Consider the following 55,735-nt stretch of genomic DNA (forward strand, 5'->3'; position numbering starts at 1 on the left):
CTGCAGGGCGGCCGTCATGAGCCGGGCGGAGACGCCCCGGCCGTGGTGGTCCGCGTGCACGTAGAACTTGTTCAGCTCCACCGTCGGCGCGTGCCGCAGGGCCGCGGGCTCGGAGAACGCCGGCTGCGAGCCGTGGACGAGCAGGCAGTACCCCACCGTTTCCCCGTCCTCGTGGCCGGCCCACAGCACGGTCCGGTCCACCGCCCGGATGTGGGCCGCGAAATGCCCCGCGGTCAGGTTCGCGGCGATGAAGGACCGGATGTCCTCCGGCGCTGAGCCCGGCGGGCAGGCCAGCGGGAAGGTCGACGCCGCCAGCTCCGACAGCGGGCCCGCGTGGACGACGTCCGAGGCCTCGGAGACCGCCGGCATGGCCGCAGGGATCACGCGGGCGGAGGACACGGGGCCCTAGGCCGTCGTCGCGTGCCGCCGGGCCGGTCGGGCGCGGTAGGCGGACACCTGGCGGTCCCAGGCGGTGGTCACGGCCCAGACCACCAGGCCGGTGCCCAGCATGTGCAGCAGGACCAGCCAGATCGGCAGGCCGGTGAAGTGCTGGGTGTAGCCGATGATCGCCTGGAAGGCGATCACGCCCACCAGGGACCAGGCGGAGATCCGCTGCAGCCGCGAGGACTGCTGGCGCAGCACCACCACGAGCAGCGCGAGGGCGGCAGCGGTCATCAGGTACACGGGCAGGGCGTGCAGGCGGGTGACGACCAGCGGGTCGAAGTCGTGACGGGGCGCGTCCGCGTCGCCACCGTGGGGCCCGGTGCCGGTGACCACGGTGCCCAGGTACAGCACCACCCAGCCGGTGACGAAGGCCGTCGTGGCCATGCCCCGCGACAGCGGGGAGGTCTCACCGTCCACGATCGCCGTCGGCGCCTGCTCGCCCTCGCCGCGGGCCAGGGCCTCGCGGTGGCGCCATTCCACGCCCACCCGGTTGACCAGCAGGCTGGCGACGCAGACCATCACCGAGGAGACCAGGAAGTGCATGGCCACGACCCAGGGGTTCAGTCCGGTCAGCACGGTGATCCCGCCGACGACGGCCTGGGCGGGGATGCACGCGAGCATGCCCACGGACATCCAGAAGATGCCCCGGTGTGAGCGGCGCAGGTTCCAGACCCAGAGCAGCACGGCCAGGGCCGCGATGCCGACCACGAAGGTCAGGGTGCGGTTGCCGAACTCGATGTAGCCGTGGATGCCCATCTCGGGGGTGTTGGTCAGGGACTCCGGGGTGCACTTGGGCCAGGTGGGGCACCCCAGTCCCGACTTGGTCAGCCGGACCGCGCCTCCCGTGACGATGATGCCGATCTCGGTGACCAGGGAGATGACGGTGAGCCAGTACGTCGTGCGGGTGATGTCCCGCGGCAGGCGCCACCGGCCCGGGGTGGCTCCGGCCGCCGTCGCGGTGGATCCGGGGGCGGGGGACTGGGTGGGGGTGCTCACGGGCGGGTCCTTCGGACGGGTCGGTCGGGCAGCCGGCGGCTGCGGTGGGGTTCGGGTCGGGGTCGGGTCAGCGCCACTTGAACCACCTCAGCGCCCCGGCGGTCGCCAGTGCCGCCCAGGCGATGAGCGTGAGGAGGGCACCGACGTCGAGGGCACCGGTGCCCAGGGCCGCGCGCAGTCCGTCGCCGAGCGCCGCCGAGGGCAGGACGACGCCCAGCCCGGCCAGCCACCCGCTCTCCGGCAGCGGGAAGACCACGCCGCCCACGGCGCCGAGCAGCACCCACATCAGGTTGGTCAGGGCCAGCGTGGCCTCCGGTCGGGCGGTGCCCGCGATGAACAGCCCGATGGCCGTGAAGGCCGCCGCGCCGGCCAGGAAGAACAGCAGTGCCGCCGGGATGCCCGCGGGGTCCGGACGCCAGCCCAGGGCCAGGCCGACACCGCCGATGACCACGACCTGGAGGACCAGGACGGACAGCACGGCCACGGCCTTGCCGAGGATCAGGCCGGCGGGCCCCAGCGGCGTGGTGGAGAGGTACGCGAGCACTCCGTAGCGCCGGTCGAACCCGGTGGCGATGCCCTGCCCCGTCAGGGCCGAGCTCAGGACGGCCAGGGCCAGGACGCCCGGCACGGCCACGTCCACGCCGTCGACGTCCGGCCGGTCCAGCAGGCCGGCCCAGACCACCCCGAACAGGGCCATCACCGGCAGGATCAGGGAGATCAGCAACTGCTCGCCGTTGCGCAGGGCGGTCACCGTCTCGTAGCGTCCCTGCGCCAGCACGCGCCGCGCCAGGGACCGCGCGTTCGAGGTCCCGGCGGGGGAGGTGTCGAGGCGGGTGTCGAGGCGGGTGTTCACGGGGCGACCTCCAGGAAGACGTCCTCCAGGGTGCGGTGGATGAGGCGGACGTCCGTGGGCATGAGCCCGGCGGCACTCCACCAGGCGCCCAGAGCCGCCCAGTGCGCCGGGTCGGAGACCCCGAGCACGTGGTAGGTGCAGCCTCCGGGGGCATCGGCGGTCTCGGAGGACAGGCCCACCTCGCTGACGGAGAGCCCCTCCGGTGCGGAGGCCAGGACGGCCTCCCCGACCGGCACGGACACGGTGAAGGACAGGGGCGCCGGGCCGGAGCGGGCGGTGAGCTCGGCGACGGTGCCGGCGCGCTCGACGACCCCCTCGCGCAGCAGCACCACGTGGTCGGCCAGCCGTTCGGCGTCGTCGAGCAGGTGCGTGGTGAGCACCACGGCCAGCCCCGCCTGCTTCAGCTCGGTGATCAGGTCGAACACCAGCTGGCGGGACACGGGGTCCAGGCCCGCGCTTGGCTCGTCGAGGAACACGACGCGCGGACGGCCGGCCAGGGCGGCCGCCAGCGCCACGCGCTGGCGCTGGCCCCCCGAGAGGCGGCGGATGTCACGGCCGGCGAACTCCCCGATGCCGAGCCGCTCGACCAGCGCGGCCATGTCGGCCGGCTCGCGGTACAGCGAGGCGACGTGCGCCAGCAGCCGGGCCGGCGTGGCGGACGGGGGCAGCCCGCCGTCCTGGAGCATCACCCCCACCCGGCTGCGCAGTGCGGAACCGGCGCGCCAGGGATCCTGGCCGAGCAGCTCGACCGTGCCGGCGTCGGGGCGGTCGAGTCCCTGGGCGATCGTCAGGGTGGTGGTCTTGCCGGCCCCGTTGGGCCCGAGCAGCGCGGTGACCTGGCCCGCGCGGGCCTGGAAGTCGACCCCGCGCAGGATCTCCACGTCCCCTCGACGGCGGTTCCGCACCGTCCGGCAGACGCCGTTGAGGGACACCAGGGCGGGCGCGGGAGCGCCGGCAGCGGAGGCGACGGGGCCACCGGCCTGACGGTCGGCGACCGCGACGTCGGCCCGGCGACCGGGCTCGCGAGGGGTGGGGGGCAGGGGGAACGGCACCCGTCCATGGTACCCGTGGGCCCCTCGACTTCTACGAAAGGTAGAGCGGGGTTAGGGCAAGCGAGGAAGGTCCCGGCCGAGCGCGGTGTGCGGGGCGTGCCGGGCCTCGCGCGCCGCGCCCGTGGACGCTCGCGGGGCAAGGCACGCCTTACTTTCGCCTGACCACGAATTAGGTAAAATGGCGGTTGTGTATTCCTCCAGTGACGTCGACGTGCCCGCAGGGGACACGGTCGAAGGACCCCGCGAGAGCACCCGGGACCGGGTGCTGCAGGCGGTCCTGTCCCACGGGCCGGTCAGCGCGGCCCGGGTCGGTGAGCTGCTGGGGCTCACGGCGGCCGCCGTCCGCCGGCACCTGGACGCCCTCTCCGAGGAGGGTGCGGTCGAGGTCAAGCTCGTCGCCGGCAACCGCGGCGCCGGACGCCCCTCGCGGCGCTACGTCATCAGCCACGAGGGCCAGAGCCGCCTGGGCAACGACTACCTCGAGCTGGCCAGCCGGGCCCTGGGGCACCTGGCCGAGGTGGCCGGGCCCGACGCCGTCCGGGCCGTCGCGCGGGAGCGCTTCGCCGCCGTCGAGGACCGCTACCGCGAGGCCATCGGCACCACCGCGTCCCTGAAGGACCGCGCCACCGCCCTGGCGCGGGTGCTGGACGCGGAGGGCTTCCACGCCAGCGTCCGCCTCGTCGGGCGGCCCGACTCCGCCACGAAGCACCCGACCCTCAAGGCGGCCCAGATCTGCCAGGGGCACTGCCCCCTCCAGGAGCTGGCCGCCGACTACCCGCAGTTCTGCGAGGAGGAGACGGAGCTGTTCGCCCGGCTGCTCGGGGTGGACGTCCGCCGGCTGGCGACGCTGCCCACCGGCGGCCACGTGTGCACCACCCACGTCCCCCTCGGCCGCGACGCCGAGCCGCCCGGCCGGCACGGGGCCGGCCCCCAGACCATCAGCGGCGCCGGCAGCCACACGGCTCCGGACACCGACTGACGTCCAGACCACCGACCACGAAGAGAGGCTTCAGATGACCGATCAGATCACCAGGGAGAACGCCGATCCGGGCGTGATCTCCGAGGTACTCGAGAAGAACCCGGAGCTTGAGGCCATCGGCCCGTACCAGTTCGGCTGGGCCGACCAGGACGATGCCGGTGCCAACGCGCGCCGCGGCGTCAACGAGGAGGTCGTGCGCGACATCTCGGCCAAGAAGGGTGAGCCCGAGTGGATGCTCAACCTGCGCCTGAAGGGCCTGAAGTACTTCCAGCGCAAGCCCATGCCCACCTGGGGTGCCGACCTGTCCGGCATCGACTTCGACAACATCAAGTACTTCGTGCGCTCGACCGAGGGCCAGGCGAAGTCCTGGGAGGACCTGCCCGAGGACATCCGCAACACCTATGAGCGCCTCGGCATCCCGGAGGCCGAGCGTGAGCGCCTGGTCGCCGGTGTGGCCGCCCAGTACGAGTCCGAGGTCGTCTACCACCAGATCCGCGAGGACCTGGAGGCGCAGGGCGTCATCTTCCTGGACACCGACACCGGCCTGAAGGAGTACCCGGAGATCTTCAAGGAGTACTTCGGCTCCGTGATCCCGGTGGGCGACAACAAGTTCGCCGCCCTGAACACCGCCACCTGGTCCGGCGGCTCCTTCGTGTACGTGCCCAAGGGCGTCCACGTGGAGATCCCGCTGCAGGCGTACTTCCGCATCAACACCGAGAACATGGGCCAGTTCGAGCGGACCCTGATCATCGCGGACGAGGACTCCTACGTCCACTACATCGAGGGCTGCACCGCGCCGATCTACAACTCGGACTCGCTGCACTCCGCCGTCGTGGAGATCGTCGTCAAGAAGAACGCCCGCGTGCGCTACACCACCATCCAGAACTGGTCCACCAACGTGTACAACCTGGTGACCAAGCGCGCCGTGGCCGAAGAGGGCGCCACCATGGAGTGGATCGACGGCAACATCGGCTCCAAGGTCACCCAGAAGTACCCGGCGGTCTACCTGACCGGCGAGCACGCCAAGGGCGAGACCCTGTCCATCGCCTTCGCCGGTGCCGGCCAGCACCAGGACACCGGTTCGAAGATGGTGCACCTGGCCCCGAACACCTCCAGCTCCATCGTCTCCAAGTCGGTGGCACGCTCGGGTGGCCGGGCGGCCTACCGTGGCCTGGTCCAGGTCATGGAGGGCGCGAAGAACTCCGCCAACTCGGTCGTGTGCGACGCGTTGCTGGTGGACACGATCTCCCGCTCGGACACCTACCCGTACATCGACATCCGCGAGGACGACGCGACCCTGGGCCACGAGGCCACGGTGTCGAAGGTCTCCGAGGAGCAGCTCTTCTACCTGATGAGCCGCGGGATGTCCGAGACCGAGGCCATGGCCATGATCGTGCGCGGCTTCATCGAGCCGATCGCGCGCGAGCTGCCGATGGAGTACGCCCTGGAATTGAACAAGCTGATCGAACTGCAGATGGAAGGATCGGTAGGCTGAGCGTGTCACAGACTGTCAACACCGCCCCGGAAGAAATCGACGCGGACGGCGCCGGAGTGCCCGTCATCCCCGGCATGGGGGAGGAGGGCGAGAAGCTCTCCGGTGAGGTCGCCGCGGCCAGCGCCGCCGGCCACGCCTCTCACGCGGTCCCCGCGGACGGGGCCCGGCAGGCGACCGCCGGCTCGTCCCGCGCGGACCGCCGGTCCAGCTTCGAGCTGGCCGACTTCGCCGTGCTCACCGGCCGCGAGGAGGACTGGCGGTTCACCCCGCTGGACCGCCTGGCCGGTCTGCACCTGCCCGAGGGCGACTCCGCCCGGCTGACCGGCGCCGCCCCGGCGGTCGGGGTCGGTGCCGTGGACGGGGTGACCGTCGAGACGGTGTCCCGCGAGGACTCCCGCCTCGGCGCCGCCCTGACCCCGGACGACCGCGTGTCCGCCGCAGCCTGGGCCTCCTTCGCCGAGGCGACCGTCGTCACCGTGGGTGCCGGCGTCGAGGCCGGCACCCCGGTCCGCATCGACGTCACCGGCGCGGGTTCCGAGCCGGCCGCCCAGCACCTGCTGATCATCGCCGAGCCCAACTCCCGCGCCGACGTCGTGATCACCCACCGCGGCACCGCCGTGGTGAGCCAGAACGTGGAGTTCGACGTCCGCGAGGGCGCCGGGCTGAACGTCACCTCGATCCAGGCCTGGGACGGGGACGCGGTGCACGCCTCGGCCCAGCAGGCCAAGGTCGCCAAGGACGCCTCCTTCAAGCACGTCACCGTCTCCTACGGCGGCTCGGTGGTGCGCCTGACCCCGACCTCGCGCTTCGCGGGCACGGGGGGCGAGGCCCGGATGTACGGACTGTACTTCGCCGACGCCGGCCAGCACCTGGAGCAGCGGCTGTTCGTGGACCACGCGACCCCGAACTGCACCTCCAACGTCCTGTACAAGGGCGCCCTGCAGGGCAAGGACGCCCGGGCCGTCTGGATCGGCGACGTCCTCATCCGCAAGACGGCCGAGGGCACCGACAGCTACGAGAAGAACCAGAACCTCGTCCTGACGGACGGCACCCGCGTGGACTCGGTGCCGAACCTGGAGATCGAGACCGGGCTGATAGAGGGCGCCGGACACGCCTCCTCGACCGCCCAGTTCGATGACGAGCAGCTCTTCTACCTGATGGCCCGGGGCATCCCGGAGCAGGAGGCCCGCGAGCTCGTGCTGCGCGGCTTCCTCAACGAGATCATCCAGAAGATCGGGATCACCGACGTCGAGGAGATGCTCACCGCGCAGATGGAGACCGAGCTGCAGGTGGCGACCCACTGATGGCGGCCGGCCAGCGCGTCTGCGGCGCGGACGAGATCGGGCCGGAGGAGGCCAGGCGGTTCATGGTCGACGGGATCCCCGTCGCCGTGGTCCGCGCCTCCGACGGCTCGCTCCACGCCCTCAACGACACCTGCTCGCACGGCGAGGTCTCCCTCTCCGAGGGGTTCGTGGAGGGGTGCGCCCTGGAGTGCATCGGCCACGGGTCGGCCTTCGACCTCGTCACCGGTGAACCGAACGTGCCGCCCGCGACCGAGCCGGTCGCCGTCTATGCCCTCGCCGTGGAGGACGACGGCATCTGGGTGGACACCTCCAGAGTCCTCAACCGGGTCGCATAGCCCGAGCGCTGCACCGCAGCCACCCCAACCACACTTCCCGCCGGGGCACCGGCGAACCGCAAGGAGAACACGAATGTCTACGCTGGAAATCAAGGACCTGTTCGTCTCGATCGAGACCGAGAACGGCCCCAAGGAGATCCTCAAGGGCGTCAGCCTGACCATCAACACCGGTGAGACCCACGCCATCATGGGCCCAAACGGCTCCGGCAAGTCCACCCTGGCCTCCACCATCGCGGGCCACCCGCGCTACGAGGTCACCTCCGGCACCATCACGCTCGACGGCGAGGACGTCCTGGAGATGTCCGTGGACGAGCGTGCCCGCGCCGGCCTGTTCCTGGCGATGCAGTACCCGGTCGAGATCCCGGGCGTGACCATGACCAACTTCCTGCGCACCGCCAAGACCGCCATCGACGGCGAGGCCCCGTCCCTGCGCCACTGGACCAAGGACGTCAAGGCCGCCATGGAGGGCCTGAAGATCGATCCCGCCTTCGCCAGCCGCAACGTCAACGAGGGCTTCTCCGGCGGCGAGAAGAAGCGCGTCGAGATCCTGCAGCTCGAGCTGTTCAAGCCGAAGTTCGCGGTGCTGGACGAGACCGACTCCGGCCTGGACGTCGACGCGCTGCGCGTGGTCTCCGAGGGCGTCAACCGTGCCCAGGCCACCAATGAGATGGGTACCCTGCTCATCACCCACTACACCCGCATCCTGCAGTACATCAAGCCCGACTTCGTGCACGTGTTCGTGGACGGCAAGGTCGCGGAGTCCGGTGGCGCCGAGCTGGCCGACCGCCTCGAGGCCGAGGGCTACGAGCGCTTCGAGACCGCTGCTGCAGGGGCCTGAGGAGGACAGCATGACGACTGACCAGGCACAGACCTCCCTCGAGGACATCAGGGAGGCCCTGCACGAGGTCATGGACCCCGAGCTGGGCGTGAACATCGTCGACCTCGGGCTGCTCTACGGCATGAACTACGCCGAGGACGGCGCCCTGATCATCGACATGACCCTGACCACCGCGGCCTGCCCGCTCACCGACGTGATCGAGGAGCAGATCGGCAACGAGATCGGCACCATGGTCGACGAGTGGCGGCTGAACTGGGTCTGGATGCCGCCGTGGGGCCCGGAGCGGATCACCGAGGAGGGCCGCGAGCAGATGCGGGCCCTGGGCTTCAACATCTGAGCCCGACCCCTCACCCCCCCCGCAGACGAGAACGCCCCGGTCCACGGACCGGGGTGTTCTCGTCTGCGTCCCCGGCACTGTCCCTGCCCGGGAGGACGGGCGGCTCAGGCCGTCGGATCGTCCAGGTCGGGGTGGTCCAGGGTGTTGCACTGGTTGACGTCCCCGGACTCGTAGCCGTGCATGAACCAGGCCATCCGCTGCTCGGAGGTGCCGTGCGTGAAGGCCTCGGGCAGCACGCGACCGGTCGTGGACTGCTGGATGCGGTCGTCCCCGACGGCGGCCGCCGCGGAGAGCGCGTCCCGCAGGTCGGTCTGGGTGAGGGGATCCAGGAACGGGTCGCCCGACTCGGGGTCCACGGTGCGCACCGCGTGCCCGGCCCACATCCCGGCGTAGCAGTCCGCCTGCAGTTCCACGCGCACCGCCCCGGACTCCGGCCCGGTGCCGCCGGACTGCGAGTACTGCAGGTAGCCGATGATGTTCTGGATGTGGTGGCCGTACTCGTGGGCGACCACGTACTCCTCGGCCAGGGGGCCGCCGGAGGCCCCGAACCGCGATTGCAGCAGGCCGAAGAAGTCCGTGTCGAAGTACGCCGTCTCATCGCCCGGGCAGTAGAACGGGCCGACGTCCGAGGTGGCCATGCCGCAGGCCGTGTTGACCTGACCGCCGAACAGCTCCACTCCGGGGGGCCGCCAGGTGACGTTGTACTCCGCCAGGTGGGGATCCCAGAAGGCGTCGGCGGACTCGACCGTGGCGATGATCCGGCAGTCGGTCCGCTCGTTCGCCGCCTCCCCGGTGCGGCAGGTGGCGGACGCCGCCGGGCCGACGGGCTCGTACTGGGACGTCTCCGGCGACGGGCCGGTCAGTCCGAGCTGCTCGGCCAGTCCGGGGGCGAAGATCGCCAGCAGCAGCACCAGCAGGCCGGTGCCGCCACCGATGGCGACGGTTCCGCCGCGCCCCGCCCGGCCGCCACCACCGCGGCCCCGGGAGTCTCGGACGCGGGAGGGGTCCAGCCGGACGTTGTCATTGAAGCTCATGCGCCCCGAGTGTAGTCCGGCCCCGGAGGCTTCGGCTCGGGTGCGGCGGGCAGCCCGCGGGCGGCCAGGGCCTCCCCGGTGGCTCGGGCGTGGCCGACCGTGGCCACGAGCACCGGTCCCATGAGGCGCACGGGCCCGCGGCGCAGGCCCCGGGAGGCCAGGGCCTCCGCGTGGGCGCGCACGGCGGCGCCTACCCAGGGGATCGTGCGCAGCATGACGTTCACGGCCAGGGCGGCGGCCTCCGGGTTGACCCCGAACCGGCGGAACGCGCCGAAGAAGTGGGCCAGGCCGTCCAGCAGTTCCGTGCCGGGGGTGGTGATCACCAGCAGCCGGGCGGCGGCCAGCGCGCCGAAGACGGCGGCCATGACCACCAGCGCCGGCCCGAGGGCGTCCAGCGGGGACAGGGGGACCGGCCCGAACACCCCGGAGGCGAAGCGGGCCACGCCGGCGAAGGCCAGCAGGGGCCAGCCGCGGCGCCAGGGGGCCAGGAACTCTCCGGGCAGCCGGGCCAGCAGGTACAGGCCGAGGACCCCGGCGAGCACGGCGCCGACCACCACGGGCTGGCGCCAGGCCACCAGGACCACGGTCAGCACCAGCAGCACCGCGTACTTCACGCCCAGGGGTGCCCGGTGGACCGGGGAGGTGCCGGGCCGGTGGTCGAGCAGGTTCACCGTGCGCGCTCCTGGCGGCCGGCTCCGGGCCGGGTGCGGGCGGCACGTCGGTCGTGGACGTCCCGGCGGTACCAGGCCACCGCCCCGGGCCCGTCGTCGTCGTGGACGATGCGCCCGCCGGCCACGACCAGGCACCGGTCGGCCCGGGCGGCGAAGTCCAGGTCGTGGGTGGTGTAGACGAGCTGGCGGCACCGGCCGCTGCCGGGCAGGGAGAGCAGCAGGTCCTGGACCTCCAGGGTCCAGTCCAGGTCCAGCAGGGTGGTCGGCTCGTCGGCCACCAGCAGCGCGGGGTCCGTGGCCAGCACGGTGGCCAGGGCCAGGCGCTGGCGCTGGCCACCGGAGAGGTCGTAGATGCTGCGGTGGGCCAGCCCGGCCAGTCCGTGCTCGGCCAGGACCGCCTCGGCGGCGCGGCGCCGTTCGCCCCGGTGGCGGATGCTCCGGCGCAGGGAGAGCTCGACGTCCTCACCCGTCGTGGGCATGACCAGTTGCACCAGCGGGTCGGTGAACATGAACCCGGTGCGGGACCGTACCTCGTCGACCCGGGCGACGGTGTCCAGTCCGTGCACCGTGACGGTGCCCGCCGAGGGCTGGACCAGCCCGTTGAGCAGGCGGACCAGGGTCGACTTGCCCGATCCGTTGGCCCCGATCACCGCGGTGACCGGTTCGGCCAGGACCGTGTCCACCGGCCCGAGGATGCGCAGGGTCCCGGGGGCGGCCCCGGTTCCCTGCCCGGGGGCCGGGGCCGCGCCGGGCAGGTCGACGACCGCCCCGCGCAGCTCGATGACCGGGTCCGGCCCCGCGGTGGGCATCCGGCTCAGAACCGGCGCAGGGCCAGGGCCGGGAAGGCCCGGATGACGGTAACGGCCACCGCCGTGGCCAGCACGTTCTTGACCACGTCCCCGGGCCAGAACACCATGTCGGCCCCCAGCGCGGTGGCCAGGTCCAGGTCGAGGGCGAGCATCATCCCGGCGATGCCCATCGGGTGGATGAACACGAAGGAGGCCACCATCGCGCACAGCCACACCAGGGCCCACCAGCCGAAGCCCATCCGGCCCGCGCCCCGGGCGGCGGCGGTCTGGCCGCGGCGCAGCACCACCGTGGACAGCGCCCCGGCCAGGCCGGCCGCCAGCGGGAAGGCCAGCAGGTACCCGGCCGAGGGCCCGGCCAGCACGCCGATCCCGGCGTTGAACCCGGAGAACACCGGCAGCCCGGCCAGCCCCACCACGAGGTAGAGCAGCACCGACAGGAAGCCCAGGCGGGCCCCCAGGATCAGGCCGGTGAGCATCACCGCGAACGTCTGCAGGGTGATCGGCACCCCGAAACCGCCCACCGGGATCGGGGGCAGCATCGAGCACACCGCGATCAGCGCCGCGAACACCCCGGCCAGGGCCACCTGCGTGGGCACCGTCAATGACGTGCGCTGGGCGCTCTGGACTGCTTGGCTCATGGTTCAGCTCCTGTACGGACGGTACCGGCGTGGCTCGACGGTAGACTTGACGGGTTCCGCCCGCCTCGGCGGACAGTCTAGGCCGTCCAAGGAGATCCCCCCGTGCTTGCTGTCACAGACCTCGAACTCCGCGTGGGTGCGCGTCTGCTCATGGACGGGGTCACGTTCAAGGTCGATCGCGGGGACAAGGTCGGACTGGTGGGCCGCAACGGTGCCGGCAAGACCACCCTGACCAAGGTCCTGGCCGGTGGGGGACAGCCCACGGGCGGCCACGTCACGCGCCGCGGCTCGGTCGGCTACCTCCCCCAGGACCCCAAGGTCGAGGACATGGACCAGACGGCGCGGGACCGGATCCTCTCGGCGCGCTCGCTCGACCAGATCATCCGGCGCATGCGCCAGGCCGAGGACGACATGGCCAACCCGGACGATGCGATCCGCGAGAAGGCGATGCACCGGTACGGCCGGCTCGAGGCGGAGTTCACGACGTCGGGCGGATACGCCGCCGAGTCCGAGGCCGCCACGATCTGTGCCAACCTCGGCCTGCCGGACCGCATCCTCGACCAGCCCCTGCACACCCTCTCCGGCGGCCAGCGCCGCCGCGTGGAGCTGGCCCGGATCCTCTTCTCGGACGCGGACGTCCTGCTGCTGGACGAGCCGACCAACCACCTGGACCACGACTCGATCGTGTGGCTGCGGGAGTTCCTGAAGTCCTACCCGGGCGGTTTCATCGTCATCAGCCACGACGTGGACCTGATGGAGATGACCGTCAACAAGGTCCTCTACCTGGACGCCAACCGCCAGGTGATCGACCAGTACAACATGGGGTGGAAGAACTACCTGCTGCAGCGCGAGCAGGACCAGGCCCGGCGCAAGCGCGAGTTCTCGAACGCGGAGAAGAAGGCCAGCCACCTGATGGACCAGGCCAACAAGATGCGCGCCAAGGCGACCAAGGCGGTCGCCGCGCAGAACATGATCAAGCGCGCCGAGCGCATGATGCAGGGCCTGGAGGGGGAGCGGGCCGCGGACAAGGTCGCGGCGATCCGCTTCCCGGAACCGGCCAAGTGCGGCAAGACGCCGCTGACGGCGCAGGACCTGTCCAAGTCCTACGGCTCCCTGGAGATCTTCGCCGGGGTGGACCTGGCGATCGACCGCGGTTCTCGGGTGGTGATCCTCGGCTTCAACGGTGCCGGCAAGACGACGCTGCTGCGGATGCTGGCGGGCATCGACACACCGGACACGGGCGAGGTGATCGCCGGTCACGGCCTCAAGCTCGGCTACTACGCCCAGGAGCACGAGACGCTGGACACCGATCGCACCGTCCTGGAGAACATGAAGACCGCGGCCCCGGACCTGGCGGACACCGAGGTGCGCAACATCCTGGGCTCCTTCCTGTTCCAGGGCGACGACGTGGCCAAGCCGGCCGGCGTGCTCTCCGGCGGCGAGAAGACCCGCCTCGCCCTGGCCACCCTCGTGGCCTCCAGCGCGAACGTGCTGCTGCTGGACGAGCCGACGAACAACCTGGACCCGGCCTCACGCCAGGAGATCCTCAACGCCCTGCGGACCTACGAGGGTGCGGTCGTGCTGGTCACCCACGACGAGGGCGCGGTGGAGGCGCTCGACCCGGAGCGCGTGGTCCTGTTGCCGGACGGGGTGGAGGACCTCTGGAACAGCTCCTACCAGGACCTCATCACGCTGGCCTGACCGGCGGACCGGCCGGCGCGCCCTCAGCGTGCTCAGCGTGACTCGGCGGCGTCGAGGAGCGCGTCCTCGGCCTCCTCGTCGGTCGGCCGCCCGCCGCGGCGGCGGGCCGGCCTCGACTTCGGAGCCCGGTAGGCGGAGAGGTACCCGTCGTCCTCGGTCAGTCCCTGCTCGCGGTCGTCGCGGTCGTTGAGGGCCCGTTGCCGGGCCATGTAGCCCCAGACCACGAAGCTCATCAGCCCGAACATGAACCACTGCAGCGAGTAGGACAGGTGCGGTCCCTCGTCCAGCGGGGGCTTGGGCGGCTGTTGCATGCCCACCGCGGGGGCGGGGGTCTCGTCCGCCAGCTGACCGTAGGCGGTGTCGGCCACGGGGTAACCGACGCTGTCCGTGAAGGCGACCAGGTCGATCGAGGCGAGCTGGCCCTCGGGGGCGTCCCGGCCCAGGTCGGGCTCGCCCGGCTTGGCCCGGACCACGACCGTGACCTCGCCCGCGGGCGGGGAGGGGACGACGTCGGGCCGGCCGGGGGTGTCACCGATCGGCAGCCAGCCGCGGTTGACCACGATCACGTCCCCGGTGTCCGCGCGGAAGGGCACGAGGACCTCGTAGCCCGGCTTGCCGGCCAGCGGGCGGTTGCGCACGATCCGGGTGTCCTCCTCGAGGTACTCGCCCTCCATCTCCACGGGGGTCCACTGCTGGTGGGGCTGGAAGTCGGTGAACACCGTGGCGTTCGAGGCCAGCGGGACGGCCGGCTCGTCGTAGTTCTGCAGGACCTTGTTGATCTCGGCCACGGCCTCCATGCGCCGGTCCATCTGCCATTGGCCCAGCAGGGCGCAGGCGACGGCGAAGACGGCGCAGAAGGCCAGCCCGCCGAGCCACTGCGGGGAGATGAGGAAGCGGTAGTCGAGCCGGGCACGCTTCGGCGTCTGCGCCTCGGGTTCAGTCAAGCGGGAGCACGTCCTTCAGCAGTCCCCGGGACCGCAGGTAGTCGGCGAGCCAGTCCCGGTGCTCCGGGCAGGCCAGCCAGGTCTTGCGCCGCTCGGGCGCGTGGATGCGGGGGTTGTTCCATTCCAGGAGCCAGGCGGCGTCCTGCCGGCACCCCTTGCGGGAGCACTCCGCCCGGGCCGGTCCGCCGGACCCGTCCGGTCCCGAGGGCGGCGCGGTCGCCGGGCCGGGCGTGGCGGAGGCGGTGCCGTCCAGGGCACCCAGGAGGTCACGGTCGTTCATGCGGCGCGGTGGTCCCGATCGTTGCCCGGTTCCGGCAGGGGGCGCGGTTCCGGCTGGACGCGGGGCCCGGTCGGCCGGGCGCCCGCCGGCGGATCGTCCGTGGTGGTTCCCACCAGGGTCTCCGGCCCGGCGTCCAGCTGCAGCCGGTTCGTGAGTTCCTGGGCGCTGGCCCGGGGCACGGCGTCCAGCGCCTCGCCGTTGGAGACGGTGCCGGCATTGGCCAGGACCACCGCGATGTACGGCAGCACGATGGCCAGGACGAAGAAGACGATCTGCACCCAGCCGGTCGTGAAGAAGGCCAGCACGAAGCAGACGGTGCGGATCCCCATCTGCCACGCGTAGCGCACGAAGCGGGCGTCGCGGTCGACGTGGCCCGGTGCCGGTGCGCTGGTGATGCGCTGGACGTCCTCGGAGCGGTCTCGCCGGGGGTGCCCGGTCTGGCGACCGGTCTCGGCGTGACGGATGGACATGGGGCAGGCTCCTGAGCGGTGGGGAATCGGTGGCCGGCGTGTCCGGGCCTGTCGTCCATTGTCCCACTTTCCGCCCTAGAGTGGGGCACCGAAGAAGCAGGACCGACCCAGGAGGAACCATGGCCGAGGCAAGCACGCAGGATTCGACGGGCGGGCGCAGCGTCCTGGTCACCGGTGGCAACCGGGGCATCGGCCTGGCCATCGCGCAGGCCTTCCGGGACAACGGGGACCGGGTGGCCGTCACCTCGCGGTCCGGGCAGGCCCCGGACGGGCTGTTCGCGGTGCAGGCCGACGTCACGGACGCCGACTCGGTGGACCGGGCCTTCTCCGAGGTCGAGGCGGCCCACGGCCCGGTCGAGGTGCTCGTGGCCAACGCGGGGATCACCCAGGACCAGTTGCTGCTGCGGATGAGCGAGGAGGACTTCACCTCGGTCATCGACACCAACCTCACCGGTGCCTTCCGGGTGCTCAAGCGCGCCTCCAAGGGCATGATTCGCAAGAAGAAGGGCCGCGTGGTGCTGATCTCCTCGGTCGTCGGCCTGATGGGCTCGCCGGGACAGATCAACTACGCCTCCTCCAAGGCCGGCCTGGTCGGCATGGCCCGCTCACTCACCCGCGAACTCGGTTCCCGGAACATCACGGCCAACGTGGTGGCCCCCGGGTACATCGACACCGAGATGACCCAGGCCCTGGGCGAGGACCTGCAGAAGCAGTACAAGACGCAGATCCCCGCCGGCCGTTTCGCCGAGCCGTCCGAGGTTGCCGGCGTGGTGCGGTGGCTCGCCTCCGACGAGGCCTCCTACATCTCCGGTGCCGTCATCCCCGTGGACGGCGGCCTGGGGATGGGACACTGATCCGCATGACTTCCGAGAACACGGGTGCCGAGGGCACCCAGAGCACCCAGACCACCCAGGACCTCGCCGGCAAGGGCGCCATCGTCACCGGCTCCAGCCGTGGTGTGGGCGCCGACACCGCGCGACTGCTCGCCGCCCGGGGGGCCGGCGTCGTGGTCAACTACCGGCAGAAGGCGCCCCGGGCGAACAAGGTGGTGGCCTCGATCGAGGAGGCCGGCGGCCGCGCCGTCGCCGTGGGCGCGGACATCACCACCGCCGAGGGCCGCCAGGCCATGGTGGACGCCGCCCTCTCGGCCTTCGGCTCCCTGGACATCCTGGTGCTCAACGCCTCCGGGGGGATGGAGTCCTCCATGGGCGAGGACTACGCGAACGTGCTGAACCGCGACGCCCAGGTCGCCATGCTCGAGGCCGCCGCCGAGGTCATGCCCTCCGGCTCGCAGGTGGTCTTCGTCACCAGCCACCAGGCGCACTTCATCGACGCGGTCCCCACCATGGACGCCTATGTGCCGGTGGCCCGTTCCAAGCGTGCCGGCGAGACCGCCCTGCGGGAGCGCATCCCCGCGCTGCGCGAGAAGGGCATCACCCTCGTGGTGGTGTCCGGGGACATGATCGAGGGAACCATCACGGCCACGATGCTCAACCGGGCCGAGCCCGGGGCCATCGAGGCCCGGCGCGAGGCGGCCGGGAAGCTGTACTCGGTCGAGGAGTTCGCCGCCGAGGTGGCCTCCCTCGTGGGCCGGGACCTGCCGGCCGGACACACCGAGTACGTGGGCGGGGCCCAGGACTTTCTCGAGGCCGCCGGCGGCGATCCCGACCACCGCTGACGCGGGGCCCTCAGAGGCCGGCGAGCACCCGGACGACGTCCAGCGACGGCACGTCCAGCTCGACATCGGCGTGCGGGCGCAGGGCGGGCTTGGCGCAGAACGCCACGGCCAGCCCTGCGGCCTGCAGCATGTCGATGTCGTTCGCGCCGTCGCCCACGGCGATCACCCCGGCAGGGTCCACCCCGGCCTCCGCGGACCACGCGCGCAGCATCCGCGCCTTGACGGCACTGTCCACGACGGCCCCGGTCACGCGCCCGGTCAGCCGGCCGTCCACGATCTCCAGGTCGTTGGCCCGGTAGCGGGTCAGCCCGAGGTCGGCGGCCAGCGGCGCCAGCACCTGGGTGAAGCCGCCCGAGACCGCGCACACCTCCCAGCCGGCGTCGCGGAACGCGGTGATCACCTCGCGGGCCCCGTCCTGCGGCTCGACGGCGGCCGCCACCTTCGCGATGACGTCCTCCTCCAGCCCGGCCAGGGCCTGCACCCGCTGGTGCAACGACTGGGCGAAGTCCACCTCACCCCGCATGGCGGCCTCCGTGACCTCCGTGACCTCCGCCTCGCGCCCGGCATACGCGGCCAGCAGCTCGATGACCTCCTGGCGGATCAGCGTGGAGTCCACGTCCATCACCAGCATCCTGGGCGTGGCCGTGACGGCCTCCGCGGGCACCACCGCCACGGCCGCGCCGTGGGGCAGCAGGGCCGGATCCGGCCGGCCGGCCGGCTCCCCGGCGGGGACGTCCCAGCGCCAGCCGTGGAAGCCGACGCCGGAGACCGGTTCCGCGTGGGCGGGCACCCCGACCGGCGCGTCATCGCGGCCCGGCCCACCGGCGGCGGGACCGGCCTCCCCGGGGAGGTAGACGAGGACCCGGTCGGTCGCGGCCCCGGGCCGGGAGGCCGGGGTGAGTCCGTCGTCGTCGGTGACTGCTGCGGTGAAGGATGCAATGGGCGCCATGCCGTGGCCTTTCGTGCTGGGAAGGGTCCTCCTAGCCTAGTGTTTGAGGCATGACCAACCCTTCTGACGGACTCCAGCGCGCCAGTCATGCCCCTTCGACCCTCGTCCCCTCGGGCGAGGCAGTGGTGGAGATGGCGGCGGTGGGGGTCCGCAGGGGCACCAAGGAACTGCTGCAGGACATCCACTGGCAGGTGCGTGAGGGCGAGCGGTGGATCATCATGGGTCCCAACGGGGCCGGCAAGTCCACCCTGATGCAGGTGGCCTCCACGCGCATGCACCCCACGACCGGCATGGTGGGGATCCTGGACGAGGTCCTCGGCGCCGTCGACGTCTTCGAGCTGCGCCCGCGCATCGGGCTGTCCTCCGCGACGTTGGCCCAGCAGCTCCCGGGCCAGGAGACCGTGCTGGATGCCGTGGTGACGGCGTCCTGGGGCGTGATGGGCCGCTGGAACGAGGACTACGACGCGCAGGACGAGGAACGGGCCCGGCGCCTGATCTGGCAGTGGGGACTCAGCGGTTATGAGGACCGGCGCTTCGGCACCCTGTCCGAGGGCGAGCGCAAGCGCGTCCTCGTGGCCCGGTCGCTCATGACCGACCCGGAACTGCTGCTGCTCGACGAGCCCGCGGCCGGCCTGGACCTGGCCGGCCGGGAGACCCTCGTGCGGGCCCTGACCCGCCTGGCCGCCGATCCGGCCGCGCCCACCCTGGTCCTGGTCACCCACCACGTGGAGGAGATCCCGCCGGGCTTCACCCACGCGCTGCTGATGCGCCAGGGCCGCGTGGTCGCCGCCGGTCCGCTGGAGCAGACCCTCATCGAGGACAACCTCTCCGCCGCCTTCGGCCTGCCCCTCAAGGTCACTCGCGACGAGGGCCGTTACACGGCCGTCGCCCGCTGACCGGCGCACCCGTCGCACCGGAGGGGTACTGCGTGGAATTCCTGGGCCTCGAGCTCTGGCAGGTGGCCGTCATCCTGCTGGCCGGATTCTGGGCCGGCACCATCAACACCCTCGTCGGGTCCGGCACCCTGGTGACCTTCCCGGTGCTGGTCGCCATGGGATTCCCCCCGGTGACCGCCCAGATCTCCAACGCCATGGGCCTGGTGGCCGCGGGCGTGTCCGGGGTGTTCGGCTGGCGGCGTGAGCTGGCCCAGTCGCGCGCGGTGCTGCCGGCGCTGACGACCGCCTCGCTGACCGGGGGGCTGGTCGGCGCGTTCCTGCTCATGGTGCTGCCGGAGGAGGTCTTCGGGGTCGCGGCACCGATCCTGATCGTGGTGGCCCTGGGCTTCGTGGTGTTCCAGCCGCGGATGTCCGCGTGGGTGCGCCGCCGGAAGGCGCGCCAGGCCGAAACGGACGGCCAGGAGGGGACGCCGGAGGCCGCGACGGCCCCGGGGCCGGGGGCCGTGACCCGCGTCGGCGCGGAGGACCCGGGCGTCCCGACGGGACCGGTGACCCCGCTGCTGTGGCTGCTGACCTTCGGCGCGGGTGTCTACGGGGGGTACTTCGTGGCGGCGCAGGGCGTGTTGCTTCTGGGCATCCTCGGGGTGTTCATGGGCGGGGCCCTCGTCCACGCCAATGCCGCGAAGACCTACCTGTCCCTCATGGTCAACCTCATCGCCGCCACGTCCTACCTGCTCTTCGCCTTCGACCGCATCGACTGGCGGGCCGTGCTGCTCATCGCGGTCTCCTCCATGCTCGGTGCCAGCCTGGGCGCCCGGATCGGCCGGCGGATCAGGCCGTTCTGGCTGCGGGTGGTCATCGTCGTCGTGGGCCTGGCCGGCCTGGCGAACATGGTCTGGCGGCTGGTCGCCGGTGGGTGAGGCAGTGGGCCGGCCCGGGGGCCAGCCGGGGAGTCAGTCGGGGAGTCAGCCGGTGGAGCTGACCGACGTCTCCGATCCGCGGGTGGAGGTCTACGCCCGGCTCACCGACGCCGCCCTGCGCCGACGGCAGGACACCGTCCACGGCATCTACCTGGCCGAGTCCTCGCAGGTGGTACGCCGCGCACTGGCGGCCGGGCACACTCCCCGGTCGTTCTTCCTCACCCACCGGTACCTGGAGTCGATGGCCGACGTGTTCGCCGCGCATCCCCGGGTTCCCGTGTACACCGGCACGGACGAGGTCCTGGAACGCATCACCGGTTTCCACCTGCACCGCGGTGCGCTGGCCGCCATGGACCGGCCGGCGCCGCGCACCGTGGACGAGGTCCTGGCCGGGGCGCGGCGGGTCGCGATCCTGGAGAACGTCTCCGACCACACCAACCTCGGCGCGATCTTCCGCTCGGCGGCGGGGCTGGGGGTGGACGCCGTCCTGGTCAGTCCCGAGTCCGCCGACCCGCTCTACCGGCGCAGCATCCGCGTGTCGATGGGTACCGTGTTCGCCGTGCCGTGGGCCCGGATCGGGGAGGCCGACGGCCGGGGCCGGTCGGCCTGGCCCGCCGAGCTGGACCGGTTGCGGGGCGAGGGGTTCACGGTGGCCGCCCTCGAGCTCAGCGAGGAGGCCATCCCCGTGGACGCCCCGGAGCTGCGCGGACACGACCGGCTGGCCCTGGTCCTGGGCGCCGAGGGCCCGGGGGTCACCCCGGCGACGCTCGCGGCCTGTGACCTGCACGTGGCGATCCCCATGTCCGCCGGGGTGGCCTCCCTCAACGTGGCCGCCGCGTCGGCCGTCGCCTTCTGGGAGTTGCGTTCCCGCGCCTGAGGGCCGATGCGCTATAGTTGATCCTCGGCCGTGCCGCGGCCGACCCCCCAACGTTCCTGAAAAGCTGCTGGCAAAATCCAGTGGCGCATGCGAAGGATTCCCCATGAAGACTGACATCCACCCCGATTACCAGCTGGTGATCTTCAACGACCTGGCCTCCGGCGAGAAGGTCCTCACCCGCACCACCACCTCCTCGGACAAGACGATGGAGTGGGAGGACGGCAACACCTACCCGGTGATCGACGTCGAGATCTCGGCCGCGTCCCACCCGTTCTACACCGGCAAGCAGCGGATCATGGACACCGCCGGCCGCGTCGAGCGCTTCAACGCCCGCTTCAAGGGCTTCGGCGGCAAGAAGTAGTCTTCCGCCTCCACGACATCCCGGAACCGGGGTCGAGCCGGCCGTCCTCCCTCGGGAGGCGGCCAGGACTCGGCCCCGGTTCCTGTCTGTCTACCCGACTGCCCTCGTCCTGCGGCGGTCAGACGTCCAGGACGGGGAAGTAGCCGGTGCCTTGGTAGTCGTCCTCGTCGCTGGGGGAGCGACGGGCATCGTCCGTGCGCGAGCTGTCCCGCACGGCCAGCACGCAGCCGGCGGTCGACATGAAGAGCATGATGATCCCCAGCGGATTGCTCAGCGCGGCGGCCACGCCTTCGGCCTGAGGTCCCACCAGGGCGCCGAGCACGGAGGAGGCGCCCTCCCCGGTGTCCGGCAGCGTGAAGCCCAGCCCGAGGCCGCAGGCCCAGGCGATCAGCAGCAGCCCCAGGGACCGGGCGGAGGGCTGGCGTCCCGCGCGGCGGCGGGGCACCGCGAGGGCGGTCACCGAGAGCAGGAACAGGACCGGCGCGAGCGTCAGCGCATAGACCGCCGTGAGGTCCCCGGCGCTGTCCGTCAGGAACCGGCCACCGGCCATCCAGAGGGGCACCGCCACGGCCAGGATCCAGCCGGCCCTCGTCGTCCACCGGCGAAGGGCACCCGCGTCGTTCGTCATGCCCCGAGCCTACCCAGCCCCTCTCACGTCCACACTTCGGAGGATCCCCGGCGGTGCGAACCCAGCAGGTGGGTGTCGATGATCCCGATGGCCTCCATGAGGGCGAACATCGTGGTCGGTCCCACGAACCGGAAACCCCGCGCCCGCAGCGCTTTCGACAGGGCCGTGGACTCGGGGGACGTGCTCGGGACCTCCGCCGGGGTCTGCGGCCGGGGGGTCTGTTCCGGCTGGAACGACCAGACGAACTCGGCGAGCCCGCCGTCCGGCCGCAGCCGGAGGGTGGCCCGGGCATTGCCGATCGTCGCCAGAATCTTGGCCCGGTTGCGGATGATCCCCGCATCGGCCAGGAGCCGGTCCACCTCGGTCTCCCCGAAGCAGGCGACCTGTTCCGGGTCGAAGTCCGCGAAGGCCCGCCGGAACGCGGGCCGCTTGGCCAGCACGGTCCGCCAGGAGAGCCCGGACTGGAAGGCCTCCAGGGACAGTCGCTCGAACACGCCGTGCTCGTCCCTGACGGGCAGGCCCCACTCCGTGTCGTAGTACTCGCGCAGCAGGGGATCGGTGGCGGCCCACGGCGGGCGGGCGAGGCCGTCCTCCCCGACGACGAGGGCGTCCGGCAGCGGCTCGCTCACGCGGCGACCGCCCGGTTCTCGAGGCCCAGCAGCGTCTCCTTGGCCTCGAGCCCGCCCAGGTAACCCCCCAGCCCGCCGTCCGAGCGCAGCACCCGGTGGCAGGGGACGACGACCGGCAGCGGGTTGGTGGCGCAGGCGGTGCCCACGGCCCGGACGGCACCGGGTCGGTCGAGGAGCTCGGCGACCTGACGGTAGGACATGGTCCGCCCGTAGCCGATCTCCGGCAGGCGCTGCTGCACGGCCCGCCGGAAACCGTGGGACAGGGCGAAGTCCAGGGGCACCCCGAACTGCCGCCTGCGGCCGGCGAAGTACTCCTCCAGTTCGGCCGCGGCCGCGTCCAGCTTCCAGGGAGCGTGCAGGATGCGGGGCCCGAGCCGCTGGGCCAGCCCGGACAGGACCTCATCGAAGCCCTCCCGCTCGAAGGCGACCCGGACCAGTCCCCGCTCGGTGGCGGCCAGCAGGAGCCGGCCCACGGGGCTCTCGAGGATCCGGTAGGCGACCTCCAGCAGGGCCTCGTCCTCCGCCCGGTGGGCCAGCCTCTCGGCCAGTCCGGCCAGCTCGGCCTCGGACACCGAGAAAGCCGGCAGGCTCCCGGGGCCCAGGGGTGATGGTGTCGTCATGACGTGGTCCTCATCGTGTCTCGTTTCGTCTCGTCTCGTCGTGTCTCGTCTGACCGCTCAACCGTCATAGCGGTCCCGAAGGGTCCTGAGCCCGTCGGCCGCCGCCCGGCGGACGGCCTCGGGGGTGCTGCCGATCAGCTCGGCCGTCTCGGTGTGCCTCAGGCCTCCGAGGTAGTGGTACGCGATGGCCAGTCGCTGACGTTCGGGCAGCGCGGCGACGGCCGTCCACACGGCCGCGTGCCCGTCCGCGTCACTCGCCGGTGCCACCACGGTGTCCGGCAGTTGCTCCACCGGCACGGGCTGCCGTTGCCGGGCGCGCAGCACGTCGACCGCCTTCCGGCCGGCGACCCGCACCAGCCAGGCCTCCAGGTTCGCCACGGCCTCCAGGTCCGGCCAGGACCGCAGGGCCGCGAGGAAGGTCTCCTGCCAGGCGTCGTCCGCGTCCGGACCCGGTCCCAGCACGGCGCGGCAGACCCGCAGCACGGTGGCACCGTGCGTGCGGACGGCCAGGTCGAAGGGCGGCATCATCGTCATCACACCGTAGTCGTCGCCGGGAGGGAAAACGTGAGGTCCGGCCCCCGGCCAGGGGTTCATGGTGGCCAGGGGTTCATAGTATGGAGGGATGAGCGATCACCATGGTGAATTCAAGGTGCCCGGCGGCAAGCTGGTCATCGCCGACCTCACCGTCTCGGACGGTTCCGCCCCCGGGGCGGGGACCATCACGAGCGCGAGCATCAACGGTGACTTCTTCCTGGAGCCGGACGAGGCCCTGGAGCACATCAACCGGTCGCTGGTCGGCCTGTCCCAGGAGGCACCCCACGGGACCATCGCGGAGGCGGTGGACGCCGCCGTCGGGCCCGGGACGGTCATGTTCGGCTTCGACGCGCACGCCGTGGCCACCGCGGTGCGCCGGGCCCTGGGCCACGCCACCACCTGGGAGGACCACGAGTGGGAGGTCCTGGCCCCCCAGCCCCTGCCCATCACCACCCAGGTCGCTCTGGACCAGGTCCTCACGGAGGACGTGTCCGCCGGACGGCGCCGGCCCGCACTGCGGCTGTGGCAGTGGACGGAGCCGGCCGTGGTCATCGGGTCCTTCCAGTCCCTGGCCAACGAGGTGGACCCGGACGGGGTCCACCGGCACGGCATCTCCGTGGTGCGCCGCATCTCCGGGGGCGGGGCCATGTTCATGGAGGCCGACAACTGTGTCACCTACTCGCTGTACCTGCCGCAGTCCCTCGTGGACGGGATGAGCTTCGCCGACTCCTACCCCTTCCTGGACGCGTGGGTGATGGAGGCACTGCGCCGCACGGGCGTGGAGGCGTTCTATCAGCCGCTCAACGACATCGCCACGCCGCAGGGCAAGATCGGCGGCGCCGCCCAGAAGCGGTTGTCCGGCGGGGGCCTGCTGCACCACGTCACCATGAGCTACGACATCGACGCGGAGAAGATGACCGACGTGCTGCGCATCGGCCAGGAGAAGCTCCGGGACAAGGGCATCCGCTCGGCGAAGAAGCGCGTCGACCCGCTGCGCCGGCAGACCGGGCTGACCCGGTCCGAGATCTGGGAGGTCATGATGGACACCTTCGCCGAGCGCCACGGTGCCCTCCGCAGCACCCTGACCGAGGACGAGATCAGCCGCGCCGAACAGCTCGCCGCCGGCAAGTTCGCCACCCCGGAGTGGACCGCGCGGGTCCCCTGACGCCGGACCCGGTCACCGCCCGGCGGCCTGGACCCGCAGGGAACGGACCAGGTCGTCCGTCCGCTCGACGACGATCCGCCGCAGCGCCCTCGGCGCCTCTGGGTGCTCCGCCAGCCACGCGCGCGCCGCCGCGACCACGGGGTGGGCGTCCTGGGCGTCGGGACCCCCGGGCAGTGCGTCCTGGGCCGCGGGGAAGAGCCCCCCGATGGTGCGCGAGGCCAGCCCGTTGGACCGGCCGGTCCAGATGCCCGTCAGCTCGGGCCAGTACCGGGGGGTGAACGGCGCGGCGAGGTCCGGGCGGGACGCGGTGAATCCCGCGGCGACGGCTGACAGGTGATCGTTGGAGAGCACGCGGCCGTCGGCCGTCCGCCCCGTGATGACCGCGGTCCAGGCCTGCTCGCGCACCCGCGCCTCCGGCACGGCGGCCGAGGCCGTCCGGTGCCACACGGCCGTCTGCGCGGTCACCTCCGCGGCCAGCGCCCGGTCCAGGCGGTCCTGGTCCGCCCGGCCCAGCGCCGCCAGGGCCTGCAGGGCCGCCCAGCGCATCTCGGCGTCCACCTCCAGTCCGGGCGCGACGGCGGCGCGCCCGCCCTCCGCCGTGCCGTCACCGGCAGGGCGCGCACCCCCGGGCCAGCCGGCCAGCACCGATTCCAGGACCGTGACGACACCGCGCACGGCATCGTGGTCCGCGTCCTCGGCGTCGCCGGCGTCGCCGGCATCGGCCGCACCGCGCGCGAGCAGGGCGAAAACCCGCATCGCGGCCCGCTGGCGGTCGCTGCCCGCCACAACGCTCCCGGACCCGCTCAGCGCCTCGCGCAGGGCGGCCCCGAACCGCACCCGCAGCCCCGTCCTCACGCCGGCCGGGGCGTAGCGGCGAATGGCCGTCTCCGCCTGCCCGAGGACCTGGGAGTACAGGCCGACGTCCTCGAGGTGACCGGAGAGCCGGCAGCAGGCCCCCACGAAGTCCGCGGCCGGCAGCAGCCCGTCGCGCGTCATGTTCCACAGCGCCGCCCACACGGTCGCCGCGGCGAGGCTGTCCGTCACCGGGTGCTCGAGCACCGCCGCCACGGAGGCCGGGTCCAGCCGGATCTTCGCGTAGGTGAGGTCCTCGTCGTTGGGCAGCACCAGCCGCACGGCCCCGGCACCCTCGCCGCCGGCTGCCTCGTGACCCGCCGCGCCCCCGGCCGCGATGTGCGCCCCGGTGGCACCGGAGGCCACCTCCACGTCGGTGACGGCCGTGCGCACCAGCCGGCCGCCGTCGTCGGGGGCATAGCGACCCACCCTGAGCACGTGTGGGCGCAGGACCTGCCGCCCCGTGGCCGGGTCCGTGCCGCGCTGGCACAGCACCGGGGTCTCCCCGTCCCGGACCCACAGCTCCGGGACGCCCGCGGTCTGCAGCCACTGCACCGGCCAGTCGGCGAGGTCCCGGCCGGAGACCTCCTCGAGCACCGCCAGGAAGTCCTGCAGCGCCGCGTTGCCCCAGGCGTGCCGGGCGAAGTACTCCCGGGAGGCCGCCATGAACGCCTCTCGCCCCACGAACGCCACCAGCTGCTTGAGCACCGAGGCGCCCTTGGCGTAGGTGATGCCGTCGAAGTTCTGCCGGGCGGCCTCGAGGTCGGCGATGTCCGCGACGATCGGGTGGGTGGTGGGGTACTGGTCCTGGACGTAGGCCCACCCCTTGCGCCGGTGCGCGAAGGTGGTCCACGCGTCCGTGAACTCCGTGGCCTCGGCCACGGCCAGCGTCCCCATGTAGTCCGCGAACGACTCCTTCAGCCACAGGTCGTCCCACCACCTCATGGTGACCAGGTCACCGAACCACATGTGGGCCATCTCGTGCATGATCGTGGTGGCCCGGCCCTCGTACTGGGCCCGTGTGGCGCGTGAGCTGAACACGTAGTCCTCGGTGAGGGTGACCAGCCCCGGGTTCTCCATCGCCCCGAGGTTGTACTCCGGGACGAAGGCCTGGCCGTACCTCCCCCAGGGGTAGGGCACCCGGAACAGGTCGTGGAAGTGGTCCAGGCCGGCCCGCGTGGTGTCGAAGACCCGTTCCGCGTCCATCGCCCCGGCCATCGAGCGCCGGCAGTACAGGCTCAGCGGCACCACGGGCGCCCCGGACCCCGGGTGGCCGTCCCAGCGGTCCTCCCAGACCGCATACGGTCCCGCCAGCAGCGTGGTGATGTACGTGGACATCGGCGGTGTGGGGGAGAAGTCCACCGTCACCAGGCCCTCGCCCGCGTCCCGACGCGCGGCCTCGGGCTGGTTCGAGGCCAGCACCCAGTCCGCCGGCCCCGTCAGGTGGAACGTGAACCGTCCCTTCAGGTCCGGTTGCTCGAACGTGGCGAACACCCGGCGGGCGTCCGCCGGCTCGTACTGGGTGTACAGGTAGGTCCGGCCGTCCGAGGGGTCCACGAAGCGGTGCAGGCCCTCACCCGAGGTGGAATAGAGCGCCGTGCCCACCACGGTCACCTCGTTGCTCCCGGCCAGGTCCGGCAGCAGGATGCGGGACCCGCCACAGACCTGCGCGGTGTCCAGGCAGCGGCCGTTGAGCACCACGGACTCGACCCCGTCATGGATGAAGTCCAGGAAGGTGGACGACCCCGGGTCCGCGCAGGAGAAGGTCAGGGAAGTCCTCGTGCGGAAGCCGGTGGCCTGCGCATCCAGTGCGGTGCCGAGGTCCACGTGCACGTCATAGTCGTGGACGGTGACCAGCGCCGAGCGCTCGCGGGCCCCCTCGCGGGTGAGGTTCGTGCGGTCCAGGAAGGCCGGTTCGGCTGTGGGCGTGGTCACCATGAAGGTATTCAACCACTGTTTCAGGTTTTCCGCCGTGGACCGGCACCCGCGCGAAATGTCCCGTTGCGGTGCCGGGCCGTGGAATGCTGGTGGACATGTCAGACCTGTTTGCCGCATACGCCGAGGCGCTGGAGCGCGGCGACGCGTGGGACGAGATGTTCGCCCCGGGATTCACGCTGCGCCAGGACTACCGTCCCGTGCAGCGTGCCCTGGACGAGCTCTCCCTCGACGACGTCACCGCCCGGGCGGACTCGATGGCCCGGACCTTCCTGGACCGCGGCGTCACCTTCGACTACGCGGGCGAGGAGCGGGCCTGGCCCCTGGACATCGTCCCCCGCGTCATCCCCGCGGACGACTGGGAGGTCCTGGAGCGGGGCGTGGCCCAGCGTGTGCGGGTGCTGGAGGCCTTCCTGGACGACGTCTACTCCACGATGTCGGTGGTGCGGGACGGGGTGGTGCCCCGGTCGCTGATCACCACCAGCGCCCACTTCCACCGCGCCGTCCACGGCTTCCGCCCCGCCGGCGGAGTGCGCGTGCACGTCTCCGGCATCGACGTGGTGCGCGACGCCGAGGGGACCTTCCGCGTCCTCGAGGACAACGTCCGGGTGCCCTCGGGCGTCTCCTACGTGCTGGAGAACCGGCGGGCGATGTCCAAGGGCCTGCCCGAGGCCATCGGGTCCGTCAATGTCCGTCCCGTCGAGGAGTATCCCCGTCGCCTGCTGGCCGCGCTGCGCACGTCGGCGCCGTCGGAGATCGAGGACCCGGTCGTCGTGGTGCTCACCCCGGGGGTCTACAACTCCGCCTACTTCGAGCACACCCTGCTGGCCGGGATGATGGGCGTGGAACTGGTCGAGGGGCGTGACCTGGTCACCCGGGCCAACAAGGTCTACATGCGAACCACCGACGGCGAGCGGCGCGTGGACGTGATCTACAAGCGGATCGACGACGACTTCCTGGACCCCCTGCACTTCCGTTCCGACTCCGTCCTCGGGGTCCCGGGGATCGTCAACGCCGCCCGGGCCGGCAACGTCACCATCGCCAACGCGGTGGGCAACGGCGTGGCCGACGACAAGCTCGTCTACACCTACATGCCGGACCTGACCCGCTACTACCTGGGCGAGGATCCCATCGTCCCCAACGTGGACACGTTCCGGCTCGAGGAGCCCGAGGCCCGCGAGGAGGTCATGGACCGCCTGGACGAGCTCGTGGTCAAGCCGGTCGACGGGTCCGGTGGCAAGGGCCTCGTCATCGGGCCTGACGCCTCACCGGCCGAGCTCGAGGAATTGCGCCGCAAGGTCCTCGCCGAACCCCGGGGCTGGATCGCCCAGCCGGTGCTGCAGCTGTCCACGGTGCCGACCCTGGCCGGGGGCCGCTTCGCCCCCCGGCACGTGGACCTGCGGCCGTTCGCCATCAACGACGGGCACGACGTCTGGGTCCTGCCCGGCGGGCTGACCCGCGTGGCGTTGAAGGAGGGGTCGCTGATCGTGAACTCCTCCCAGGGCGGCGGGTCCAAGGACACCTGGGTGATGGCCCGCACCGGCGCGGAGGCGCGCCCCGCGGCCCACCGGGAACCCGAGCCACAGGTGCACGTGGTCGGGGACGACTGGCCCGAGGGGCAGTCGCAGAGTCCCCTGGACGAGATCGGACTGCTGCCCGAGCAGCAGCAACAACAGGGAGGGGCATCATGCTGAGCCGCATCGCCGAGTCGCTGTTCTGGATCGGCCGCTACGTGGAGCGCGCCGACGGCACCGCCCGCATCCTCGACGTGCACCTGGAACGGCTCAACGGGGCGAGCGCCCAGGAACAGGAGACCGTCACCCGGGAGCTGCTGACCATCATGGGCGTCCCGCAGCCGGAGGAGTACACGCTGGGCTCCCTGCTCAACACGCTGGCCTACACCCGGACCAGCACGCACTCCGTCGCCGGTTCCCTGGGCGCGGCCCGGGAGAACGCCCGGCGGGCGCGCGAGACCGTCTCGTCCTCCCTCTGGGAGGCGCTCAACACCACGTGGTACGGCCTCGGCCAGCACCGCCGGGACATGGTCGGCACCTATCGGTTCTGCCATTGGGTGCTGGAGCGCACCGCCATGATCCGCGGTCTCGCCGACTCCACCATGAGCCATGACGAGGCCTGGCTGTTCCTGGAACTGGGCCGCTCGCTGGAGCGGGCCGACATGACCGCCCGCATGCTCGCCACCCGCGAGTCCGAGGCCCTCGGCCTGTCCTGGGTCAACATGCTGCGGTGCGCCGGGGCCTATGAGTCCTTCCTGCGCACCCAGCGGGCCACCGTGGGCGAGGAGCACGCCGGTGAGTTCCTGCTGCTGGACCGGCTCTTCCCGCGCTCCGTGCTGCGCGCGCTGCAGGACGCCGAGGAGTGCCTGATGGCCCTGGACCCGTCCTACCAGCGCGTAGGCTTCATGGATGACGCTCGGCGGATCGTGGGGGAGATGCGTTCCACGCTGGAGTACTCGACCCCGGACCAGCTGGCCGCCTCGCTGCCGATCTTCCTGCACCAGGTCCAGCTCTCCTGCGCCCGGGCCTCCGAAGCCATCACCAACAAGTACTTTTCCCGGGGTCAGGAACTGTCCTGGGTGGGAGAGGTCTCATGAGCCGCCTGCACATCACGCACCGGACCAACTACGCGTACAACAGCCCGGCTACGACCTCGTACAACGAGGCCCGGATGACCCCGGTGACGGACGCCCAGCAGATCACCCTGGAGTCCTCGATCACCATCACGCCCCGGCAGGCGGTGGCCACCACCTACCGCGACTACTGGGGCACCCGGGTGACCTCGTTCGACGTCCACGTCCCCCACGACACCCTCGAGGTCCTCGCCTCCGCCACGGTGGAGGTCCACCGCGCCGATCCGCTCGTGCCGGACGACGACCTGGCGGACTGGGACCGGATGGAGTCGACGGAGACGGTGCACGAGTTCTCCGACTTCCTGCCGCAGACCCGGCTGTCCGATCCGGGCGACGACGCGCGCGAGCGGGCCCGCGCCCTGCGCGCCCCGCGGCCGCACCAGAGCGCCCGCAACGTGCTGGAATGGCTCGACGAGGCCATGTCCTACCAGCCGGGCGTCACCGCCGTGACCTCCGGGGCCGAGGATGCCCTGGCCACCGGCAAGGGCGTGTGCCAGGACCTGGCGCACATCGGGATCGGCATGATGCGCGCCCTCGGCATCCCCGCGCGCTACGTCTCGGGGTACATCCACCCGAAGCCCTCGGTGCCGCTGGGCACCGAGGTGGCCGGACAGTCCCATGCCTGGCTGGAATGGTGGGACGGCGCCTGGCACACGTGGGACCCGACCAACACCAAGCCGGCCGGCGACCTCCACGTGCTCGTGGGCCGCGGCCGCGACTACCGCGACGTGACCCCGCTGAAGGGGATCGTGTCCGGGGGACAGGGCTCCCGCCTCTCCGTCGAGGTGCTCATGCGCCAGGTGGCCTGATCCCGCACCAGAACAACCCTGATTCCTTGTGTCAGTGACTACAAGGGATCAGGGTTGTTCTGGTCTGGAGCTGATCAGGTCAGGGGCGGCACGAACTGGCCCTTCGCCAGCACGGTCAGGCCGGAGTCGGTCACCGTGAAACCGCGGGACTCGTCCTCCGCGCGGTCGAACCCGATCTGCACGCCCTCGGGCACGACGATGTTCTTGTCCAGGATGGCGTTGCGGATCTTGGCGCCCTTGCCGACCACCACGCCGTCCAGCAGGACGGACTGCTCCACCCACGCCTCGTTGTTGACCCGCACGTCCGTGGAGAGCACCGACTGGGCCACGGTGCCGCCGGACACGACGACGCCCTGGGAGAGCATGGAGTCCACCGCGGTGCCGGGCCGCTTGGTGGCGGACCGCACCAGCTTGGCGGGCGGGGACACCGACTGGCTGGTGAAGATCGGCCAGTCGCTGTTGTACAGGTTGAAGTCGGGCCACGGCTTCACGAGGTCCATGTGCGAGTCGTAGTACGCGTCCAGGGTGCCGACGTCCCGCCAGTAGTGGGATCCTCCCGATTCCCCGGGCACCTGGTTCGACGTGAAGTCGTAGACCCCGCAGTCGTTCTGCCCGACGAACCACGGCACGATGTCACCGCCCATGTCGTGGTCCGTGTCCTCCATCTTCGCGTCCTCGTTGATGGCGTTCACGAGCGCGTCGGCCGTGAAGACGTAGTTGCCCATGGAGGCCAGGAACTGGGTGGGATCGTCCGCGAGGCCCTGCGTCGTGGGGGGCTTCTCCACGAAGCGCTCGATCATCGTCGGATCCTCCGGACGGGTCTCGATCACGCCGAAGGACGAGGACAGCTCCAGGGGCTGGCGCACCGCGGCCACCGTGGCCGAGGCGCCGGAGGCGATGTGCTGGTCCACCATCTGCTGGAAGTCCATCCGGTAGACGTGGTCGGCGCCGATGACGACGACGATGTCCGGACGGGCGTCATGGATGAGGTTCATCGACTGGTAGATGGCGTTGGCGCTGCCCAGGAACCAGTCCTTGCCGCGACGCTGCTGGGCGGGGACGGACGCGATGTAGTTCTGCAGGAGGGTGGAGAGGCGCCAGGTCTCGGAGATGTGCCGATCCAGTGAGTGCGACTTGTACTGCGTGAGCACCACGATCTTCAGGTACCCGGAGTTGACCAGGTTCGACAGGGCGAAGTCGATCAACCGGTAGCTGCCGGCGAAGGGCACCGCCGGTTTCGCGCGGTCCGCCGTCAGCGGCATCAGCCGCTTCCCCTCGCCGCCCGCCAGGACGATCGCCAGCACCCTCTTCTGAGGCATTTCCTTCATCCCGTTCCGTCGATGTAGTGAACTTCCTTCACAGTAACGGGACTTCGTCACTCTGGACTACGTTGTAGTCGTGCGGATAGACATTGTGACCAAGGAGTTCCCCCCGGCCATCTACGGAGGCGCGGGCGTCCATGTCGCCGAGCTGTCCCGGGTCCTCGCGCCCCGGACGGAGCTGCACGTCCATGCCTTCGGCGAGGACCGCGACCCGGACTACCACGGCGCCTCCGTGACCAGTTACCGGGTGCCCGGGGGGCTCCAGGACGCCAACGCGGCGGTGCAGACCCTCGGCACCGACCTGGTGATGCTGGAGAACCTGGCGGGGACCGACCTCATCCACACCCACACCTGGTACGCGAACATGGCGGGCCACCTCGGCGGGCTGCTCCACGGCGTGCCGCACATCCTCTCCGCGCACTCCCTGGAGCCCCTGCGGCCGTGGAAGTCCGAGCAGCTGGGTGGGGGCTACCGGGTCTCCTCCTGGGCGGAGGCGACGGCCTACGCCTCCGCGGCCGCCGTCATCGCGGTGTCCGAGGGCATGCGCCGTGACATCCTCGCCGCCTACCCGGACATCGACCCGGACAAGGTGCGGGTGGTCCACAACGGCATCGACACCGACCGGTGGACCCCGCAGCCGGAGACGGACGCCCTGGAACGGCACGGCATCGATCCGGCCCGCCCCACCGTGGCGTTCGTCGGCCGGGTCACGCGCCAGAAGGGCGTGCCGTACCTGCTCCGGGCCGCGGCACGCCTCGATCCCGAGGTCCAGATCGTGCTGTGCGCAGGCGCCGCCGACACCCCCGGGCTCGCGGCCGAGGTCAACGCGCTCATCCAGGACCTGCAGCGGACCCGCGACGGGGTCGTGGTCATCGAGGGCATGTTGCCCCGCAGGGACGTCGTGCAGATCCTGTCCTCCGCCACGGTCTTCGCCTGCCCCTCGATCTACGAACCGCTGGGGATCGTGAACCTGGAGGCCATGGCCTGCGGGACCGCCGTGGTGGCCTCGGCCGTCGGCGGGATCCCGGAGGTCGTCCAGGATGGCGTCACCGGGCGGCTCGTGGCCCTGGAACAGGCCACGGACGGCACCGGGACACCGCTGGAGGAGGAGCGCTTCGTGGCGGACTTCGCCGACGCCCTCACCGCCGTCCTGGGTGACCCGGAGCAGGCCGCGCGCATGGGTGCCGCGGGACGCCAGCGGGCCATCGACCACTTCTCCTGGGAGTCGATCGCCGACCGCACGCTCGAGGTCTACTCCGCCGTCCTGGCCTGAGCACCGTGTCGACGAGGCCCCGGCCCCTGCACGACGGCAGGGACCGGGGCCTCGGCGTCCGGGACGGTGCGGGGCGGTGCGGCGCCGCGGTGTCCGTCGGTTCAGCGGTGGGAGCGCGTGCCCTGCACGGACCTCTCCGGGACGGGAGCGTCGGCACTGGCCCGCAGGATGCGGTAGTACTCGGCGGCCTCGTTCTGGCGCCGGGCCTCCTCGCCGGTGGCCACGTCCATCCGGACGTGCTCCGGAGCATAGCCCCAGGCGTCCACCAGGTCCTGGGCGTGCGGCCGCAGCCGGTAGGCCAGGCGGTTGATGTACTGGCGCAGGGTGCGCGCACGCTGGGGTGAGATGCGGGAGTTCTCCAGGAACCAGCCGAGGTCGTCCTCGATGACCCGCAGTGCGAAGAGGTCCCGCAGCCAGGTGAGGACCTGACGCGTGTGATCGTCCTCCACGCGCTCCACGGCCCGGGTGAAGGCCTCCCACTCGAGCAGTTCGGCGTGGTTCCGGGCGGCGTCGATGAGTTCGGTCTGGTGGCGGTTGAAGGTGGCCGCCTGCTCGGCGCGTGACTTCCTGGCCACCGGGAGCAGCGCCTGGGCCACGGCGCCGGTCTTGGTGCGCACGCGGTCCTCCAGCAGGGCGCGCTGGACCGCGGTCTCCTTGAACCAGTTGGCGCTCTTGCGTTCCGACCCGGCGTCCTGGACGGACTGGACCACCCGGCGCAGGCCGGACCGGTGGACGACCGCCTCGGTGGCCCGGGCCGCGACGAACTTCGACAGGGCCCCCACGGAGAACCCGGAGAGCTCCTTCGAGTAGTCCGCCAGGAGCCGCTTGCCCACCAGCTGGAGCAGGACGTTGTTGTCCCCCTCGAAGGTGACGTAGATGTCGAGGTCCGCCCGCAGGGACGCGAACCGGTTCTTCGCCATGAAGCCGGCCCCGCCGCAGGCCTCGCGGGCCTCCTGCAAGGTGTCCAGGGCGTTCCAGGTGGCCAGCGGCTTGATCGCGGCCGCCAGGGTCTCGAGCTCCTGCCGGTCCTGGTCGGAGTCGGACTCCCCGGAGAACACGGAGTCGAACTTCTCCAGCAGCTCGTTGCCGGCGAACGCGTCCGCGTAGGTGCGGGCCAGCCGGTCGATCAGCCGCCGCTGGTGCAACTGGTAGTCCATCAGGACCTCTTCATGGGTGTCCGAGGTCGCGTTGAACTGCCGACGTTCGTTGCCGTAGGTGACCGCGGCCTTCAGGGCCAGCGCCGAGACGGCCGCACCGGACAGCGCCAGGGACACCCGGCCCTGGACCAGGGTGCCGATCATGGTGAAGAACCGGCGCCCCGGGGAGCTGATGTCGGAGGAGTAGGTGCCGTCATCGGCCACCGAGCCGTACCGGTCGAGCAGGTTCGTGCGGGGGATGCGGACGCGATCGAAGTGCAGCCGTCCGTTGTCGATGCCGTTGAGTCCTCCCTTGAGCCCGTCGTCCTCGCCGCCGACGCCCGGCAGGAACGCCCCGGACTCGTCCCGGAGGGGCACGAAGAAGGCGTGCACGCCGTGGTTCACGCCGCGGGTGACCAGCTGGGCGAAGACCACGGCGGCCTTGCCGTGCAGGGCCGCATTGCCGAGGTAGTCCTTCCAGGCGGCCTTGAAGGGGGTGTGCACCTCGAACTCGTCGGTCTCCGGCACGTAGGTGGCGGTCGTGGCGAGGGAGGACACGTCCGAGCCGTGGCCGATCTCCGTCATGGCGAAGGCCCCGGGCAGTTTCAGGCTGATGACGTCGGGCAGCCACTTGTCGTGGTGCTCCTGGGTGCCCAGGTGCATGATGGCCGAGCCGAACAGGCCCCACTGCACGCCGGACTTGATCTGCAGGGAGGGATCGGCGGTGACCACCTCCACGAAGGCGGCGATGTTCCCGCCATGGTTGTCCTCGCCTCCCAGGTGCGCGGGGAACGCCTTCTGGACGACGCCCAGGTCCACGAGCAGTCCCAGCTGTCCGAGCACCCGTTCGCGGTGTTCGTCCATGGGCAGTCCCTCGACCTTGTGCAGGCGCGGGTCCTTGACGATCTCCCGGGACTGCCGGCGCTCCGCGGCCCACCGTCCGAGCAACAGGTCCTGGATCCGGTCCATGTCGAGTCCACCGGGTTCGGCCGGTGACACCGCGCTGGAGGCCGCGACCGGCACCGCGGCCTGGTCGGTGTCCGGAACGGGTGAGACGGCGACACCGTCCATGGCGGGGTCCGGGTGGGCCGCTCCGGCCTCGGCGGTTCCGGCCAGGACGGTGGAATCAGGGGTGGTGGTCATGACGTCTCCTGTCGGGGAGTGGGGGAGGAGGAGTGCTGGGGCGCGTAGGTCCCGGCCAGTCCGGCCGTGAGCCACGAGGTGATCTTGCGGGCGAGGCGGTCGGCCTCGGGCCTGCCCGGACCGGGAGGGGTGGCCAGCCAGGTCTCCCCGGCGGACCGGACCATGCCGATGGCGGCACGGGGCCAGTACCACGTGGCCGACCCCTCGGACGGCTCGCGGCCCTGCTGTCTCAGGTAGGTCCGGAAGTGCACGTCCATCACGGCGGCGATGCGGTCCGAGAAGTCGGCCATGGCCGCCGGCTGGGAGCCGTCCAGGGCGGCCGCGTCGGCGGCCTCCGGCGGCAACCGGGTTGAGAAGGCATAGACGTGCGGGGACGACTCCGCGAGCCGCAGGTAGACCGAGATCATCGCGTAGAGGCCGTCCAGGGCGTTCTCGGAGGCCTCCGCGGCGGTCAGCAGCTCGCGCTCCATGAACTCGATGGCGCGCTGCCCCACGGCCACCTGCAGGCCGTTCTTGTCCCCGAAGTACCGGTAGAAGACGCTCTTGGACGTCCCCGCGTGGGCGGCGATCTCGTCCATCGAGGCCTGGGGGCCGAGGTCGTGCACGGCGTGGCGGGCGGCGCGGATCAGTTCGCTGCGGCGTTGCTGACGATGCCGGTCCCAGCGCGTGCTGCGGCCGTCCGCCGCGGCCGGGGCGGACGACGGGGAGGCCGGCGACTGGAGGGGGTGCCGGCCCTGGGCTGCGCTGTTCACGATACTGAGCGTATCAGGTACTGTGGGTTCCAGTAACCCACCTCACACGTTCCGTCCGCGCCACGGCCCGCCGTGACCACCCGAAGGGATCACCATGACCGAGAACCCCCAACAGCAGACCTCCAGCACCGGGACCGCCGCCATCGCCGGCGGTCCGCTGCGCCAGGCCGTGGTCATCGGCGGCAACAGGACGCCCTTCGCCCGTTCGCACGGCGCGTATGCCTCCGCGAGCAACAAGGACCTGCTGACCGCCGCACTGAACGGGCTGGTGGCCCGGTTCGGCCTGCAGGGGGAACGCATCGGGGAGGTCGCCGCCGGCGCCGTCATCAAGCACAGCCGCGACTTCAACCTGACCCGCGAGTCCGTCCTGGGCACCGTCCTCGACCACTCGACCCCGGCCCACGAGGTGCAGATCGCCTGCGCCACGGGCATGGAGGCCATCGGCGGGCTGGCCAACAAGATCCGCCTGGGCCAGCTCGACTCGGCGATCGGGGGAGGCGTGGACAGCATCTCCGACGCCCCCCTCGTCTTCAACGACGCCGCCCGGTCCGTCCTGATGGACCTGAACCGCGCGCGCACCGTCCAGGACCGGATCAAGGCCGTCCTGAGGTTCCGCCCCGGCCACCTGGCACCGGAGGCCCCCGGCACGGAGGAGCCCCGCACCGGCCTGTCCATGGGCGAGCACCAGGCCCGTACCACCCACCGCTGGGGCATCACCCGCCAGGCCCAGGACGAACTGGCCCTGGCCAGCCACCACCACATGGCCGCCGCCTACGACCGGGGCTTCTTCGACGACCTCGTCACCCCCTTCGGCACGCTCACCCGGGACAACAACCTGCGGGCGGACAGCACCCTGGAGAAGCTCGCCTCACTCAAGCCGGCCTTCGGCCGCGACCTGGGCGACGAGGCCACCATGACGGCCGGCAACTCCACGCCGTTGACGGACGGTGCCTCCGCCGTGCTCCTGGGCTCCGAGGACTGGGCCGCCGCACGTGGACTGCCGGTGCTGGCGGACTTCGTGGACTTCGAGACCGCGGCGGTCGACTTCGTCGACGGGCAGGAGGGACTGCTGATGGCCCCCGCCTACGCCGTGGCCCGACTGCTGCGGCGCCAGGGCCTGACCCTGCAGGACTTCGACTACTACGAGATCCACGAGGCGTTCGCCGGCACCGTGCTGGCCACGCTCAAGGCCTGGGAGGACGAGGAGTTCTGCCGCGAGCGGCTCGGCCTGGACGCCCCCCTCGGACCGATCGACCGGGCCCGGCTCAACGTCAACGGCTCCTCGCTGGCCGCCGGCCACCCCTTCGCGGCGACCGGGGGACGGATCACCGCCACGCTGGCCAAGATGCTCCACGAGAAGGGACCGGGCTCGCTCGGGCTGGTCTCCGTCTGCGCGGCGGGCGGCCAGGGCATCGTGGCGATCCTCCGAGGCCGCTGAGCCCCACCCCGCAACCCCCGCCCCGCAACCCCCTGCCCGCCACCTCCACCCGGCCCCCAGGAGCACAGATCCCGTGAGCACCGATTCCTACACCGCCCTCGTCAACCGGCCGCTGGGACACAGGCTGGCCCAGGCCCTCGGCCTGCCCCAGCCCGCCATCCTGCGCCGCCACCGGCCCGGAGCCCCCCTCGTGGAGGGTCCGGTGCTGGTCCTCGGCGGCGGCCCCGCCGCCGACGAGGCGGCCGCCCACCTGCTGGACTGGGGCCAGGACGTGCGGCGCCACCCGGCCACGCAGGACCGCTACGGGGCCGTCGTCGCCGCCTTCGACGACGTGTCCACCCCGGCCGACCTGTCCGCCACCGCCCTGGAGCTGGGGTCCGTCCAGCGCCAGCTGGGCGGCTCGGGGCGGGTGGTCACGGTGTACCGGGATCCGGCCGGCATCCCGGATCCGGCCGTCCGCGCCGCCCGCAAGGGCGTGGAGGGGCTGACCCGGTCCCTCGCTCACGAGATGCGCCACGGGGGCACGGCCAACGGGATCATCCTCGGGGAGGGCGTCTCGCTGGGGGCCCCGGGTGCCGCCGGCGCGCTGCGCTTCCTGCTCTCCGGGCGCAGCGCCTTCGTCTCCGGCCAGTTCATCCCGGTCGCCACCGACGGCGGTGCGACCCCCCGGGACTGGGACCGGCCCCTGGCGGGTCGGGTCGCCGTCGTCACCGGTGCCGCCCGGGGGATCGGTGCCGCCATCGCGGAGACGCTCCACCGCGACGGTGCGACGATCGTCGGGGTGGACGTCCCGGCCGCCGGTCAGGGGCTGGCCGACGTCGTGAACGCACTGTCCGGCAGTGCACTGCAACTGGACATCACCGCGCCGGATGCCGGCGAGCGGATCCTGGCGCACTGCCGGGAGCGCCACGGGCGAATGGACGTCGTGGTCCACAACGCCGGCATCACCCGGGACCGCAAGCTGGCGAACATGGACGCGGCCCGGTGGGACTCCGTCATCGCCGTGAACATCGAGTCCCAGCTGGCCATGAACCGCGTCTTCCTGGCGGCGGCCGGCAAGGGCGTCGTCGCGGCCGGGTTGCGCATCGCCTCGCTGGCCTCCACCTCGGGGATCGCGGGCAACGCCGGACAGACGAACTACGCGGCCTCCAAGGCGGGGGTCATCGGCATGGTCTCGGCCACCGCGCCGCTGATGACCGGTGGCGGGACCATCAACGCGGTGGCCCCCGGGTTCATCGAGACGGAGATGACCGCGAAGATCCCCTTCCTCACCCGTGAGGTGGCCCGCCGGATGAACTCGCTCTCCCAGGGCGGCCGGCCGGTCGACGTGGCCGAGGCCGTCTCCTTCCTCGTCTCCGACGCCGCCGGCGGGACCTCCGGCGCCACCCTGCGGGTGTGCGGCCAGGGGATCATGGGGGCCTGAGATGGAGCGCGAGACGATGACCCCACTGGCCACCAGCTACCGGGTGGCCCTGTCCACGGCCGCCCGGGATGCCCTGCTCAGGCGCCGCCGGACGCAGTCCCTGCCGGCGCGCACCCTCCTGGTGCACGACCACGTCATCGGTGAGGACCTCGTGACGGCCTACGCCGGGCTGTTCCCCGGCACCGGGCCACTGGACCCGGCCGACCTGCCCTCGGTCCTGGTGCACATCGCGGGCTTCCCGGCCGCCATGGACCTCATGGCACAGGCGGACTTCCCGTTGCCCCTGCTGGGGATGGTGCACCTGGAGAACCGGGTCCGGCACCACCGCCCCGTTCCCGCCGGGGTGCCGCTGGAGGTCGCCGCCTCGGCGACCGGCCTGGCGCCCCATCCCGCCGGTACCACCGTGGACCTGGTCATCACCGTGCACGGACCGGACGGCGACCGCCCCGGGGAGGGCCCCGTCCTGCTCTGGGAGGGGACCTCGACCTACCTGGGCCGGGGTGTCCGCCTGGCCGGGCATCCCCGGGCGGACCGCCTCCCACGCGAGGAATTCGCGGCCCCGGAGCTGACGGCGCGCTGGCGCCTGCCCGAGTCCACCGGTCGGGACTACGCCGCGGTCTCCGGGGACTACAACCCCATCCACCTCCATCCGCTCGCGGCGCGCGCCCTGGGCCAGAAGGGCATGATCGCGCACGGCATGTACCTGGCCGGACGGATGCTCGCGGGCCGCGAACCGGCCGGCGCCGGGCACTCCTGGTCGATCTCGTTCGCCACCCCGGTGCTGCTGCCCGGATCGGTGTCCCTGGGTGTCACGCGCTCCGGTGCGGGTACCGCCCGGGTCACCGAGGTGACGGCGTGGAACGCCAGGAGCGGCAAGCCGCACTTCACCGGCCGGATCGAGCCAGGGGGAGCGGCCTACAGCGATTCGTAGGCCGCGATCATCCGGTCGGCCATGGCGTCCCAGCTGAAACCCCGGGCCCGCCGTGCCGCGGCGGGCCCGAGCCCCTGCCAGGCCGCCGGATCGGCGGCGATCCGTCCCAGCTCGTCCGCCCAGGCGCCCGGATCCAGCCCGTCGACGAGCCGGCCGGTCTCACCGTCCGCCACCGCGTGGACCAGGCCGCCCACCCGGTGGGCGAGCACGGGGGTCCCGCAGGCCTGGGCCTCGAGCGCGACCAGGCCGAAGGACTCGGAGTAGCTCGGCACCGCGACGACGTCCGCGGCCCGGTACATCGCCGCCAACGCGTCCGCCGTGACGGGGCCGGAGGTCGTGGCACAGTCCGCGAGCCCCTCCTCCTCGATGAGGGCGGCCAGGTCGAGGTCCCCCCGGCCGGACGTGGCACCGGTCAGGTGCAGGGCCACCGTGGGCCCCTCGGGATGCCGGCGGCGGAACCGGCCCAGGGCACGGACGATGACCTGCGGGCCCTTGTGGCCCTGGACGCGTCCGGCGAACAGGACCTTCAGCGCTGCCGTGCGCCCGGGCCAGTCGACCCGTCCGTGGGGCGTGAAGACCTCCGTGTCCACGCCGGGCGGGATGACCTCGATGCGGTCCGCGGGGGCCGCGTAGTGGTCGATCAGCTCCTGGCGTTCGGCGGGCGTGTTGGCGATGAGCCGTGCGGCGGCCGAGGCGATCTGCTGCTCGGCCGCCTCCCGCTCCTCCGGTTCGGCGGATCGCCGGTCCCGGGCGTTCTTCACGGCGGCCATCGTGTGCATGGTGTGCACCAGGGGGGCGTCGAGGGAGCCCGCGACGGCCAGCCCGGCCAACCCCGAGAGCCAGTAGTGCGAGTGCACGATCCAGCGGCAGTCATCACCCTGGCAGCCCCCGGCCGCGGCCAGGACCCCCGGGGCGGCCGCCGCGAAGTCCCCCACCCAGCGGGGCAGCTCCTCCTTCGGGATCCGGGCGGCGGGTCCCGCCGGCACCGGGAGGACGGTGGCCCGCGCCGCACCGGGGGAGTCCGGCACCGGCAGGTCCTCCCGTCCCTGCCCGGCCCGCTCCCGACGGGTCAGCACCCACACCGGGTGCCCGGCGGCCGCGAGCCGCGTGGACAGGTGACGGACGTAGACGTTCATCCCGCCGGCGTCGCCCTGGCCGGGCTGGGCGGACGGCGAGGTGTGCAGGGACACCATCACGATGCCGAAGGGCTCCGGCCCGGAGGACCCGCTCATGGGTGGCCGTGCCTCAGTTCCCCGTCCACGGCGTCCAGCAGGCGGGCGAAACCGGGGACCGCGTCGAGGTCGTCGATCAGCACGGGGCGACCGGCGGCGTCGGCGAGGGGGATCTCCCAGTTGGGGTACTGGTCCTGGGTGGTACCGGGCTGGTTCTGGATCCTCGTCTCGCCCACGGCGTCGACCAGGGCGACGCCGTGCAGCATGGACGGGGCCTGGGCGAGGTACCGGTGCAGTCCCACCACGACGTCGGCCACCTGCTGGGGGTCGGACAGGTCCGGTTCGTCCCCGGCCGGCAGGTACCCCGCCTCACGGACGGCGCACAGGTAGGCGTCGCGCTCGGCGGCCGCACGGGCCCGCTCGTCCTCCGCGTCTCCCGCCAGCAGTCCCAGGCGCTCCCGCAGGTCCAGGTGGAGGCCGGCCAGGTACCCGGCCGTCGGGGGCAGGTCGTGCGTGTTGACCGAGGTCAGGCACTGGACCCGGTACTCGTGGGGCGGGCGCGGCCGGCCGTCAGACTGCTCGAACCACAGGATCGAGGTGCCCAGCAGTCCCCGGCGGGCCAGGTAGTCCTGGACCCACGGTTCGAAGGTGCCGAGGTCCTCGCCCACGACGACGGCCCCGGCCCGCTGGGCCTCCAGGACGAGGATGCCGACCATCGCCTCATGGTCGTAGGTCACGTAGGCACCCTCGGTCGGCGGTCCGCCCACGGGCACCCACCACAGGCGGAACAGGCCGAGGATGTGGTCGACGCGGATGCCGCCGGCGTGACGCAGGATGGAGCGCAGCATGTCCCGGTAGGCGCGGTACCCCGTCTCCTGGAGGCGTTCGGGGTGCCAGGGCGACTGGGACCAGTCCTGGCCCAGCTGGTTGTACATGTCCGGCGGGGCACCCACGGACATGGAGCCGACCAGCAGGTCCTGCAGCATCCAGGCGTCGGCGTTGTTCCGGTCCGCGCCCACGGCGAGGTCCTGCATCAGGCCCAGTCGCATGCCGGCGTCCCGGGCTGCGGACTGGGCGGACTCCAGCTGCGCGTCGCAGAGCCACTGCATCCATCGGTGGAAGTCCACCTCGTCGGCGAGCTGCTCCCGGTACCGCTCCGCCAGGGGCCCGCCGGGGACGAGCCCGGGTTCGTCCCACACCGGGTCGTCGTGTGCGAACTCCGAGCGCAGTGCGCACCAGAGGGCGAAGTCGTCCAGGCCCCCACCCTCGGCGCTGCAGTAGGCCCGGTAGGCCGCCGCGCGCTCGGCAGTCGGGGTCACCTCGTGGATCCAGCGCAGCGCCGTGAGCTTGGCCCCATAGACGGCGTTGCGGTCCAGGGCATCGGCGTCCGCGTTGTCCCGGCGCCTCTGCGCCCCGAGGGCGTCCACCTCGGACCGGCGCCCGGGATCGAGATCTTGGTACTCGGGCAGGTCCTCGATGCGCAGGTACATCGGGTTCAGGAAGCGGCGGGTCGAGGGGGAGTAGGGGGAGGAGACCACCGGGGGCGCCGGTGCGGTGGCATGCAGCGGGTTGGACAGGACGTAGTCCCCGCCGTGCGCGGCGGTCTGGACGGCCAGGCCGGCCAGGTCGCGGAGGTCACCGAGTCCCCAGGAACGCGTGGAGCGGGTGGAGTAGAGCTGGACGGCCAGCCCCCACCCCCGGCGGACCCCGAAGGTCTCGGCCGTGTCCAGCCGGTCGGGGACGACGATGAGGACCCCCTCGACGTCGTTGCCGTCCTCGAGGCGGGCGACGAGGGTGTGCCAGCCCAGGGGCAGGTCGGCGGGCAGCCGGAACGTGGCGCGGCCGACCAGCGCGCCGTCGACCGGCTCGGGCTCGGTGAAGTCCTCGAGCTGTTCCAGGTCCCGGCTGCCGCCGTCCTCCAGGCGCGCCCGGAGGGTCACGGCGCTGCCGTGGGGGACGTGGACGGCCACGGAACCGCCGGAGCCGGCGTGGGCCACCGTGGTGGGCGGCAGCACCCTGGTCCAGGGCTCGAGCCGGCGTCGTTCGATGGCCTCCTCCAGGCTGGCCCGGCCGTCGGGATCGACGTGGCAGCCCAGGGCGTCCAGGACGGCGGCGAGTGTCCGGTCCGCCACGGGATGCTCCAGCCCGTCATGCCCCCGGTAGGACGTCTGGACGCCGTAGGCGTGCGCAAGACGCTTCAGCAGGTCGCGGGCATCCGTCATGGCAGGTGGGCCTCTTTCACGTCCGGGAGCATCGGGGACTGCAGACGAGCCGGTCCCACAGTCCCGATTATGGCAGGGTGCCCGCGTCCCGGGTCGCCGCACCCCGGGGGCGTGTCCGCACGCGGGGTGCCCGGCCCGGAGACGACCGTGGGGCCGGTCGATGACCGGCCCCACGGGGTGACCCGGTGGTGACCGGGGTGTTCAGTGCGCGAGGGGGGACTTGAACCCCCACGCCCTTTCGGGCACAGCGACCTCAACGCTGCGCGTCTGCCAATTCCGCCACTCGCGCGCACTGTCTGCCACCTCGAAAGGCAGCGTTGAATATCCTAGCACGTCCCAGGAGGTGCCGTTGACCACCGCCCGGGACGGCAGGGGGCGGCGGGCGTCGATAGGGTGGTTCCCATGACCTCCGCGCCCCTTCCCGGCCCCGGCCTCCCGCAGGACTCCGCCTACCACGACGAGGTGGTCCGCATCTGCCGGGACCTGATCCGGATCGACACCTCCAACCACGGCGGCAACGTCTCCCGCGGCGAGCCGGAGGCGGCCGAGTACTGTGCGGCGCTGATGCGCGACGCCGGCATGGAGCCCCGGGTCTTCGAGTCCGCCCCCGGCCGGGCCTCCGTCGTGGGGCGCGTGGCCGGCTGGGACCGCCAGGCCCCGGCCCTCGTACTCCACGGGCACCTGGACGTGGTCCCCGCCGAGGCCTCCGAGTGGAGCGTGGACCCGTTCGCCGCCGAGCTCAGGGACGGCATGATCTGGGGCCGGGGGGCCGTGGACATGAAGGGCATGGACGCGATGATCCTCACCGTCCTGGGTGAGCTGCACCGTTCCGGCCGCCGGCCCCGTCGTGACCTCGTGGTCGCGTTCTTCGCCGACGAGGAGGCCGGCGGCGTGTACGGTGCCCGCTGGCTGGTGGACCACCACCCGGAACTCTTCGCCGGTGCCACGGAGGCCGTCAGCGAGGTCGGCGGGTTCTCCACGGAGATCCGGGGCCAGCGCGCCTACCTGCTCCAGACCGCGGAGAAGGGACTGGCCTGGCTGAACCTCACCGCCAGCGGAGCCCCAGGACACGGGTCCGGGGTCCATCCGGACAACGCGGTCACCCGGCTCTCCGGGGCCGTGCACCGGATCGGGCACCACGAGTGGCCCCTGCAGTACACGAAGACCACGCGGGCCCTGCTCGAACAGGTCGCGGAGATCTGTGGCGTGGAGTTCGACGAGACCGACCCCACCGCGCAGCTGGACGCCCTGGGCACCGCGGCCCGGTTCGTGGGCTCGACCCTGCGGAACAGCTCCAATCCGACCGGACTCACGGCCGGGTACAAGCACAACGTGATCCCGGGACGCGCCGAGGCCACCCTGGACGTGCGCTTCCTGCCGGGCCAGGAGGAGGAGGTCATGGACGTGCTGCGCGAACTGGCCGGAGACGGCGTCGACTTCGCCCACGAGCACCGGGACATCTCGCTGGAGGTGCCCTTCTCCGGAGACCTCGTCGACCTGATGGTGCGGTGCATCCAGGCCGAGGACCCCGGTGCCCCGGTGCTGCCGTTCATGATGTCCGGGGGGACCGACAACAAGTCGCTGTCCCGGCTCGGGATCGCCGGTTACGGATTCGCCCCCTTGCAGCTGCCGGCCGACCTCGACTTCACCGGCCTGTTCCACGGCATCGACGAGCGTGTCCCCGTCCAGTCCCTGGTCTTCGGGTGCCGGGTCCTGGCCCGCATGCTCGAACCGCGCTGACCCGCCGTGTCCGCCGGCCGCCGCTGGGCGCCGCCCGGCTCCGGCCCCGGCGTGAACCCCACCCCCTGTCCCGACGGAAGGATCACCCATGCCCGCCCCCTCCCATCCCCAGCTCGCCGCCGTCGGGACGGTGCTGACCGCGGACCTGCTGGCCGGCATCCGTGACCGGGCCGCCGGTTTCGACGAGGCCAACGCCTTCCCGCACGAGGACCTCCGGGCACTGGCCGCCGCCGGATACCTCGGCGCGCTGGCGCCCACCGGCGCGGGCGGACTGGGCTGGGACCTCGCGACCGTCGTCGCCGCCCAGCGGGTCCTGGCCATGCACTCCCCGGCCACGGCGCTGGCCGTGAACATGCACCAGATCTGGAACGGCGTGGCGTCCGTCCTGGCCCGCCGGGGTGACGACTCGTTGTCGTTCGTCCATCGCGAGTCGGCCGCCGGGGAGGTCTTCGCCTTCGGCATCTCCGAGGCGGGCAACGACGCCGTGCTGTTCGACTCCGACACGGTCGCCGAGCCCGTGGGCGACGGGTCCTACCGCTTCACGGGGACCAAGATCTTCACCACCCTGTCCCCGGCCTGGACCCGGCTGGGGGTCTTCGGCAAGACCCCGGACGGCGAGCAGCTGGTCTTCGGCTTCCTCGACCGCACCGCACCGGGCTGGAGCGCCGACGCATCCGCCTGGGACATGCTCGGCATGCGGGCCACCCACTCGCACACCACTCGCCTCGAGGGGGCGCCGGTCCCGGCCGAGCGGATCGTGCGGCACATCCCCACCGGCCCGAACGCGGACCCGCTGACGTTCGGCATCTTCGCCTCCTTCCTCACCCTGGTGGCCGCCGTCTACACCGGGATCGGGGACCGGGCGGTCGAGCTGGCCGTGCAGAACCTGGGCCGGCGCACCTCGAAGGTCACGGGTCAGGCCCTGTCGCAGGATCCGGTGCTGCGCTACAAGACCGCGGAGGCGTCACTGCGCCAGCTCGCGGTGGACGCCCAGCTGCGCTCGGTCGCCGCTGACCTCGACGCCGGCGCGGACCTGGGCGCGGAGTGGTTCCCCCGCCTCGTGGCCGCCAAGACCCTGGCCGTCCGCACGGCGAAGGCCCAGGCGGACTTCGCCCTCGAGGCCTCCGGTGGGGCGTCCTATCATCGCGGCAACGAACTGTCCCGGATCTACCGTGATGTCATGGCCGGGGTCTTCCATCCCTCGGACGACGAGTCCGCGCACACCACGCTGGCGAACTTCATGCTCGGCCCGCTGGAGTAGGGGAGCAGGTCAGGCCGGCAGCGTGGACTGCACCCGGATGATCCGCCGCCGCATCCAGTACCGGCGGGTGCCGCCGCGGTAGAGGATCGTGCGCTGCAGTTCCCACTTGCCGTACTCGGCGTGCTCCACCACCCGGCGCCGGGCCTCGGCGAGCGAGTCCCGGGGGGCGACCGTCATCACGAGGTACTCCCAGTTGTTCCGCCGGCTGATCGAGTCCAGTCCGCTGGTCAGCTCGCGTTCCTGCATGGTTCTCCTCCCGGTTCCGACACATGGGGCCCCAGACGTGAAAACCCTATGCCAGACCTCGAGCGAGCGGCTACCGTGGGGGCCATGAGCATCGATCCGCGCGTGGCCCTGGAGGCCCTGGTTTCCGCATTCCAAGAGCATCTGGCGGCCGCGACCGGCAAGCGTGACGATGACGATCCCGCGGTCGAGGCGGCGTTCTTCAGTGTGGCGGACGCCTTCGAGGCGTACGAGGACGCGCTCTATGCGGCGACCGGTGAGTTCACGCCGCTGGACGTCTACGACGATGACGAAGACGACGACGACAGCGACGACGCGCTGGAGGACGAGGACGACCTCGAGCCCATCGACTGATCGACCGGACCGCCGGGCCCCTCGTCCCGGGGGATGATCTTCCCCACGCCGCGACGCCACGGCAGGGTCGCGGGCCCGGTCAGGACCCGGTGGTGCCGTAGGGTTCTCTGATGTGAACTGGTTAGAAGCGATCATCCTGGGGCTGGTCCAGGGACTGACGGAATTCCTCCCCATCTCCTCCTCCGCCCACCTGAGGATCGTCGGGGAGTTCCTGCCGGGGGCCGCAGACCCGGGCGCCGCGTTCACCGCCATCACGCAGATCGGCACCGAGCTGGCCGTGCTGATCTTCTTCTGGAAGGACATCGTCCGGATCATCTCCCGGTGGTTTCGCTCCCTCACCGGCTCCGTGCCCCGCAACGATCCCGACGCCCGCATGGGCTGGCTGATCATCATCGGCTCCATCCCGATCGGCCTCGCCGGACTGCTCTTCGAGGACTACATCGACACCTCGTTCCGCTCGCTGTGGATCGTGGCCACCACCCTGATCGTCTTCGGCCTGCTGCTGGCCGTGGCCGACTCCCTGGGCCGCCAGGTCAAGCCGCTGGAGAAGCTGACCGTGCGCGACGGCATCCTCTACGGACTCGCCCAGATGATGGCCCTGATCCCGGGGGTCTCCCGGTCGGGCGGGACCATCACCATGGGCCTGGCGCTGGGGTACACCCGCGAGGCCGCCACCCGTTACGCCTTCCTGCTGGCGGTGCCGGCGGTGTTCGCCTCCGGGTTCTACAAGCTGTTCAAGGCCCTCGCCGAACCGGGCCAGCAGGGCGCCTACGGAATGGGGGAGACGTTGGTTGCGACGGTCGTCGCCTTCGTGGTGGGCTACGTCGTCATCGGCTGGCTCATGCGCTTCATCTCCACCAACTCGTTCAAGCCCTTCGTCTGGTACCGCATCGGCCTGGGCGTGATGCTGTACATCCTGCTCGGCCTGGGTGTCATCAGCGCCTGACCGCCACCCACCGTCCGAAGAGCCTGTCCTGAACCCCGAGAAGCTGAGGAACACCGAGCCCCACATGGAATCCTGGAACACGCCGCTGCCGGCACTGCTGCCCGTCCAGCCCGACCGGTTGAAGATCCACGACACCGCCGCGCAGTCGCAGCGCCACCCCGGGAACCTCGCCGAGGCCTCCCTGTACGTCTGCGGCATCACCCCCTACGACGCCACCCACCTGGGCCACGCGAACACCTACGTGGCCTTCGACCTGCTGAACCGGTACTGGCGCGCCTGCGGCCTGCCGGTGACCTACGTGCAGAACGTCACCGACGTGGACGACCCGCTGCTGGAGCGTGCCGAGGCCACCGGCGTGGACTGGCGCGAGCTCGCCGCCAGCCAGACCGAGCTGTTCCGTTCGGACATGGAGGCGCTCAACGTGCTGGCCCCCGACCACTACGTGGGGGCCACCGAGACCGTGGACTGGGTGGTGGGCGCCGTCGAGGCGCTCGTGGCCAACGGGACCGCCTACACCGTGCCGGGCACGGGCCCAGACCCCGATGGTGACGTCTACTTCTCGATCGAGGCCGCCGAGAGTGCCACGCACTGGACGCTGGGCAGCGTGGGCCGGCTGGACGCCGCCGAGATGGAACGGGTGTTCCCGGAACGCGGCGGAGACCCCGACCGGCCCGGCAAGCGCCATCCGCTCGATCCGCTGCTCTGGCGGGTGGCCCGGCCAGGCGAACCGACCTGGGACGGCGGGTCCCTGGGATCCGGCCGGCCGGGCTGGCACATCGAGTGCTCGGCGATCGCCCGGCGCCTGCTGCCGGTCCCGTTCACGGTCCAGGGCGGAGGGTCTGACCTGCGCTTCCCCCATCACGAGTTCAGTGCCGCCCACGCCACGGCCGGAGACGGCAAGCCGCTGGCGCAGGCCTTCGTCCACGCCGGGATGGTCGGACTGGACGGGGAGAAGATGTCGAAGTCCCTCGGCAACCTCGTCCTGGTCTCCGAGCTGCTCCGTTACGGTGCGGAGGCGGCCGCCATCCGGACAGCCCTGCTGGCCAACCACTACCGCAGCGACTGGGAGTGGACCGATGACCAGCTGAGCCGCTCCACCGAACGCCTGTCCCAGTGGCGGCGGGCGCTGACCGCCGAGGAGTCCGGCGACGGGGTGTCCGTACTGACCGCGATGCACCGCTGCCTCTCGCAAGACCTCGACGCGCCCGCGGCCCTGGCGGAACTCGACGCCTGGGCCGACCGTGCCGCCGCCCGCGGCACGGTCGGTTCCGCCCCTGCCCCGGGGCCGGCGACCCCGGACGTGCGGACCGTCGTCACCTCCCTGCTCGGGATCCAGCTCTAGGCTCCCCCGCCGCCCGCAGCCGGGTCCGGGAACCTCAGTGTCACGCCCTGCTCCAGCGGGGTGTCCGCCGAGGACCCGCCCACATGGACCCGGTAGCGGCCGTCGGGCGTGGTCCATGCGCCGTCGGCCCAGTTCTCGAGGAACTCGGGGTCGGTGGGCGCGAAGTAGGAGAAGGGGTGGTTGGAGTCGGCCACGCCGATCCGCACCGAGACCTGCGTCCGCTCACCCGGCCGGAGGGTGACCTTCTCGAAGCCGACCAGGCGCTTCGCGGGCTGACCGGCCTCGTCCGGCAGGGTCAGGTAGACCTGGGCGGCCTCCGCGCCGGTCACCTCGCCGGTGTTCGTGACCGTGAAGGAGACGTCCAGGCCGCCGTTGCCGTTCACGGGGCCCACCCGGAGCCCGTCGTAGGCGAACGACGTGTAGGACAGCCCGTGGCCGAAGGCGAACACCGGTTCCTCGTCATGGGCCTCGTACCAGCGGTAGCCCATCTCCAGGCCCTCGGTGTACCGGGCGATCAACTGGTCGGAACCGTCACCGTAGGGACCCGGGCCGCCGGGCTTCCCGGTGTCCTGGCGGGTCCCGGGGTACTGTTCCCGCGTGGCGAAGGCCGCCTCCCGTTCGGTGGTCCCGAACGTCATCGGGAGCTTGCCGGAGGGGTTGACCTCGCCGTAGAGCAGGCCGGCCACCGCGTTGCCGTCCTCCATGCCCGGGAACCAGGCCTCCAGGACGGCGGGGACGTCGTCCAGCCAGGGCATGATGACCGTCCCGGAGGTCTTGAGCACCACGGCCGTGTTCTCGGCGTTGGCGTCCAGGACGGCCTCGATCAGCGGTTCCTGCTCCACCCAGTCCTCACCGTCCCGGGAGGGGTCGAGGTCGATCGGGGGGAAGCCGAGGGTCTGCCGGTCCACGGTCTCGTGGGGGTTGTCGCCGATCATCAGCAGCACCACGTCGGACGCCGCGGCCAGCTCGGCGGCCGCCTGCGGGTCCCGGCCGTCGTCGTAGGTGACGCGGGTGTCATGACCGAGGTCGGTGATGACGTTCTCCAGGCCCTCCTGGGGGGTCACCGTGTAGGCCGTCTCCACATTCTCGTTGTTGTCCCGGACGGACCGGGGGGACAGCTTCGCCTCACCGGCGAACCACTCCACCCCGATCAGGGCGATCGAGGTGGTCTCGCCGTCCAGCGGCAGGAACCCGTCCTCGTTCTTCAGCAGCACGGCACCGGACTCGGCCATCCGCCGGGCGCTGGCGCCGTTGGCGTCCAGGTCCACGATCTCCGGCCGGAAACGGTCATAGGGCTCGTCCATGTGGCCGTACCCGATCATCTCCACGTACCGCGGCCGGAGCAGCTCGTCGATGTCGGCCTCGGTGACCGCCCCGGCGTCGATGGCGGCCTTGACCCTCGCCGGGGTGTAGTACTGCGGCGCCCAGTCGAGTTCGACGCCCGTCCCGGCCGTGACCGCGGCGGCGGTGTCATGGATCGCCCTCCGGTCGCTCATGACCCAGCCGTCGAAGTCCCAGTCGTCCCGCAACGCGTCCTGGAGCAGCTCGGGACTGTCACAGGCGTAGGTGCCGTTGACGTCCGGGAACGAGCACATCACGGACGCCGGGTCGGCGTCCTGCACGGTCATCTCGAACGGCATCATGTAGAGCTCGTTCATGGCCTGTGCGGGGACCTGGACGCCCATGGTCCACCGCTCGGTCTCCTGCTCGTTGCCGGCCAGGTGCTTCACCTGGGCCTGGACGCCCTCGCCCTGGATGCCCCTGACCTGTTCGGTCGCGAGGCTGCCCGTGAGGTACGGGTCCTCGCTGAAGTACTCGTAGTTCCGGCCCCCGTAGGGGTGGCGCACCAGGTTCATGCCCGGGCCGAGCATGACCTGGTGGGCGAACGCCTTGGTCTCCTCGCCCAGGATGCGCCCGGCCTCGAGGTTGAGGCCGCGGTCGAAGGTCGCCGCCAGGGCGAGGGTGGAGGGAAGGCCCGTGGCCTGCGGGTCGTTGCCGCACGAGCCGCCCTTGACGCCCGTGCCGCCATTGGTCATCCGGACGGTCGGGATCCCCAGTTCGTCGATGCCGCGGATCTGCCGCCCCGTGTCCTGCCACTCACAGCCCGGCAGGGTGCCCTGGGGCGGGAAGACGCCGTTCTGGTAGGCATTGTTCCCGCTCCGGTTGATGACCACCGGATCACCCGTGTCGTTCTCGTTGAAGCGCGAGACGGCGATCTGCTGGATCTTCTGGTCCAGCGTCATCGCGTCCAGCAACGCCTCCGTGCGGTCCTGGGCCGTGCGCCGGGGGTCCAGCCAGGGCCTGTCCGTGATGGCGGGCGGGGCCGCCAGGCCGCCGCCGGTCGTCAGGACCGCCGCGCTGACGAGCGCCGTAGCGCCCAGGATCGTCCGTCGTGCCGTTGAGGTCTTCACTGTCATGCAGCTCCTTGACGACCACCGGTCGCCGGATGTGCCCTGGTCCGCTGCGGGTGTGACCGCGGGGCGGGACGAGGGCAGAAATGGAGGCCCGGGAGATGCCGGTGACGGGAGGGGGTGAGGCCGAGGTCCCGGGTCGGCTGGGGGATGGTTCTCGGTCTGGAGAGGTGTTCCGCCCTCGAGAACCGACAGCGCGTCAGCGCGCTGCGATGATGGGTGAGCCCTTCTCGTCGATGCACCTGGACGACTGCCCCTGAGACGGCATCGACACCGGCCTGCGCGAGGATCGGACCCGTGACCGGGAGGATGCCGATGGCGTGTTCCGGTCCTCGCCGGAACCCTACCGCCGGTGGCTGCCGACCCGCCAGCCCTGCGGCGGGATCAGTCCTGGCGCCGCCGGCGCAGGTACCGCTCGAACTCCCGGGCGATCGCCTCGCCCGTGGCCTCCGGAAGGTCCTCGGTGTCACGTGCCCGTTCGAGCTGCTCCACGTAGGCGGCCACGTCCGGGTCCTCACCGGCCAGCTCGTTGACCCCGCGTTCCCAGGCCTGGGCGTCCTCGGCGAGCGGCTTGAGGTCGATGGTGAGCTGGAGAATGTCCTCCAGCCGGCGCAGCAGCGCCAGCTCGGCCTTCGGCGAGGGGGCCTGCGAGACGTAGTGCGGGACGGTGGCCCACACCGAGACCGTCGGCAGGCCCGCCCGCGCGGCGGTGTCCGTGATGACCCCGACGATTCCGGTGGGTCCCTCGTACGTGGGGCGCCGCGCACCGAGCAGTTCACGCAATTCGGGATCGGCGCTGGACGGCGAGGCCGGCAGCGGCCGCGTGTGGGGCACGTCCGCCAGCAGTGCCCCGAGCATCACCACCGCGTCCACGTTCTGCTCGGCCGCGTGGGTCAGCAGCTCCGCGGTGAACGCCTGCCAGCGGTAGCTGGGCTCGGCCCCGCTGACCAGCAGCAGGTCGACGCCGTCCGGCCCGGTCGTGGCGCGGTACATGCGGGTCTGCGGCCAGGACAGCGTGCCGAGGCCGTCGGCGTCGCGCACCACGGTGGGACGAGTGAACTGGTAGTCGTAGTAGTCCCCGTCGGTCAGGGAGCCGGCGGACGAGGCGCCGAGCTGTCGCCGCAGCAACTCGATCGCGTCGGTGGCGGCCTCGCCGGCGTCGTTCCAGCCCTCGAAGGCGGCGACGAGGATCACCGGCCGACGCCCGGAGACGGACCCGGCCAGGTGGTCGGGAAGCCCGCGGGGGTGGTTCCTGTCGTCCTTCTTCTCGTCCTGCGCCATGACAGCCACCCTAGACCCGTGCGTCAGGGCCGTGCCAGACGTGAGCCTGCCGCCCCGCTGCCGTGCGCCCCCGTAGACTGGAGGCCATGTCCACCCCTGATGAGGCCGCAGGCCGGCGCCGTCCAGACGCGATGCCCGCCGCCGTGTTCTGGGACATGGACGGCACCATCGTGGACACCGAGCCCCTGTGGAACGAGAGCCAGCGGCGCCTCGTGAAGGACGCCGGCGGCACCTGGACGCACGCCCTCGCGCAGTCGCTGGTGGGCCAGGCACTCGACCACGGCGCCCGGTTGCTGCAGCAGGCCGGGGTGCGCCTCGGCGTGGAGGAGATCATCGGCCACACCATGGGCGATGTCATCGACGGCATCAAGCGCTCCGTCCCCTGGCGTCCGGGCGCCCGCGAGCTGCTCGCCGCACTGCGCGCGGCGGGCGTGCCCAGCGCCCTGGTGACCATGTCCCACGCGCCGCTGGCCGGCGTCGTCGCCGCGGCCATGCCCGCGGGGTCCTTCGAGTTCCTGGTCACCGGAGACATGGTGCTGCGCGGCAAGCCCCACCCGGAGCCGTACGCCACGGCCTTCGACGTCATGGCCCGCCGGGTGGACGGGCTGCAGCGACCGCGGTGCGTGGCGATCGAAGACTCGTTGCCCGGCCTGGAGTCCGCCGCCGCGGCGGGACTGCCGGTCGTGGCCGTGCCGCACGTGATGCCCCTGCCGGCCGATCCCCGCTGGGAGCACTGGACCTCGCTGGCCGGACGCCTCCCGGCGGACCTGGGACGCGTGGCCCGCCAGATGGCCGGCGGTCCGGACCGGCCCCTGGCACCCGTGGCCGGCGGCCCGCACGGAAGCACCCCGTGACCGGGCCCGCCCGGGCCGCCGGTGCGGACACCGGTCCGCAGCGCAGCGGCATGCTCCGGCTGGGACGACTGCTCGGCGTCCCGGTCTACCTGTCCTGGAGCTGGTCGCTCATCGCCCTGTTCGTCGTGCTGCTGTTCGGTCCGCAGGTCGCCCGGCTCTTCCCCGAGCTGGGCTGGGGAGCCTACGGGATCGCGTTCCTCTACGCCGTCCTGCTGCTGTTCTCCGTCCTGGCCCACGAGCTCGCCCACGCCGGCAGTGCCCGCCTGTTCCGCTGGCCCACCACGGAGATCGTGCTGAACCTGTGGGGCGGGCACACCCAGTTCGGGGCCTTCCAGGCCAGCCCGGGCAAGTCCCTCGTCACGGCCCTGGCCGGACCGGCGGCCAACGTGGTGCTGGCCCTGGCCGGCCAGCTCCTGATGGCCACGTGGCAGCCGGACGGCGTCGCGAGCCTGCTGCTGGGCATCTTCACCTACGCGAACTGGCTGGTGGCGATCTTCAACGCCCTGCCGGGGCTGCCGCTGGACGGCGGGCGCATCGTCGAGTCCGCCGTGTGGGCGATCACCGGCGACCAGGACCGCGGCACCATCGCCGCCGGCTGGGCCGGCCGGGTCATCGTGGCGGCCCTGGTGGTCGCCGTCGTGGTGGTGCCGTTGCTGCAGGGCAGGCAGGCGGACATCCCCCTGATCGTCATCCTCGTGATGGTCGGCTACTTCCTGTGGACCGGTGCCACGGAGGCGATCCGCGGGGCGCAGCTGAGACTGCGGGTTCCCACCCTGACCGCGGCCCAGCTCATGCACCCGGCCGTCGGCCTGCCGGCCACCGTCACCGTGGCCGAGGTCCTGGACCGTCCGGCCGGTGCCCGCGCGGTCCTCGTCTCGCCCGCGGGAGTGCCGGAGGCCGTCGTCGACGAGCCGGCCCTGGCCTCGGTCCGGGACACCGAGGCGCCCGTCGTACCCGCCGCGGCCGTGGCGCGGGCGCTGGCGCCGGGAGCCATCGTGCGCGCCACCGACGCCGGCCGTCCCCTCGTGGACCGGCTCGCCGCGGTGGACGGGGCCGAATACGCTGTACTGGCTCCCGACGGCACGGTGTGCGGCGTCCTGCGCCAGCCCGACGTCGTCGCGTGGCTGACCACGGGCCGCACGCGCTGAGACACCGGCCACACCCCTCCACCAGGAAGACCCGCAACGCATGACCGACTCCACCAGCCCGTCCACCGCCCGGCCCGGACCGACCGGCGCCTCCGAGCGCCGCGGCCCGCTCCGGCCCGGACAGCGGGTCCAGCTCAAGGACGCCAAGGGGCGGCTGAACACCATCACGCTCACCCCCGGCGGCCAGTTCCACAGCTACCAGGGGGTGCTGCGCCACGACGACCTGCTCGGCGGCCCCGACGGGGTGGTGGTGCAGAACTCCGCGGGCCACGACTACCAGGTGCTGCGGCCGCTGCTGAGCGACTTCGTGCTGTCCATGCCCCGCGGGGCCACGGTGGTGTACCCCAAGGACGCCGGCCAGATCGTCCAGATGGCCGACATCTTCCCCGGTGCGCGGGTGGTGGAGGCCGGCGTCGGTTCGGGCGGGCTGTCGATCTCCCTGCTGCGGGCCGTCGGTGACCTCGGCGAACTGCACTCCTACGAACGGCGCCCCGAGTTCGCGGACGTGGCCCGCGCCAACGTCCAGACGTTCTTCGGCGGCGAGCACCCGGCGTGGCAGATCCACCTGGGCGATGCCCAGGAGGAGATGACCCGCGTGCACGCCCCGGGCAGCGTGGACCGCGTGGTGCTGGACATGCTGGCCCCGTGGGAGTGCCTGGACGC

At 72.0% G+C, this 55,735-nt stretch carries 54 protein-coding genes and 1 tRNA gene (1 of these 55 cut by a window edge); 29 read left to right on the forward strand and 26 right to left on the reverse strand.

The genetic code is table 11. The features are described 5' to 3' along the window. From Q0283_RS15355 to Q0283_RS15370, 4 genes are all read right to left on the reverse strand, one after another. Window positions 1-369: GNAT family N-acetyltransferase (locus Q0283_RS15355; RefSeq protein WP_298045434.1), on the reverse strand; the 369-nt coding region annotated here is incomplete at its 3' end. 36 nt (window positions 370-405) lie between these two features. Next, window positions 406-1,440 carry a heme A synthase gene (locus tag Q0283_RS15360; protein ID WP_298045435.1) on the reverse strand — a complete coding sequence of 345 codons (1,035 nt, stop codon included), beginning with the start codon at window positions 1,438-1,440 and terminating at the stop codon, window positions 406-408. A gap of 67 nt (window positions 1,441-1,507) precedes the next feature. Continuing rightward, the gene (locus Q0283_RS15365; RefSeq protein ID WP_298045436.1) at window positions 1,508-2,293 is read right to left on the reverse strand and encodes an ABC transporter permease; all 786 of its coding nucleotides are present in this window, start codon (window positions 2,291-2,293) and stop codon (window positions 1,508-1,510) included. Then, window positions 2,290-3,345, reverse strand: coding sequence for an ABC transporter ATP-binding protein (locus tag Q0283_RS15370; RefSeq protein ID WP_298045437.1), 1,056 nt, complete (start codon window positions 3,343-3,345; stop codon window positions 2,290-2,292). The genes Q0283_RS15365 and Q0283_RS15370 overlap by 4 nt, the downstream gene beginning before the upstream one ends. Window positions 3,346-3,523: 178 nt before the next feature. Here Q0283_RS15370 and Q0283_RS15375 point away from each other — a divergent pair, with 178 nt between their 5' ends. From Q0283_RS15375 to Q0283_RS15400, 6 genes are all read left to right on the forward strand, one after another. After that, window positions 3,524-4,324, forward strand: a complete 801-nt coding sequence (locus Q0283_RS15375) for a metalloregulator ArsR/SmtB family transcription factor (protein WP_221243354.1) — start codon at window positions 3,524-3,526, stop codon at window positions 4,322-4,324. Between the two features lie 34 nt (window positions 4,325-4,358). Further along, window positions 4,359-5,819: a Fe-S cluster assembly protein SufB gene (gene sufB, locus Q0283_RS15380; protein ID WP_298045438.1), complete on the forward strand. Its 1,461-nt coding sequence runs from the start codon at window positions 4,359-4,361 to the stop codon at window positions 5,817-5,819. A 74-nt stretch (window positions 5,820-5,893) separates the two neighbouring features. Beyond that, window positions 5,894-7,123 carry a Fe-S cluster assembly protein SufD gene (sufD, locus tag Q0283_RS15385; protein WP_183528348.1) on the forward strand — a complete coding sequence of 410 codons (1,230 nt, stop codon included), beginning with the start codon at window positions 5,894-5,896 and terminating at the stop codon, window positions 7,121-7,123. After that, window positions 7,123-7,458, forward strand: coding sequence for a non-heme iron oxygenase ferredoxin subunit (locus Q0283_RS15390; RefSeq protein ID WP_183525815.1), 336 nt, complete (start codon window positions 7,123-7,125; stop codon window positions 7,456-7,458). Before sufD ends, Q0283_RS15390 begins: the two co-directional genes overlap by 1 nt. A gap of 73 nt (window positions 7,459-7,531) precedes the next feature. After that, window positions 7,532-8,296 carry a Fe-S cluster assembly ATPase SufC gene (gene sufC / locus Q0283_RS15395; protein ID WP_010142576.1) on the forward strand — a complete coding sequence of 255 codons (765 nt, stop codon included), beginning with the start codon at window positions 7,532-7,534 and terminating at the stop codon, window positions 8,294-8,296. A gap of 10 nt (window positions 8,297-8,306) precedes the next feature. Then, window positions 8,307-8,633, forward strand: coding sequence for a metal-sulfur cluster assembly factor (locus tag Q0283_RS15400; RefSeq protein WP_010142577.1), 327 nt, complete (start codon window positions 8,307-8,309; stop codon window positions 8,631-8,633). A gap of 104 nt (window positions 8,634-8,737) precedes the next feature. On the opposite strand, the gene Q0283_RS15405 is transcribed toward Q0283_RS15400, so the two are convergent. Genes Q0283_RS15405 through Q0283_RS15420 form a run of 4 tightly spaced genes read right to left on the reverse strand, consistent with a single transcriptional unit; the run spans window position 8,738 to window position 11,785 of the window. Continuing rightward, window positions 8,738-9,667, reverse strand: a complete 930-nt coding sequence (locus tag Q0283_RS15405; RefSeq protein WP_183525818.1) for a neutral zinc metallopeptidase — start codon at window positions 9,665-9,667, stop codon at window positions 8,738-8,740. Further along, window positions 9,664-10,338: a CbiQ family ECF transporter T component gene (locus tag Q0283_RS15410; RefSeq protein WP_183525821.1), complete on the reverse strand. Its 675-nt coding sequence runs from the start codon at window positions 10,336-10,338 to the stop codon at window positions 9,664-9,666. Before Q0283_RS15410 ends, Q0283_RS15405 begins: the two co-directional genes overlap by 4 nt. After that, window positions 10,335-11,147, reverse strand: coding sequence for an energy-coupling factor ABC transporter ATP-binding protein (locus Q0283_RS15415; protein WP_298045440.1), 813 nt, complete (start codon window positions 11,145-11,147; stop codon window positions 10,335-10,337). The genes Q0283_RS15410 and Q0283_RS15415 overlap by 4 nt, the downstream gene beginning before the upstream one ends. A 5-nt stretch (window positions 11,148-11,152) precedes the next feature. Beyond that, a complete protein-coding gene (locus Q0283_RS15420; RefSeq protein ID WP_298045441.1) occupies window positions 11,153-11,785 on the reverse strand; it encodes a biotin transporter BioY in 633 nt (210 codons plus the stop codon). A gap of 102 nt (window positions 11,786-11,887) precedes the next feature. On the opposite strand from Q0283_RS15420, the gene abc-f reads away from it, so the two are divergent. Further along, on the forward strand, window positions 11,888-13,486 hold the full coding sequence (gene abc-f / locus Q0283_RS15425) for a ribosomal protection-like ABC-F family protein (protein WP_010142583.1): 1,599 nt from the start codon (window positions 11,888-11,890) through the stop codon (window positions 13,484-13,486). Window positions 13,487-13,518: 32 nt separating this feature from the next. On the opposite strand, the gene Q0283_RS15430 is transcribed toward abc-f, so the two are convergent. Genes Q0283_RS15430 through Q0283_RS15440 form a run of 3 tightly spaced genes read right to left on the reverse strand, consistent with a single transcriptional unit; the run spans window position 13,519 to window position 15,180 of the window. Then, complete coding sequence (locus Q0283_RS15430) at window positions 13,519-14,430, reverse strand: SURF1 family protein (protein ID WP_298045443.1); 912 nt, start codon at window positions 14,428-14,430, stop codon at window positions 13,519-13,521. Then, window positions 14,423-14,710 carry a hypothetical protein gene (locus Q0283_RS15435; protein ID WP_183525833.1) on the reverse strand — a complete coding sequence of 96 codons (288 nt, stop codon included), beginning with the start codon at window positions 14,708-14,710 and terminating at the stop codon, window positions 14,423-14,425. Before Q0283_RS15435 ends, Q0283_RS15430 begins: the two co-directional genes overlap by 8 nt. After that, a complete protein-coding gene (locus Q0283_RS15440; protein WP_298045444.1) occupies window positions 14,707-15,180 on the reverse strand; it encodes a DUF3099 domain-containing protein in 474 nt (157 codons plus the stop codon). The genes Q0283_RS15435 and Q0283_RS15440 overlap by 4 nt, the downstream gene beginning before the upstream one ends. A gap of 119 nt (window positions 15,181-15,299) precedes the next feature. Between Q0283_RS15440 and Q0283_RS15445 the strand changes: the two genes are divergently transcribed. Together Q0283_RS15445 and Q0283_RS15450 are read left to right on the forward strand one after the other, a co-directional pair. Next, the gene (locus Q0283_RS15445; protein ID WP_183525839.1) at window positions 15,300-16,034 is read left to right on the forward strand and encodes a beta-ketoacyl-ACP reductase; all 735 of its coding nucleotides are present in this window, start codon (window positions 15,300-15,302) and stop codon (window positions 16,032-16,034) included. Between the two features lie 5 nt (window positions 16,035-16,039). Further along, complete coding sequence (locus tag Q0283_RS15450; protein ID WP_183525842.1) at window positions 16,040-16,858, forward strand: SDR family oxidoreductase; 819 nt, start codon at window positions 16,040-16,042, stop codon at window positions 16,856-16,858. A gap of 10 nt (window positions 16,859-16,868) precedes the next feature. On the opposite strand, the gene serB is transcribed toward Q0283_RS15450, so the two are convergent. Next, window positions 16,869-17,807: a phosphoserine phosphatase SerB gene (serB, locus tag Q0283_RS15455; RefSeq protein ID WP_298045447.1), complete on the reverse strand. Its 939-nt coding sequence runs from the start codon at window positions 17,805-17,807 to the stop codon at window positions 16,869-16,871. Window positions 17,808-17,938: 131 nt separating this feature from the next. Between serB and Q0283_RS15460 the strand changes: the two genes are divergently transcribed. The 4 genes from Q0283_RS15460 to Q0283_RS15475 all read left to right on the forward strand — a co-directional run bounded on the left by Q0283_RS15460 (window position 17,939) and on the right by Q0283_RS15475 (window position 20,861). After that, on the forward strand, window positions 17,939-18,703 hold the full coding sequence (locus Q0283_RS15460) for an ABC transporter ATP-binding protein (RefSeq protein ID WP_298045489.1): 765 nt from the start codon (window positions 17,939-17,941) through the stop codon (window positions 18,701-18,703). A 32-nt stretch (window positions 18,704-18,735) separates the two neighbouring features. Further along, window positions 18,736-19,623: a sulfite exporter TauE/SafE family protein gene (locus Q0283_RS15465; RefSeq protein ID WP_183525847.1), complete on the forward strand. Its 888-nt coding sequence runs from the start codon at window positions 18,736-18,738 to the stop codon at window positions 19,621-19,623. Between the two features lie 52 nt (window positions 19,624-19,675). Then, a complete protein-coding gene (locus Q0283_RS15470; protein ID WP_183525850.1) occupies window positions 19,676-20,500 on the forward strand; it encodes an RNA methyltransferase in 825 nt (274 codons plus the stop codon). A 103-nt stretch (window positions 20,501-20,603) separates the two neighbouring features. Then, a complete protein-coding gene (locus Q0283_RS15475; protein WP_183525853.1) occupies window positions 20,604-20,861 on the forward strand; it encodes a type B 50S ribosomal protein L31 in 258 nt (85 codons plus the stop codon). A 118-nt stretch (window positions 20,862-20,979) separates the two neighbouring features. Here the strand turns inward: Q0283_RS15475 and Q0283_RS15480 are convergent, their stop codons facing one another. From Q0283_RS15480 to Q0283_RS15495, 4 genes are read right to left on the reverse strand one after another with little or no spacing between them, the layout of a single operon-like run. Further along, window positions 20,980-21,489, reverse strand: a complete 510-nt coding sequence (locus Q0283_RS15480; RefSeq protein WP_183525857.1) for a hypothetical protein — start codon at window positions 21,487-21,489, stop codon at window positions 20,980-20,982. 23 nt (window positions 21,490-21,512) lie between these two features. Next, window positions 21,513-22,118, reverse strand: coding sequence for a DNA-3-methyladenine glycosylase I (locus Q0283_RS15485; protein ID WP_298045450.1), 606 nt, complete (start codon window positions 22,116-22,118; stop codon window positions 21,513-21,515). Continuing rightward, window positions 22,115-22,738 (reverse strand): methylated-DNA--[protein]-cysteine S-methyltransferase, encoded by a 624-nt coding sequence (locus Q0283_RS15490; RefSeq protein WP_298045452.1) that lies wholly within the window; start codon window positions 22,736-22,738, stop codon window positions 22,115-22,117. Before Q0283_RS15490 ends, Q0283_RS15485 begins: the two co-directional genes overlap by 4 nt. 57 nt (window positions 22,739-22,795) lie before the next feature. After that, a complete protein-coding gene (locus Q0283_RS15495) occupies window positions 22,796-23,266 on the reverse strand; it encodes an RNA polymerase sigma factor (protein WP_221243575.1) in 471 nt (156 codons plus the stop codon). A 94-nt stretch (window positions 23,267-23,360) separates the two neighbouring features. Here Q0283_RS15495 and Q0283_RS15500 point away from each other — a divergent pair, with 94 nt between their 5' ends. Next, window positions 23,361-24,437 (forward strand): biotin/lipoate A/B protein ligase family protein, encoded by a 1,077-nt coding sequence (locus tag Q0283_RS15500; protein WP_298045453.1) that lies wholly within the window; start codon window positions 23,361-23,363, stop codon window positions 24,435-24,437. 12 nt (window positions 24,438-24,449) lie between these two features. On the opposite strand, the gene pepN is transcribed toward Q0283_RS15500, so the two are convergent. Beyond that, window positions 24,450-27,227, reverse strand: a complete 2,778-nt coding sequence (gene pepN / locus Q0283_RS15505) for an aminopeptidase N (protein ID WP_298045455.1) — start codon at window positions 27,225-27,227, stop codon at window positions 24,450-24,452. Window positions 27,228-27,322: 95 nt separating this feature from the next. Between pepN and Q0283_RS15510 the strand changes: the two genes are divergently transcribed. From Q0283_RS15510 to Q0283_RS15520, 3 genes are read left to right on the forward strand one after another with little or no spacing between them, the layout of a single operon-like run. Then, entirely contained in the window at window positions 27,323-28,918 is a 1,596-nt protein-coding gene (locus Q0283_RS15510; protein ID WP_183525872.1) for a circularly permuted type 2 ATP-grasp protein, read from the forward strand. Beyond that, window positions 28,912-29,835, forward strand: coding sequence for an alpha-E domain-containing protein (locus Q0283_RS15515; RefSeq protein WP_183525875.1), 924 nt, complete (start codon window positions 28,912-28,914; stop codon window positions 29,833-29,835). The genes Q0283_RS15510 and Q0283_RS15515 overlap by 7 nt, the downstream gene beginning before the upstream one ends. Next, a complete protein-coding gene (locus Q0283_RS15520; RefSeq protein ID WP_183525877.1) occupies window positions 29,832-30,680 on the forward strand; it encodes a transglutaminase family protein in 849 nt (282 codons plus the stop codon). Before Q0283_RS15515 ends, Q0283_RS15520 begins: the two co-directional genes overlap by 4 nt. 74 nt (window positions 30,681-30,754) lie before the next feature. On the opposite strand, the gene glgC is transcribed toward Q0283_RS15520, so the two are convergent. After that, the gene (gene glgC / locus Q0283_RS15525) at window positions 30,755-31,999 is read right to left on the reverse strand and encodes a glucose-1-phosphate adenylyltransferase (RefSeq protein WP_183525880.1); all 1,245 of its coding nucleotides are present in this window, start codon (window positions 31,997-31,999) and stop codon (window positions 30,755-30,757) included. Window positions 32,000-32,078: 79 nt separating this feature from the next. Between glgC and glgA the strand changes: the two genes are divergently transcribed. After that, window positions 32,079-33,275: a glycogen synthase gene (glgA, locus tag Q0283_RS15530; RefSeq protein ID WP_183525883.1), complete on the forward strand. Its 1,197-nt coding sequence runs from the start codon at window positions 32,079-32,081 to the stop codon at window positions 33,273-33,275. Between the two features lie 101 nt (window positions 33,276-33,376). Here glgA and Q0283_RS15535 read toward each other — a convergent pair whose 3' ends face one another. Both Q0283_RS15535 and Q0283_RS15540 read right to left on the reverse strand, forming a co-directional pair. Beyond that, a complete protein-coding gene (locus Q0283_RS15535) occupies window positions 33,377-35,554 on the reverse strand; it encodes an acyl-CoA dehydrogenase (RefSeq protein WP_183525887.1) in 2,178 nt (725 codons plus the stop codon). Then, entirely contained in the window at window positions 35,551-36,306 is a 756-nt protein-coding gene (locus Q0283_RS15540) for a TetR/AcrR family transcriptional regulator (protein ID WP_183525890.1), read from the reverse strand. The genes Q0283_RS15535 and Q0283_RS15540 overlap by 4 nt, the downstream gene beginning before the upstream one ends. Before the next feature lie 94 nt (window positions 36,307-36,400). Between Q0283_RS15540 and Q0283_RS15545 the strand changes: the two genes are divergently transcribed. The 3 genes from Q0283_RS15545 to Q0283_RS15555 all read left to right on the forward strand — a co-directional run bounded on the left by Q0283_RS15545 (window position 36,401) and on the right by Q0283_RS15555 (window position 40,098). Next, window positions 36,401-37,744, forward strand: a complete 1,344-nt coding sequence (locus Q0283_RS15545; protein ID WP_298045458.1) for an acetyl-CoA C-acetyltransferase — start codon at window positions 36,401-36,403, stop codon at window positions 37,742-37,744. A 73-nt stretch (window positions 37,745-37,817) separates the two neighbouring features. Next, window positions 37,818-39,167, forward strand: coding sequence for a 3-oxoacyl-ACP reductase (locus Q0283_RS15550; RefSeq protein WP_183525896.1), 1,350 nt, complete (start codon window positions 37,818-37,820; stop codon window positions 39,165-39,167). Window positions 39,168-39,183: 16 nt separating this feature from the next. Next, window positions 39,184-40,098, forward strand: a complete 915-nt coding sequence (locus Q0283_RS15555; RefSeq protein ID WP_183528352.1) for a MaoC/PaaZ C-terminal domain-containing protein — start codon at window positions 39,184-39,186, stop codon at window positions 40,096-40,098. Here the strand turns inward: Q0283_RS15555 and Q0283_RS15560 are convergent. From Q0283_RS15560 to Q0283_RS15570, 3 genes are all read right to left on the reverse strand, one after another. Further along, window positions 40,083-41,330 (reverse strand): glycosyltransferase, encoded by a 1,248-nt coding sequence (locus Q0283_RS15560; RefSeq protein WP_298045460.1) that lies wholly within the window; start codon window positions 41,328-41,330, stop codon window positions 40,083-40,085. The two genes, Q0283_RS15555 and Q0283_RS15560, sit on opposite strands and share 16 nt — an antisense overlap. Further along, the gene (gene malQ / locus Q0283_RS15565) at window positions 41,327-43,492 is read right to left on the reverse strand and encodes a 4-alpha-glucanotransferase (RefSeq protein WP_255459428.1); all 2,166 of its coding nucleotides are present in this window, start codon (window positions 43,490-43,492) and stop codon (window positions 41,327-41,329) included. The genes Q0283_RS15560 and malQ overlap by 4 nt, the downstream gene beginning before the upstream one ends. Window positions 43,493-43,697: 205 nt before the next feature. Beyond that, window positions 43,698-43,781 (reverse strand) — tRNA-Leu (locus Q0283_RS15570). Between the two features lie 113 nt (window positions 43,782-43,894). Here Q0283_RS15570 and Q0283_RS15575 point away from each other — a divergent pair. Together Q0283_RS15575 and Q0283_RS15580 are read left to right on the forward strand one after the other, a co-directional pair. Further along, window positions 43,895-45,232, forward strand: coding sequence for a M20/M25/M40 family metallo-hydrolase (locus Q0283_RS15575; RefSeq protein WP_298045463.1), 1,338 nt, complete (start codon window positions 43,895-43,897; stop codon window positions 45,230-45,232). An 88-nt stretch (window positions 45,233-45,320) separates the two neighbouring features. Next, a complete protein-coding gene (locus Q0283_RS15580; RefSeq protein WP_183525955.1) occupies window positions 45,321-46,493 on the forward strand; it encodes an acyl-CoA dehydrogenase family protein in 1,173 nt (390 codons plus the stop codon). Between the two features lie 9 nt (window positions 46,494-46,502). Here the strand turns inward: Q0283_RS15580 and Q0283_RS15585 are convergent, their stop codons facing one another. Beyond that, window positions 46,503-46,739, reverse strand: a complete 237-nt coding sequence (locus tag Q0283_RS15585) for a DUF5703 family protein (protein ID WP_010142684.1) — start codon at window positions 46,737-46,739, stop codon at window positions 46,503-46,505. A gap of 84 nt (window positions 46,740-46,823) precedes the next feature. Between Q0283_RS15585 and Q0283_RS15590 the strand changes: the two genes are divergently transcribed. From Q0283_RS15590 to mshC, 3 genes are all read left to right on the forward strand, one after another. Beyond that, the gene (locus tag Q0283_RS15590) at window positions 46,824-47,090 is read left to right on the forward strand and encodes a hypothetical protein (RefSeq protein WP_183525958.1); all 267 of its coding nucleotides are present in this window, start codon (window positions 46,824-46,826) and stop codon (window positions 47,088-47,090) included. A gap of 112 nt (window positions 47,091-47,202) precedes the next feature. After that, on the forward strand, window positions 47,203-48,036 hold the full coding sequence (locus Q0283_RS15595; RefSeq protein ID WP_183525961.1) for an undecaprenyl-diphosphate phosphatase: 834 nt from the start codon (window positions 47,203-47,205) through the stop codon (window positions 48,034-48,036). Window positions 48,037-48,100: 64 nt separating this feature from the next. Continuing rightward, window positions 48,101-49,378, forward strand: coding sequence for a cysteine--1-D-myo-inosityl 2-amino-2-deoxy-alpha-D-glucopyranoside ligase (gene mshC / locus Q0283_RS15600; RefSeq protein ID WP_183525963.1), 1,278 nt, complete (start codon window positions 48,101-48,103; stop codon window positions 49,376-49,378). Here mshC and Q0283_RS15605 read toward each other — a convergent pair. Together Q0283_RS15605 and Q0283_RS15610 are read right to left on the reverse strand one after the other, a co-directional pair. After that, the gene (locus tag Q0283_RS15605) at window positions 49,375-51,795 is read right to left on the reverse strand and encodes a beta-glucosidase (protein ID WP_183525966.1); all 2,421 of its coding nucleotides are present in this window, start codon (window positions 51,793-51,795) and stop codon (window positions 49,375-49,377) included. The two genes, mshC and Q0283_RS15605, sit on opposite strands and share 4 nt — an antisense overlap. A gap of 378 nt (window positions 51,796-52,173) precedes the next feature. After that, window positions 52,174-53,070 carry a PAC2 family protein gene (locus Q0283_RS15610; RefSeq protein ID WP_010142690.1) on the reverse strand — a complete coding sequence of 299 codons (897 nt, stop codon included), beginning with the start codon at window positions 53,068-53,070 and terminating at the stop codon, window positions 52,174-52,176. An 86-nt stretch (window positions 53,071-53,156) separates the two neighbouring features. Between Q0283_RS15610 and Q0283_RS15615 the strand changes: the two genes are divergently transcribed. The 3 genes in view from Q0283_RS15615 to Q0283_RS15625 are tightly spaced (at most 40 nt apart) and all read left to right on the forward strand, a layout consistent with a single transcriptional unit that may run on beyond the window. After that, the gene (locus tag Q0283_RS15615) at window positions 53,157-53,924 is read left to right on the forward strand and encodes an HAD family phosphatase (protein ID WP_298045468.1); all 768 of its coding nucleotides are present in this window, start codon (window positions 53,157-53,159) and stop codon (window positions 53,922-53,924) included. After that, window positions 53,921-55,072, forward strand: a complete 1,152-nt coding sequence (locus Q0283_RS15620) for a site-2 protease family protein (RefSeq protein ID WP_183525970.1) — start codon at window positions 53,921-53,923, stop codon at window positions 55,070-55,072. Before Q0283_RS15615 ends, Q0283_RS15620 begins: the two co-directional genes overlap by 4 nt. 40 nt (window positions 55,073-55,112) lie before the next feature. Continuing rightward, a protein-coding gene (locus tag Q0283_RS15625; RefSeq protein WP_010142693.1) for a tRNA (adenine-N1)-methyltransferase crosses the window boundary here: on the forward strand, window positions 55,113-55,735 show its 5' portion. It continues 436 nt past the right edge of the window; the window shows 623 of its 1,059 coding nt (coding positions 1-623); the start codon lies at window positions 55,113-55,115; the stop codon falls past the right edge of the window.

It is taken from the genome of uncultured Citricoccus sp., assembly GCF_937871995.1.
GTDB lineage: Bacteria > Actinomycetota > Actinomycetes > Actinomycetales > Micrococcaceae > Citricoccus.

Bases quoted from the DNA above. Each gene is read 5' to 3' on its own strand.
- Q0283_RS15375 (WP_221243354.1), top strand. From the start codon at position 3,524: ATGGCGGTTGTGTATTCCTCCAGTGACGTCGACGTGCCCGCAGGGGAC.
- sufB (WP_298045438.1), top strand. From the start codon at position 4,359: ATGACCGATCAGATCACCAGGGAGAACGCCGATCCGGGCGTGATCTCC.
- sufD (WP_183528348.1), top strand. From the start codon at position 5,894: ATGGGGGAGGAGGGCGAGAAGCTCTCCGGTGAGGTCGCCGCGGCCAGC.
- Q0283_RS15390 (WP_183525815.1), top strand. From the start codon at position 7,123: ATGGCGGCCGGCCAGCGCGTCTGCGGCGCGGACGAGATCGGGCCGGAG.
- sufC (WP_010142576.1), top strand. From the start codon at position 7,532: ATGTCTACGCTGGAAATCAAGGACCTGTTCGTCTCGATCGAGACCGAG.
- Q0283_RS15400 (WP_010142577.1), top strand. From the start codon at position 8,307: ATGACGACTGACCAGGCACAGACCTCCCTCGAGGACATCAGGGAGGCC.
- Q0283_RS15405 (WP_183525818.1), bottom strand. From the start codon at position 9,667: ATGAGCTTCAATGACAACGTCCGGCTGGACCCCTCCCGCGTCCGAGAC.
- Q0283_RS15415 (WP_298045440.1), bottom strand. From the start codon at position 11,147: ATGCCCACCGCGGGGCCGGACCCGGTCATCGAGCTGCGCGGGGCGGTC.
- Q0283_RS15420 (WP_298045441.1), bottom strand. From the start codon at position 11,785: ATGAGCCAAGCAGTCCAGAGCGCCCAGCGCACGTCATTGACGGTGCCC.
- Q0283_RS15435 (WP_183525833.1), bottom strand. From the start codon at position 14,710: ATGAACGACCGTGACCTCCTGGGTGCCCTGGACGGCACCGCCTCCGCC.
- Q0283_RS15440 (WP_298045444.1), bottom strand. From the start codon at position 15,180: ATGTCCATCCGTCACGCCGAGACCGGTCGCCAGACCGGGCACCCCCGG.
- Q0283_RS15445 (WP_183525839.1), top strand. From the start codon at position 15,300: ATGGCCGAGGCAAGCACGCAGGATTCGACGGGCGGGCGCAGCGTCCTG.
- Q0283_RS15450 (WP_183525842.1), top strand. From the start codon at position 16,040: ATGACTTCCGAGAACACGGGTGCCGAGGGCACCCAGAGCACCCAGACC.
- serB (WP_298045447.1), bottom strand. From the start codon at position 17,807: ATGGCGCCCATTGCATCCTTCACCGCAGCAGTCACCGACGACGACGGA.
- Q0283_RS15460 (WP_298045489.1), top strand. From the start codon at position 17,939: ATGGCGGCGGTGGGGGTCCGCAGGGGCACCAAGGAACTGCTGCAGGAC.
- Q0283_RS15475 (WP_183525853.1), top strand. From the start codon at position 20,604: ATGAAGACTGACATCCACCCCGATTACCAGCTGGTGATCTTCAACGAC.
- Q0283_RS15480 (WP_183525857.1), bottom strand. From the start codon at position 21,489: ATGACGAACGACGCGGGTGCCCTTCGCCGGTGGACGACGAGGGCCGGC.
- Q0283_RS15490 (WP_298045452.1), bottom strand. From the start codon at position 22,738: ATGACGACACCATCACCCCTGGGCCCCGGGAGCCTGCCGGCTTTCTCG.
- Q0283_RS15495 (WP_221243575.1), bottom strand. From the start codon at position 23,266: ATGATGCCGCCCTTCGACCTGGCCGTCCGCACGCACGGTGCCACCGTG.
- Q0283_RS15500 (WP_298045453.1), top strand. From the start codon at position 23,361: ATGAGCGATCACCATGGTGAATTCAAGGTGCCCGGCGGCAAGCTGGTC.
- pepN (WP_298045455.1), bottom strand. From the start codon at position 27,227: ATGGTGACCACGCCCACAGCCGAACCGGCCTTCCTGGACCGCACGAAC.
- Q0283_RS15510 (WP_183525872.1), top strand. From the start codon at position 27,323: ATGTCAGACCTGTTTGCCGCATACGCCGAGGCGCTGGAGCGCGGCGAC.
- Q0283_RS15515 (WP_183525875.1), top strand. From the start codon at position 28,912: ATGCTGAGCCGCATCGCCGAGTCGCTGTTCTGGATCGGCCGCTACGTG.
- Q0283_RS15520 (WP_183525877.1), top strand. From the start codon at position 29,832: ATGAGCCGCCTGCACATCACGCACCGGACCAACTACGCGTACAACAGC.
- glgC (WP_183525880.1), bottom strand. From the start codon at position 31,999: ATGCCTCAGAAGAGGGTGCTGGCGATCGTCCTGGCGGGCGGCGAGGGG.
- Q0283_RS15535 (WP_183525887.1), bottom strand. From the start codon at position 35,554: ATGACCACCACCCCTGATTCCACCGTCCTGGCCGGAACCGCCGAGGCC.
- Q0283_RS15545 (WP_298045458.1), top strand. From the start codon at position 36,401: ATGACCGAGAACCCCCAACAGCAGACCTCCAGCACCGGGACCGCCGCC.
- Q0283_RS15555 (WP_183528352.1), top strand. From the start codon at position 39,184: ATGACCCCACTGGCCACCAGCTACCGGGTGGCCCTGTCCACGGCCGCC.
- Q0283_RS15560 (WP_298045460.1), bottom strand. From the start codon at position 41,330: ATGAGCGGGTCCTCCGGGCCGGAGCCCTTCGGCATCGTGATGGTGTCC.
- malQ (WP_255459428.1), bottom strand. From the start codon at position 43,492: ATGACGGATGCCCGCGACCTGCTGAAGCGTCTTGCGCACGCCTACGGC.
- Q0283_RS15575 (WP_298045463.1), top strand. From the start codon at position 43,895: ATGACCTCCGCGCCCCTTCCCGGCCCCGGCCTCCCGCAGGACTCCGCC.
- Q0283_RS15580 (WP_183525955.1), top strand. From the start codon at position 45,321: ATGCCCGCCCCCTCCCATCCCCAGCTCGCCGCCGTCGGGACGGTGCTG.
- Q0283_RS15585 (WP_010142684.1), bottom strand. From the start codon at position 46,739: ATGCAGGAACGCGAGCTGACCAGCGGACTGGACTCGATCAGCCGGCGG.
- Q0283_RS15590 (WP_183525958.1), top strand. From the start codon at position 46,824: ATGAGCATCGATCCGCGCGTGGCCCTGGAGGCCCTGGTTTCCGCATTC.
- mshC (WP_183525963.1), top strand. From the start codon at position 48,101: ATGGAATCCTGGAACACGCCGCTGCCGGCACTGCTGCCCGTCCAGCCC.
- Q0283_RS15605 (WP_183525966.1), bottom strand. From the start codon at position 51,795: ATGACAGTGAAGACCTCAACGGCACGACGGACGATCCTGGGCGCTACG.
- Q0283_RS15610 (WP_010142690.1), bottom strand. From the start codon at position 53,070: ATGGCGCAGGACGAGAAGAAGGACGACAGGAACCACCCCCGCGGGCTT.
- Q0283_RS15615 (WP_298045468.1), top strand. From the start codon at position 53,157: ATGTCCACCCCTGATGAGGCCGCAGGCCGGCGCCGTCCAGACGCGATG.